Annotated in this window: 47 protein-coding genes and 1 pseudogene (2 of these 48 running past the window's edge); 27 read left to right on the top strand and 21 right to left on the bottom strand. The window is 42.5% G+C overall.

The genetic code is table 11. The annotated features are described in order from the left end of the window. The 3 genes from cysQ to CGC64_RS10390 form a co-directional block, all read right to left on the bottom strand. On the bottom strand, positions 1-597 hold the 5' portion of the coding sequence (cysQ, locus tag CGC64_RS10400) for a 3'(2'),5'-bisphosphate nucleotidase CysQ (RefSeq protein ID WP_005677880.1). The gene continues 228 nt to the left of window position 1, outside the view; the window shows 597 of its 825 coding nt (coding positions 1-597); the start codon lies at positions 595-597; its stop codon lies beyond the left edge, outside the window. A gap of 251 nt (positions 598-848) precedes the next feature. Further along, positions 849-1,343 carry an SPOR domain-containing protein gene (locus CGC64_RS10395; protein ID WP_005680639.1) on the bottom strand — a complete coding sequence of 165 codons (495 nt, stop codon included), beginning with the start codon at positions 1,341-1,343 and terminating at the stop codon, positions 849-851. 115 nt (positions 1,344-1,458) lie between these two features. Continuing rightward, on the bottom strand, positions 1,459-2,232 hold the full coding sequence (locus CGC64_RS10390) for an SDR family oxidoreductase (RefSeq protein ID WP_005677877.1): 774 nt from the start codon (positions 2,230-2,232) through the stop codon (positions 1,459-1,461). Between the two features lie 200 nt (positions 2,233-2,432). Between CGC64_RS10390 and CGC64_RS10385 the strand changes: the two genes are divergently transcribed. The 3 genes from CGC64_RS10385 to CGC64_RS10375 are packed head-to-tail and all read left to right on the top strand — an operon-like array spanning position 2,433 to position 3,298. Next, a complete protein-coding gene (locus CGC64_RS10385) occupies positions 2,433-2,642 on the top strand; it encodes a YtxH domain-containing protein (RefSeq protein ID WP_005677876.1) in 210 nt (69 codons plus the stop codon). Between the two features lie 32 nt (positions 2,643-2,674). Continuing rightward, the gene (locus CGC64_RS10380) at positions 2,675-3,037 is read left to right on the top strand and encodes a phage holin family protein (RefSeq protein WP_005677875.1); all 363 of its coding nucleotides are present in this window, start codon (positions 2,675-2,677) and stop codon (positions 3,035-3,037) included. 3 nt (positions 3,038-3,040) lie between these two features. Then, complete coding sequence (locus CGC64_RS10375; RefSeq protein WP_005677874.1) at positions 3,041-3,298, top strand: hypothetical protein; 258 nt, start codon at positions 3,041-3,043, stop codon at positions 3,296-3,298. Positions 3,299-3,861: 563 nt separating this feature from the next. Here the strand turns inward: CGC64_RS10375 and CGC64_RS10370 are convergent. Further along, positions 3,862-4,833: a type I phosphomannose isomerase catalytic subunit gene (locus tag CGC64_RS10370; protein ID WP_005677873.1), complete on the bottom strand. Its 972-nt coding sequence runs from the start codon at positions 4,831-4,833 to the stop codon at positions 3,862-3,864. A gap of 255 nt (positions 4,834-5,088) precedes the next feature. On the opposite strand from CGC64_RS10370, the gene CGC64_RS10365 reads away from it, so the two are divergent. From CGC64_RS10365 to galK, 3 genes are read left to right on the top strand one after another with little or no spacing between them, the layout of a single operon-like run. Further along, on the top strand, positions 5,089-6,186 hold the full coding sequence (locus tag CGC64_RS10365; RefSeq protein WP_005677872.1) for an aldose epimerase family protein: 1,098 nt from the start codon (positions 5,089-5,091) through the stop codon (positions 6,184-6,186). Between the two features lie 51 nt (positions 6,187-6,237). Next, positions 6,238-7,548 (top strand): sugar MFS transporter, encoded by a 1,311-nt coding sequence (locus CGC64_RS10360; RefSeq protein ID WP_005677870.1) that lies wholly within the window; start codon positions 6,238-6,240, stop codon positions 7,546-7,548. Between the two features lie 45 nt (positions 7,549-7,593). After that, positions 7,594-8,748 carry a galactokinase gene (galK, locus tag CGC64_RS10355; protein ID WP_005677869.1) on the top strand — a complete coding sequence of 385 codons (1,155 nt, stop codon included), beginning with the start codon at positions 7,594-7,596 and terminating at the stop codon, positions 8,746-8,748. Between the two features lie 109 nt (positions 8,749-8,857). On the opposite strand, the gene CGC64_RS10350 is transcribed toward galK, so the two are convergent. After that, complete coding sequence (locus CGC64_RS10350) at positions 8,858-10,840, bottom strand: alpha-L-arabinofuranosidase C-terminal domain-containing protein (RefSeq protein WP_005677868.1); 1,983 nt, start codon at positions 10,838-10,840, stop codon at positions 8,858-8,860. Between the two features lie 289 nt (positions 10,841-11,129). Here CGC64_RS10350 and CGC64_RS10345 point away from each other — a divergent pair, with 289 nt between their 5' ends. The 9 genes and pseudogenes from CGC64_RS10345 to rpiB all read left to right on the top strand — a co-directional run bounded on the left by CGC64_RS10345 (position 11,130) and on the right by rpiB (position 20,520). Beyond that, positions 11,130-11,339, top strand: a complete 210-nt coding sequence (locus CGC64_RS10345; RefSeq protein WP_005677867.1) for a hypothetical protein — start codon at positions 11,130-11,132, stop codon at positions 11,337-11,339. A 25-nt stretch (positions 11,340-11,364) separates the two neighbouring features. Continuing rightward, positions 11,365-13,059 (top strand): sodium:solute symporter, encoded by a 1,695-nt coding sequence (locus tag CGC64_RS10340; RefSeq protein ID WP_032855177.1) that lies wholly within the window; start codon positions 11,365-11,367, stop codon positions 13,057-13,059. A gap of 28 nt (positions 13,060-13,087) precedes the next feature. Beyond that, positions 13,088-13,765 carry an NUDIX hydrolase gene (locus tag CGC64_RS10335; RefSeq protein ID WP_005677865.1) on the top strand — a complete coding sequence of 226 codons (678 nt, stop codon included), beginning with the start codon at positions 13,088-13,090 and terminating at the stop codon, positions 13,763-13,765. A 5-nt stretch (positions 13,766-13,770) separates the two neighbouring features. Next, entirely contained in the window at positions 13,771-14,454 is a 684-nt protein-coding gene (locus CGC64_RS10330; RefSeq protein ID WP_005677864.1) for an L-ribulose-5-phosphate 4-epimerase, read from the top strand. Between the two features lie 36 nt (positions 14,455-14,490). Beyond that, entirely contained in the window at positions 14,491-16,017 is a 1,527-nt protein-coding gene (gene araA, locus CGC64_RS10325; protein ID WP_005677863.1) for an L-arabinose isomerase, read from the top strand. Positions 16,018-16,038: 21 nt separating this feature from the next. Further along, a complete protein-coding gene (locus CGC64_RS10320) occupies positions 16,039-17,637 on the top strand; it encodes a xylulokinase (RefSeq protein ID WP_005677862.1) in 1,599 nt (532 codons plus the stop codon). A gap of 114 nt (positions 17,638-17,751) precedes the next feature. Beyond that, positions 17,752-17,934, top strand: a pseudogene (locus tag CGC64_RS10315) (alpha-L-arabinofuranosidase C-terminal domain-containing protein); the annotation flags it as partial. A 142-nt stretch (positions 17,935-18,076) separates the two neighbouring features. Further along, complete coding sequence (locus CGC64_RS10310) at positions 18,077-20,086, top strand: transketolase family protein (protein WP_005677861.1); 2,010 nt, start codon at positions 18,077-18,079, stop codon at positions 20,084-20,086. Beyond that, positions 20,086-20,520, top strand: coding sequence for a ribose 5-phosphate isomerase B (gene rpiB / locus CGC64_RS10305; protein WP_005677860.1), 435 nt, complete (start codon positions 20,086-20,088; stop codon positions 20,518-20,520). The genes CGC64_RS10310 and rpiB overlap by 1 nt, the downstream gene beginning before the upstream one ends. A gap of 623 nt (positions 20,521-21,143) precedes the next feature. Here rpiB and CGC64_RS10300 read toward each other — a convergent pair. Beyond that, on the bottom strand, positions 21,144-21,623 hold the full coding sequence (locus CGC64_RS10300; protein WP_005677859.1) for a DUF456 domain-containing protein: 480 nt from the start codon (positions 21,621-21,623) through the stop codon (positions 21,144-21,146). Between the two features lie 289 nt (positions 21,624-21,912). Between CGC64_RS10300 and CGC64_RS10295 the strand changes: the two genes are divergently transcribed. The 10 genes from CGC64_RS10295 to CGC64_RS10245 all read left to right on the top strand — a co-directional run bounded on the left by CGC64_RS10295 (position 21,913) and on the right by CGC64_RS10245 (position 30,691). Continuing rightward, on the top strand, positions 21,913-22,194 hold the full coding sequence (locus CGC64_RS10295; RefSeq protein ID WP_005677857.1) for a tetratricopeptide repeat protein: 282 nt from the start codon (positions 21,913-21,915) through the stop codon (positions 22,192-22,194). 53 nt (positions 22,195-22,247) lie between these two features. Then, a complete protein-coding gene (locus CGC64_RS10290) occupies positions 22,248-22,475 on the top strand; it encodes a 4Fe-4S dicluster domain-containing protein (protein ID WP_004297419.1) in 228 nt (75 codons plus the stop codon). Between the two features lie 11 nt (positions 22,476-22,486). Continuing rightward, positions 22,487-23,569 carry a 3-methyl-2-oxobutanoate dehydrogenase subunit VorB gene (locus CGC64_RS10285; protein WP_005677854.1) on the top strand — a complete coding sequence of 361 codons (1,083 nt, stop codon included), beginning with the start codon at positions 22,487-22,489 and terminating at the stop codon, positions 23,567-23,569. A 196-nt stretch (positions 23,570-23,765) separates the two neighbouring features. Further along, positions 23,766-24,530 (top strand): thiamine pyrophosphate-dependent enzyme, encoded by a 765-nt coding sequence (locus CGC64_RS10275; protein ID WP_005677852.1) that lies wholly within the window; start codon positions 23,766-23,768, stop codon positions 24,528-24,530. A gap of 20 nt (positions 24,531-24,550) precedes the next feature. Next, entirely contained in the window at positions 24,551-25,093 is a 543-nt protein-coding gene (locus CGC64_RS10270; protein WP_005677849.1) for a 2-oxoacid:acceptor oxidoreductase family protein, read from the top strand. 121 nt (positions 25,094-25,214) lie between these two features. Then, positions 25,215-27,266 (top strand): putative porin, encoded by a 2,052-nt coding sequence (locus CGC64_RS10265; protein ID WP_005677847.1) that lies wholly within the window; start codon positions 25,215-25,217, stop codon positions 27,264-27,266. Positions 27,267-27,283: 17 nt separating this feature from the next. After that, positions 27,284-28,120, top strand: coding sequence for a transporter substrate-binding domain-containing protein (locus CGC64_RS10260; protein ID WP_005677846.1), 837 nt, complete (start codon positions 27,284-27,286; stop codon positions 28,118-28,120). A gap of 69 nt (positions 28,121-28,189) precedes the next feature. Beyond that, entirely contained in the window at positions 28,190-29,176 is a 987-nt protein-coding gene (locus CGC64_RS10255) for a Gfo/Idh/MocA family protein (RefSeq protein ID WP_005677845.1), read from the top strand. A gap of 194 nt (positions 29,177-29,370) precedes the next feature. Then, positions 29,371-29,841 (top strand): nucleoside deaminase, encoded by a 471-nt coding sequence (locus CGC64_RS10250; RefSeq protein ID WP_005677844.1) that lies wholly within the window; start codon positions 29,371-29,373, stop codon positions 29,839-29,841. A 40-nt stretch (positions 29,842-29,881) separates the two neighbouring features. Then, positions 29,882-30,691: a hypothetical protein gene (locus CGC64_RS10245; RefSeq protein WP_005677843.1), complete on the top strand. Its 810-nt coding sequence runs from the start codon at positions 29,882-29,884 to the stop codon at positions 30,689-30,691. Positions 30,692-30,811: 120 nt separating this feature from the next. Here the strand turns inward: CGC64_RS10245 and CGC64_RS10240 are convergent, their stop codons facing one another. Both CGC64_RS10240 and CGC64_RS10235 read right to left on the bottom strand, forming a co-directional pair. Continuing rightward, positions 30,812-32,461 carry an OmpP1/FadL family transporter gene (locus CGC64_RS10240; RefSeq protein WP_005677842.1) on the bottom strand — a complete coding sequence of 550 codons (1,650 nt, stop codon included), beginning with the start codon at positions 32,459-32,461 and terminating at the stop codon, positions 30,812-30,814. Between the two features lie 34 nt (positions 32,462-32,495). Continuing rightward, entirely contained in the window at positions 32,496-33,800 is a 1,305-nt protein-coding gene (locus CGC64_RS10235; RefSeq protein WP_005677841.1) for a hypothetical protein, read from the bottom strand. Between the two features lie 225 nt (positions 33,801-34,025). Between CGC64_RS10235 and prmA the strand changes: the two genes are divergently transcribed. Further along, on the top strand, positions 34,026-34,874 hold the full coding sequence (prmA, locus tag CGC64_RS10225; RefSeq protein ID WP_005677840.1) for a 50S ribosomal protein L11 methyltransferase: 849 nt from the start codon (positions 34,026-34,028) through the stop codon (positions 34,872-34,874). Positions 34,875-34,978: 104 nt separating this feature from the next. Here prmA and CGC64_RS10220 read toward each other — a convergent pair whose 3' ends face one another. The 10 genes from CGC64_RS10220 to CGC64_RS10175 all read right to left on the bottom strand — a co-directional run bounded on the left by CGC64_RS10220 (position 34,979) and on the right by CGC64_RS10175 (position 49,664). Next, positions 34,979-35,485: a flavodoxin gene (locus tag CGC64_RS10220; protein WP_005677839.1), complete on the bottom strand. Its 507-nt coding sequence runs from the start codon at positions 35,483-35,485 to the stop codon at positions 34,979-34,981. A 12-nt stretch (positions 35,486-35,497) separates the two neighbouring features. Then, a complete protein-coding gene (locus CGC64_RS10215) occupies positions 35,498-37,531 on the bottom strand; it encodes an alpha-ketoacid dehydrogenase subunit alpha/beta (RefSeq protein WP_005677837.1) in 2,034 nt (677 codons plus the stop codon). 38 nt (positions 37,532-37,569) lie between these two features. Continuing rightward, positions 37,570-38,928: a dihydrolipoamide acetyltransferase family protein gene (locus CGC64_RS10210; RefSeq protein WP_005677836.1), complete on the bottom strand. Its 1,359-nt coding sequence runs from the start codon at positions 38,926-38,928 to the stop codon at positions 37,570-37,572. 87 nt (positions 38,929-39,015) lie between these two features. Next, complete coding sequence (locus CGC64_RS10205; RefSeq protein ID WP_005677835.1) at positions 39,016-39,738, bottom strand: lipoate--protein ligase family protein; 723 nt, start codon at positions 39,736-39,738, stop codon at positions 39,016-39,018. Between the two features lie 19 nt (positions 39,739-39,757). After that, entirely contained in the window at positions 39,758-41,101 is a 1,344-nt protein-coding gene (gene lpdA / locus CGC64_RS10200) for a dihydrolipoyl dehydrogenase (protein ID WP_005677834.1), read from the bottom strand. Between the two features lie 77 nt (positions 41,102-41,178). Continuing rightward, entirely contained in the window at positions 41,179-42,072 is an 894-nt protein-coding gene (locus CGC64_RS10195) for a glycoside hydrolase family 25 protein (RefSeq protein ID WP_032855175.1), read from the bottom strand. Positions 42,073-42,181: 109 nt separating this feature from the next. Then, entirely contained in the window at positions 42,182-43,828 is a 1,647-nt protein-coding gene (locus tag CGC64_RS10190; protein WP_005677832.1) for a diphosphate--fructose-6-phosphate 1-phosphotransferase, read from the bottom strand. 119 nt (positions 43,829-43,947) lie between these two features. Further along, complete coding sequence (locus CGC64_RS10185) at positions 43,948-45,321, bottom strand: efflux transporter outer membrane subunit (RefSeq protein WP_005677831.1); 1,374 nt, start codon at positions 45,319-45,321, stop codon at positions 43,948-43,950. Next, the gene (locus CGC64_RS10180; RefSeq protein ID WP_005677830.1) at positions 45,321-48,425 is read right to left on the bottom strand and encodes an efflux RND transporter permease subunit; all 3,105 of its coding nucleotides are present in this window, start codon (positions 48,423-48,425) and stop codon (positions 45,321-45,323) included. Before CGC64_RS10180 ends, CGC64_RS10185 begins: the two co-directional genes overlap by 1 nt. Before the next feature lie 3 nt (positions 48,426-48,428). After that, positions 48,429-49,664 carry an efflux RND transporter periplasmic adaptor subunit gene (locus tag CGC64_RS10175; RefSeq protein WP_005677829.1) on the bottom strand — a complete coding sequence of 412 codons (1,236 nt, stop codon included), beginning with the start codon at positions 49,662-49,664 and terminating at the stop codon, positions 48,429-48,431. A 274-nt stretch (positions 49,665-49,938) separates the two neighbouring features. Between CGC64_RS10175 and CGC64_RS10170 the strand changes: the two genes are divergently transcribed. Next, complete coding sequence (locus tag CGC64_RS10170; RefSeq protein WP_005677827.1) at positions 49,939-52,158, top strand: patatin-like phospholipase family protein; 2,220 nt, start codon at positions 49,939-49,941, stop codon at positions 52,156-52,158. A 29-nt stretch (positions 52,159-52,187) separates the two neighbouring features. Here the strand turns inward: CGC64_RS10170 and CGC64_RS10165 are convergent, their stop codons facing one another. The 3 genes in view from CGC64_RS10165 to CGC64_RS10155 are tightly spaced (at most 14 nt apart) and all read right to left on the bottom strand, a layout consistent with a single transcriptional unit that may run on beyond the window. Beyond that, positions 52,188-52,901: a hypothetical protein gene (locus tag CGC64_RS10165; protein WP_005677825.1), complete on the bottom strand. Its 714-nt coding sequence runs from the start codon at positions 52,899-52,901 to the stop codon at positions 52,188-52,190. Positions 52,902-52,915: 14 nt separating this feature from the next. Next, a complete protein-coding gene (locus CGC64_RS10160; RefSeq protein WP_005680617.1) occupies positions 52,916-57,631 on the bottom strand; it encodes an efflux RND transporter permease subunit in 4,716 nt (1,571 codons plus the stop codon). 2 nt (positions 57,632-57,633) lie between these two features. Then, on the bottom strand, positions 57,634-57,671 hold the 3' end of the coding sequence (locus tag CGC64_RS10155) for an efflux RND transporter permease subunit (RefSeq protein WP_005677823.1). The gene runs 3,073 nt beyond the window's last position; the window shows 38 of its 3,111 coding nt (coding positions 3,074-3,111); the start codon falls outside the window, past its right edge — the gene reads right to left on this strand; it ends in the stop codon at positions 57,634-57,636.

Raw genomic sequence — 57,671 nt, 5'->3', positions numbered from 1 at the left:
TTCGACACTGCCATGTTTCTTCTTCAAGTCAGCGATATATGTTTCCGTTTCAGGTGACAGGTGCGAACGTGAAGCAACAACAATAAAATGATCACGTACATCCTCTAAAGGCATCAGCTCCGACTCTTTTATCATCTGTTGTAATGTCGTCCCTTTCCCTACCGGAGCGACAATACCGGAGCACTTATAGGCTCCTATACCTTCCACAGCAAAGTAAAGCACTCTCTTTACAGGCACATAAATAACGCCTAACACAGGTACTGAATTCTGCACCAGGGCTATATTTACCGTAAATTCTCCATTGTGTTTAATAAATTCCTTTGTTCCATCCAGAGGGTCAACAATCCACAAAGTATCCCATTTGCGGCGAACCTCATAATCCAGATGCTTTCCTTCTTCACTAAGAACAGGAAAAGGAGTATCGTTCAAAATAGCCACAATCGCTTCGTGCGCTTTCCTGTCTGCTATTGTCAGAGGAGAATTATCAGCCTTTCTCTCTATCTCGAAGTCCGATGCCGGATCATCATAAATAGAAAGTATGTTTTCACCGGCTTTCAATGCTGCATCGATAGCAGCCATTACATATTTTTGTTCCATTTAATTCCTTTATTAACACCTCACTAATATCAAGGCTGTAAATCCTCTAAATTAAGAGTTGACAAAAGTAAAAACTTTCTTTGCTATAAAAGTTTCCCCACCTACATTTATAACTTCTTTTAGTAGAATGATAAAAATATCTAAACGAAACATCATTTTCTCTCTCAACAAAAAAGCAGTAACTTCCCAGTTACCGCCTTCTTATTCGGAAAAAACGTTGGTTCTTCCCAATATATATTACCAAAAAGAAATCAATATACACGATACAGCAACCAAGCGCCTTGGAAATCCGAACGATTCGGATACTTAGCCTTGAAAGCATCGCGAGCGTCAGCAGCAGCAGCCTTATCAGCAAATGAGCTAACTATTACACGATACATTGCCTTATCAGCGTTAAATGCGATTGTAGCCTGATAACCTTGTGCATCCAGCCAATCTTTCAATCCTTCGGCATTTGCTTTTACACCAAAGCTACCGGCCACTACACTATAATCTTTCAAACCGTCATTACCGGAAACAACTGTCACCTTTTCCTGACGTACACCCGATGTATCTGCTACTTTAGGTGTTGTCACAGGAGCTGCCACTACCGGAGTCACCTCAACCGGAGCTTCCACTTGCGGTTCTGCCAGTTCTTGCTGTTTTGCTTTCTCGTAAGCCTTCTTATAGGCGCTTTCGCTGGATTTACAAGATGCAAAAGCAAGCACCAAGCACACTCCCATTCCTAATACGACCAATTTTCTCATATTCCTATACTCTGTTTTAATTAATAATTCATGTTCTCGTCTATCAATATTCAGTTTCGGGCAACAAAATAATAGAAATTTTATCATCCGGCAAAGAAATCCGGCGAAAAAACGCTTATTCGGACTTTTTCTTATAAGAAATCGTTCCTGTTGCCTGATTAGTCGGCATTAAAAGCACTTCCGCAATCTGAATATGTTCGGGAGCCGAAGCAGCGAAGTAAACTGTCTCAGCCACATCCTCTCCGGTCAACGGGCGAATTCCTTTGTAGAAATTATCAGCCGCCTGCTTGTCACCCCGGTAACGCACCACCGAGAAGTTGGTTTCCACCATACCCGGTTTGATATTCGTCACTCTCAGCGGAGTATCCACCAGATCAATCCGAAGTCCGTCCGAAAGGGCCTTTACAGCAGCCTTAGTCGCACAGTACACACTTCCCCCGGGGTAAGCCGCATCACCTGCAATAGAACCGATATTGATCACATGCCCCCGCCCGCGCTCTATCATACCGGGAACCACAAGACGCGTCATCGTCAACAATCCCTTTATATTCGTGTCAATCATGATGTCCCACTCGTCCAGACTACCCTCGAACTCTTTATCCACTCCGATCACCAGTCCGGCATTGTTAATCAACAGATCAATCGTTTTCCAGTCCGCCGGCAAGTTTTCCAGTGCAGCCTTCACCTGTTCACGGTCACGTACATCACAAATAAGCGGCCTTGTCACCAGTTTAGGACACTCCATTTCCAACTCATATATCAGCTTCTCCAACTTTGAAGTATCACGGGCATTCAAAATCAAATTCCAACCTTCTTTGGCAAACTTACAGGCACAAGCTTTACCAATTCCGCTAGTTGCACCAGTAATTAAAACAGTTTTTATTTCCATTATGTTTAAATTATAAATACTGAATGACAAAAGTACGCCTTAACTTCCATTGGTTAGTCTCCAAAGTCCGTTAAATAAGATTAAACCATAAAAGAAAAAAAGAAATATAAAACTATGCACTTTTTTTTAGTTTTACTGAACAACCTTAGAAGAAAAATGTTATATTTGTTGTATCATAATCATTTTAAACATTATACATTATGAAAGGATTGAATGTTTTAGCAGCTTTTTTGGGTGGTGCAGCCGTAGGCGCAGCCCTTGGTATTCTATTTGCTCCTGAAAAAGGAGAAGATACCCGTCACAAGATCGCCGAGATTCTTCGTAAAAAAGGGATTAAGCTCAACCGTAGTGAAATGGAAAATCTCGTGGACGAGATTGCAGCCGAAATGAAAGGAGAAATAGCAGAGTAAGTGAGTAACCAAGGATTTAAAACAGAGCGACCATGTTTGCAGACGATAAAAGTATTGAGAATTTTCAGCAGTTATTTTTCGAGTTCAAGAAATATTTAGAACTTCAAAAAGAATACACCAAATTAGAGTTAACGGAAAAACTGACTATCCTGTTTTCAACGTTAATCATGGTATTAGTACTTATCATCTTAGGCATGGTAGCCCTGTTTTACCTGCTTTTTGCTCTGGCTTATGTATTAGAACCATTGGTAGGCGGCCTTATGGCAAGTTTTGCCATTATAGCAGGCATCAACGTTCTGCTCATCGCTCTTGTTATTATTTTCCGCAAGCAACTCATCATATCTCCTATGGTGAACTTCCTTGCCAATTTATTTTTAACTGATTCAAATAAATAAATTATGAGTGCGCAAACACCACAGAAATTCACATTAGAAGAAATATCCCTACGCAAAAAGAAGCTTTTGAATGAGATACATGCCCAGAAAAAAGCAATGACAGCCACAACACGCGAGATATTTGCCCCCATTGCTCCAGCTAACAACAAGGCAGATGCTATCATGCGTTCATTCAATACGGGCATGGCTATATTCGACGGTGTGATGTTGGGGGTCAAAGTTATGAGGAAGGTGCGCACGTATTTCAGGAATTTAAGATAATTCGATCTTCTCATTAAGTAGAAGTATATACTTCAGTAACACATTTCAATGTGAGCGAGTACAGTAAGTATACTTTTTCAGGCCTTCCCCTACACACGCACACATGTTATAGTAATATAGAAAAAACGAATAAAACGGCGGAAACTCATAACAACCGTTGTCTATTACCCTTCAAACAAGTTATTCCGAATTTTTAGCTATTATAGAAAATAGATACTTGACATAAGTATTTTGGAAACTGAACTTTAAGTTACATTATTAGGTTCTTCTTCAAATTTAGTGGTAATTTGAAGAAGAACTCATTATTATATACATGCGTGTGTGTGTATGTGGAAAAGCCTGAAAAGGTGTATTTACTGTATTTATGTCTGCAAAATAAAGCGGCGTTATTTAACTGCTAAAGCACAGCTTTAGAGATTGTAAAGCTATGCTTTAGCAGTCATGAAGCACAGCTTTCTAAAATTCTTCCGAAATATGAGATATTATAAAAAAGGCTTCCAACCCGTGGAAGCCTTATGCTTGTCGAAGTAACAACTTCATCTCAATGAAGCTGAAATATCCTTTTATACGTAAGTCTCCAGCAACTTCACGTTTGCACTTTCAGGAGTAATAGTAATATCCTGAGTGGTAGCGGGGAGCAAAATAGACTCTCCGGCATTTACTGTCAGTTCGTTGCCTTCATTGTCCACCATTTTGCATGAGCCTTCCATGCAAATAAAAATAACGAATGAATCGAGTTCCGAATAGTCACAACTGATTTCTTCGGTCATGTCATACAAAGAAGTGGTGAAATAAGGGCAGGCAACCAACTCTACCGGTTCATCCTTCAACGGTTCGTATTTGGTACGATAATCATCCAATACTTCGTAGTTAATAGCTTCACGGGCCAAATCGGTGTGGAGTTCACGTGTTTTGCCGTTCGCATCTTTACGGTTGAAGTCGTAGATACGGTAAGTGATGTCGGAAGTTTGCTGAATTTCAGCGATGAACGCCCCCGCACCAATGCTGTGTACACGTCCCGCAGGAAGGAAGAAAACATCTCCCGGATGAATCTCGTACTCTTGCAGCACATCGGTAATCGTATTGTTCAATACGCGTTCTTTATATTCTTTCGGAGTAATCTGTTCAGAAAATCCCGAACGCAATTTAGCTCCTTTGTCAGCATCTACCACATACCACATTTCTGTTTTACCCATTGAGTTGTGACGTTTTTTCGCAAGGTCATCGGCCGGGTGTACCTGAATGGACAAATCCTGCTTGGCATCAATAAACTTAATGAGTAATGGAAATTTGTTTCCGAAACGGGCATAATTCGCTTCACCTACCAGTTCCTCGCGATACCTTCTCACCATGTCGGCAAGGGTTAAACCTTTATCCGGGCCATTGGCCACTACGGATTCATTGTCCTCAACGCCGGAAATTTCCCAGCTTTCTCCTACTCCTTTCAAGTCTGAATTCAAATGCTTGAACGGAATAATTTTGTCGCCCCCCCAAAGCGTCTGCTTCAGAATTGGTTCGAATTTTAATGGATACATTTTTGTTTTTCTTGTTATAAACTTAGATTAAATTCGCTCGGATTGCATGAATCCGGGAGCAAACATACAAAAAATAGTTTAGTTTTAAGAAAAGGACGATAAAAATCTTTTTGAAAAAAAACATACCAAAAAGAATAGGAACATTAAAGTAATAACGCTAAACTTTCCTAAAGCACCTGCTATATTTAGTCCGAATAATTTGTGAGTAAGAAAGAATTTGCCTTTATTTGCAGGAAAATTTTAATAATACCAGACATGAATAACACATTCCCAACAGAGGGAAATCTTTCAGGGCTCAGCCGGAAAGATTTTCAAAAGGATATAAATGATAAAAAAACAGATTTATTTATCCTTAAAAACAAAAAGGGAATGGAAGTGGCCGTAACGAATTACGGGTGCGCCATTCTTTCGATTATGGTACCGGACAAAAACGGTAAGTATGCTAATGTGATTCTCGGACACGACAGCATTGACCATGTAATCAACAGCCCGGAACCTTTCCTGAGTACAACTATCGGACGTTATGGCAACCGTATCGCCAAAGGAAAATTCACCTTGTTCGGCGAAGAACATGAACTCACAATCAACAACGGCCCTAACTCCTTGCACGGAGGACCTACCGGTTTCCACGCCCGTGTATGGGACGCTATCCAGATTGATGAAAGCACCGTGCAATTCAATTATGTTTCTGCCGACGGCGAAGAGGGATTCCCCGGTAATCTGGAAGTAGAAATGACCTACCGACTGGAAAATGAAGTGAATGCACTGACTATCGAATACCGCGCCACTACTGACAAAGCAACGGTTGTAAACCTCACTAACCACGGTTTCTTCAACCTCGCCGGCATCTCCAATCCGACTCCTACCGTCAACAACAACATCGTTACTATCAACGCTGATTTCTATACACCTATCGATGAAGTTTCTATCCCAACCGGAGAAATCGCCAAAGTGGAAGGAACTCCTATGGACTTCCGCACTCCGCATACCGTAGGCGAACGTATCGACGATAAATTCCAGCAATTGATATTCGGTGCCGGATACGACCACTGCTACGTATTGAACAAAACAGAAAGCGGTTCGCTCGACCTCGCCGCTACCTGCAAAGATCCTGAAAGCGGCCGTATCATGGAAGTATACACTACCGAAGCAGGCGTGCAACTTTATACAGGCAACTGGCTGAACGGATTCGAAGGCGCACACGGCGCTACATTCCCGGCAAGAAGCGCTATCTGTTTTGAAGCACAATGTTTCCCGGATACTCCGAACAAACCGCATTTCCCGTCGGCTACCCTGCTGCCGGGTGATGAATACCAACAAATCACAGTTTACAAATTTGATGTAGAAGAATAACAACTAAAAAATAACTAACCTAATTTTATAAACTAACATTTTTTTTGAACCATGACACAAGAAAAAAAGAATGGAAAAATCATTGCAATCATTACGATGATTTTCCTTTTCGGTATGATTTCATTTGTTACCAACCTCGCTGCTCCTATGGGTATCGTGTTGAAAAACCAGTTCGACGTATCGAACGCACTAGGTATGCTAGGAAACTTCGGAAACTTCATCGCGTATGCAGTAATGGGTATTCCGAGCGGCATCTTGTTGCAACGCGTTGGATATAAGAAGACTGCACTGATCGCAGTAGCTATCGGTTTTGTAGGCGTAGGTATCCAGTTCTTATCCGGCCATTCAAGCCCGGAAATGGCTTTCGCCGTTTATTTGATCGGTGCATTCGTTGCAGGTTTCTCTATGTGTTTGCTCAACACTGTAGTAAACCCGATGTTGAACAAATTGGGTGGTGAAGGTAACAAAGGTAACCAACTTATCCAGGTGGGTGGCTCTTTCAACTCTGTAATGGCTACCATTACTCCGATGTTCGTTGGTATCCTGATCGCCGGTTCTATCGAAAAAGCTACTATTTCCCAGATTTTCCCTGTAATGTATACAGCAATGGCCGTGTTTGCTTTCGCATTCTTCGTACTTTTATTTGTACGTATTCCGGAACCGAATGCTGCTACCACAACAGAACCGATCAGCACATTGATGAAAGGTGCTTTGAAGTTCCGCCACTTTGTATTAGGTGCTATCGCTATCTTTGTATACGTAGGTATTGAAGTAGGCGTACCGGGTACTCTGAACCTGTTCCTTACCGACCCTGTAGAAAAAGGCGGTGCCGGCATTGCTTCTACTATCTCCGGTTTCGTGGTAGGAACTTATTGGTTCCTGATGTTGGTCGGTCGTCTGGCAGGTGCTTCACTTGGCGCTAAAATCTCCAGTAAAGCGATGCTTACTTTTACATCTGCTCTGGGATTAATTTTAGTATTCCTTGCTATCTTCTCCTCCACAGGAACATTGGTTAACTTGCCCGTACTCCAACAAGGTGAGACAGGCGGTTTGTCATTCGGTTTTGCCGAAGTTCCTATCAACGCAATGTACCTGGTATTAGTCGGTTTCTGTACTTCTATCATGTGGGGTGGTATCTTCAACCTTGCTGTAGAAGGATTGGGTAAATATCTTGCTGCTGCTTCCGGTCTGTTTATGGTACTGGTTTGCGGTGGAGGTATCCTGCCTGTACTTCAGGGCTGGGTAGCTGATGTTGCCGGTTTCATGCCAAGTTACTGGGTAATCATTGCTGCTTTGGCATATTTGCTGTACTACGGTCTGGTAGGTTGCAAAAATGTCAATAAAGATATTCCGGTAGAATAATCTATTACTGAACTCAATTTATTCACCTTATAAAATTAAATTATCATGGATATAGAACACGTAAGAAGTCGCTTCATTAAACATTTCGATGGTACTACAGGATTTATATATGCCTCTCCGGGACGTATTAACCTGATTGGCGAACACACTGACTACAACGGCGGATTCGTATTTCCGGGTGCAGTAGACAAAGGTATGATTGCCGAAATCAAACCGAACGGTACTGATAAAGTAAGAGCTTATTCTATCGACTTGAAAGATTATGTAGAATTCGGTCTGAACGAAGAAGACGCTCCACGCGCAAGCTGGGCAAGATATATCTTCGGTGTATGCCGTGAAATGATTAAACGCGGCGTAGACGTAAAAGGATTCAATACTGCTTTCTCCGGTGATGTGCCTCTGGGTGCAGGTATGTCTTCTTCTGCTGCCTTGGAAAGTACGTATGCTTTTGCATTGAACGAACTGTTCGGTGAAAACAAGATTGATAAGTTCGAACTGGCTAAAGTGGGTCAGGCTACTGAACACAATTACTGTGGTGTGAACTGCGGTATCATGGACCAGTTTGCTTCCGTATTCGGTAAAGCAGGCAGCTTGATCCGTCTGGATTGCCGTTCACTGGAATATCAGTATTTCCCATTCCACCCGGAAGGCTATCGTCTGGTTTTAATGGATTCGGTTGTTAAACACGAACTGGCTTCTTCTGCTTACAACAAACGCCGCCAGAGCTGCGAAGCTGCTGTTGCCGCTATCCAGAAGAAACATCCGCACGTTGAATTCCTGCGCGACTGTACTATGGAAATGTTGGAAGAAGCTAAGGCTGACATCAGCGATGAAGATTATATGCGTGCAGAATACGTAATCGAAGAAATCCAACGCGTACTCGATGTTTGCGATGCTCTGGAGAAAGATGATTACGAAACTGTAGGTCAGAAGATGTACGAAACTCATCACGGCATGAGCAAGCTGTACGAAGTAAGCTGTGAAGAACTCGACTTCCTGAACGACTGCGCTAAAGAATACGGTGTAACCGGTTCACGCGTTATGGGTGGCGGATTCGGCGGTTGTACTATCAACCTTGTTAAAGACGAATTGTATGACAACTTCGTTGAAAAGACAAAAGAAGCATTCAAAGCTAAATTCGGCAGAAGCCCGAAAGTGTATGACGTGGTAATCGGTGACGGTTCACGCAGATTGGAATAAGAAATTATCCAATATAAATAATCAAGAAGGGCGGTTTCCATTACGGAAGCCGCCCTTTCTTTTCAATTAACAATTAAGACTTAAATCTATTATCTAACAAACCTTATCGTCATTTCTTTGTAAATTTATAAACAGCAAAAGTATTCGGTTCCTGCTCGGTTGTAAACACATGACCTTCAACAGACACCGCAGTTTCTTGAGGAGTGATGGCAAAAGGTTGTTCAAGCGTATTATCCTTATCCAAATCAAGTGAACGAAGCTTGATGCAGCGGCCATTCGATAATACGTCTTGTTTCTTCAATCCGGCAAAGTTCAAAGAGATTGACTGGGCAGTATTTGAAGTATTGGCAACCTTTACAATCAGTTCATTCTTGTCCTTATCGTATACGGCACTGGCAAAGAGCCCATTCTGCCCTTCGGCTCCTGTCACACTTTTCTTGTTCATGGTAAGCGGAAGCACATTAGTTCCTTTATTTTGAGCATACAGTTGCTGTACATAATAGCTTACAGTACGCACGGAATTCAGGTTGTCAAACCAGATCATATCCGGGCGCCACTGCCAACCTTCCACATGGGCGAAAAGAGGAGCATAGGTAGCCATATGCACAATATCTGCGTTACGCTCCAATCCGGTCATAAAAGCGGCTTCAAGCAGAGCAGCATTGAAATGATTCCATTTCTTGCCCTTTCCGTGGCAGGCATATTCGCCGGCAAAGACTTTCGGCCCCTTACGGTCGTAATTATCATAACGCGCCCCCTGAGCCAGAAACCAGCTTTCGGGCCGATAAAAATGTTCGTCTACCAAATCGGCTTTCAGACGCTTCATTTCAGGCCATAGGTAATCAAAGTCTTTTCCTTCGGAATTCGGGCCGGAACTTCCTACAATCTTGATTTCCGGATGAACTTTGCGAATAGCTTTGATAAACGGTTCGAGGCGTTCGGGGTACTCTTCTCCCCACTGTTCGTTCCCAATACCGATAAATTCCAGATTGAAAGGCGCCGGATGTCCCATATCGGCACGTACTTTTCCCCAAGTTGTATTTATATCACCATTGGCAAATTCTATAAGGTCGAGCGCATCCTGAATATAACTATCCAAGTCGCAAACAGCGACATGAGCCTTCGGGTCACTATTCTGATATTGACAGGACAATCCGCAATTCAAAATAGGAAGCGGTGCCGCCCCCATTTCCTCGGACAACAGGAAGTATTCATAAAATCCCAATCCGTAGCTTTGGTAATAATCAGGGAAGAAACGGTGGGTAAACGTATATTGCCAGCGATTCTCATTCAAAGGACGATTCTCTACCGGACCTACCGACTTCTTCCAGTCATAACGGGTTGCCAAATCCGTCCCTTCCACAATACAACCGCCGGGGAAACGGAAGACTCCCGGATGAATATCTGCCAACGCTTGGGCCAGATCTTTACGAAGTCCGTTTTCATGCCCTTTCCAGGTATCTACCGGAAAAAGAGAAATGTGTTCCAAATCTACGGTTCCTTTAGAGGTAAGGAAAATGCGGAGCACTGCTTTAGGATTTGTGGCACCGGGTTTCAGAATTATCTGATATTTTTTCCATTCTTTTGAATCAATCGCAAGACTCTGTGTGGCAAAAGCCTGGTGCTCGCCCATTGATTTGGTATCGACCAATTCAATACGTAATGTTGCTTTCGTACCTCCCTGTGGCAATCGTGCCCAGACGGAGAAACGATACTCCTCTCCTTCTTTGACGCCGACACCGAAGAAACCTTCGTTGTCAAGTCCGGTATGTTTATGCCCATGTCCCGGGTCGGAAAGGCGTACATAATGAGGATTGCGTTCAAAAGGGCCGTCATCCTGCAATGTTACTTTTCCATAAGTCTTCCACCCCATTAGGTGTTGGGGGAACTCGAATGAACGGTTCTTGACCAATTCGGCATAAAGTCCGCCGTCAGCAGCATAATTAATATCCTCAAAAAAGAGCCCGTACATGGTAGGTTGGATTTCTGCTCCCAACTTTCGGGTTTGAATCACCATTTCATTGGTTTGCGCATGAAGTGCCATTCCGGCAGACAAGGCTAATACAGCCAAGATTTCTGTGTATCTTCTCATGGTTCTTAATAAAAAAAATTATATCTAGTTATGAATGCAAAGATAATCAGAATCCTAATTCACTCTTTGCCCGATCCCACCATTAACAGGCGTTTATCAGTCAAAAAGGACCAATTTCCATTCATTTGCATGATTTCCTAGCTATGACACGTCATTTATAATACGAATTCATATAAAAAATACCTTTTATGCTGCACAACATACAAGAGTGTATTTGATACACCAAACCAAAGTGTTACTTTTACACCCAAAACAAGATAAGTATCTCATTTACATTAAAAATAAAACCATGAAAAAACATTTCTTACTTGCAGGAATTGCCGTGCTAATGCTAGTTGCACGCAATAACAAGCCGGCTTCCGAGCTGACTTCCCCGGAAAGCGGTATCACAGTAGAAGTATACACCAACGAACCGGGTATTCAGGCCTATACAGACAATTTCCTCCCGGGACAAACTTATAACAGTGAATGTATTTTCAAATTTTCCGTAGAGAAATAATATTAACTTATAAATCAGATTTATTGTGGAAGCATTAGATTGGCTAGTAATCGGAGTCTTTTTTCTGGCTCTTATCGGTATTATAGTTTGGGTAGTCAGACAAAAGCAGAATGACTCTGCAGATTATTTTTTGGGTGGACGCGACGCAACATGGCTCGCGATCGGTGCCTCTATTTTCGCATCAAACATCGGTTCGGAACACTTGATCGGTCTGGCCGGAGCCGGAGCCTCAAGTGGTATGGCTATGGCACACTGGGAAATTCAAGGTTGGATGATTTTGATTCTGGGGTGGGTATTCGTTCCTTTCTACACAAGAAGCATGGTATATACCATGCCGGAATTTCTGGAACGCCGTTACAATCCCCAATCACGTACAATCTTGTCGGTTATCTCTTTGGTTAGTTATGTGTTGACTAAGGTAGCTGTTACGGTATATGCCGGAGGTCTGGTATTCCAACAGGTATTTGGTATCAAAGAATTGTGGGGTATCGACTTTTTCTGGATTGCTGCCATAGGGCTGGTGGTATTGACCGCACTCTATACGATCTTCGGAGGTATGAAATCGGTGCTTTATACTTCCGTTCTTCAAACCCCTATCCTATTGTTGGGTTCATTAATCATACTTGTCCTCGGTTTTAAGGAATTAGGCGGTTGGGACGAAATGATGAGAGTTTGCGGAGCAGTTACCATTAATGATTACGGTGATACAATGACAAACTTGATCCGTAGCAATGATGACGCGAATTTCCCCTGGCTGGGTGCTTTGATCGGTTCTGCCATTATCGGTTTCTGGTACTGGTGCACTGACCAGTTTATCGTACAGCGCGTGCTCTCCGGAAAGAACGAAATGGAAGCCCGCCGTGGTACTATCTTCGGTGCTTACCTGAAACTGTTGCCTGTATTTCTGTTCCTGATTCCGGGTATGATTGCGTTCGCATTACACCAGAAATATATCGGTGCCGGTGGTGAAGGTTTTCTTCCGATGCTCGAAAACGGAACCGCAAATGCCGACGCTGCATTCCCGACATTGGTAGCCAAATTACTTCCTGCCGGTGTAAAAGGTCTGGTGGTATGTGGTATTCTGGCTGCTTTGATGAGTTCTCTGGCTTCTTTGTTCAATTCGTCAGCGATGTTGTTCACTATCGACTTCTACAAACGTTTCAGACCGCAGACTTCGGAAAAGAAACTGGTCGGTATCGGACAGGTTGCTACTGTGGTAATCGTTATCCTGGGTATCCTCTGGATTCCTATCATGCGTAGCGTAGGCGATGTACTTTATACCTACTTGCAAGACGTTCAATCAGTATTGGCTCCGGGCATTGCCGCTGCCTTCTTACTGGGCATCTGCTGGAAACGTACTTCTGCGCAAGGAGGTATGTGGGGATTGATTTCCGGTATGGTGATCGGTCTGACCCGTCTCGGTGCAAAGGTATATTACAGCAATGCAGGTGAAGTGGCAGATTCTACATTCAAATATTTGTTCTATGATATGAACTGGCTGTTCTTCTGCGGTTGGATGTTCCTGTTCTGCATTATCGTTGTGATTGTAGTCAGTCTGGCAACAGAAGCTCCCACTGCCGAAAAGATTCAGGGACTGGTATTCGGTACAGCTACTAAAGAACAAAAGGCTTCCACACGTGCAAGCTGGAATCACTGGGATATTATCCACACGGTGATCATCCTGGCTATCACGGGGGCATTCTACTGGTATTTCTGGTAATTAAATAAAAACTCATATCAACAAAACAATGAATAACTATTATAGCTCAAATCCGACCTTCTACATCGGTATCGACTGCATTATCTTTGGTTTTAGCGAAGGCGAAATAAGCCTGTTACTGCTGAAAAGAAACTTCGAACCGGCAATGGGCGAATGGTCATTAATGGGAGGATTCGTACAAAAAGACGAAAGTGTGGACGACGCAGCCAAACGTGTATTGGCAGAACTTACGGGATTAGAGAATGTATATATGGAACAAGTGGGAACCTTCGGAGCCATTGACCGCGATCCGGGAGAACGGGTTATCTCTGTTGCTTACTATGCATTAATCAACATCAATGAGTATGACCGCAAACTGGTTCAGAAGCACAATGCCTACTGGGTGAACATCAACGAACTTCCGGAATTAATCTTCGACCACCCGCAAATGGTGGAGAAAGCACGGAAACTGATGCAACAGAAAGCATCGGTAGAGCCGATCGGGTTCAATCTGCTACCGAAACTCTTTACGTTATCCCAACTGCAAAGCTTATACGAGGCCATTTACGGCGAAGCAATGGACAAGCGGAATTTCCGCAAACGTGTTGCCGAAATGGATTATATAGAAAAGACTGATAAAATTGACAAACTGGGTTCCAAACGTGGTGCCGCCTTGTATAAGTTTAACAGCAGGGCATATCGCAAAGACCCGAAATTCAAATTATAATCAATATGCTGGAAGAACTAAAAGAAAAAGTATTTCATGCCAATCTTGAGTTGGTAAAGCATGGATTAGTCATCTTCACCTGGGGCAATGTTTCTGCTATCGACCGTGAAACGGGACTGGTAGTAATCAAGCCCAGTGGCGTAAGTTATGATGATATGAAAGCAGAAGATATGGTAGTAGTGGATTTGGAAGGCAAAGTCGTCGAAGGGCGGCTGAAGCCTTCCTCCGATACCCCTACTCACGTAGTACTTTACAAAGCATTCCCGGAAATCGGAGGAGTCGTACACACCCACTCTACTTATGCTACCGCATGGGCACAAGCCGGATGCGACATTCCGAATATCGGAACAACTCATGCCGATTATTTCCACGACGCTATCCCCTGTACGGCCGATATGACGGAAGCAGAAGTAAAAGGGGCCTACGAACTGGAAACCGGAAATGTTATTGTGAAACGTTTTGAAGGATTGAATCCCGTACATACACCGGGAGTACTGGTCAAAAACCACGGTCCTTTCTCCTGGGGAAAAAACGCACAGGATGCAGTACACAACGCGGTAGTTATGGAGCAAGTAGCCAAAATGGCAAGTATCGCTTATACCGTAAATCCGAATTTAACAATGAACCCGCTGCTGATAGAAAAGCATTTCAGCCGCAAGCATGGTCCGAATGCATATTACGGACAATAAACAACTAAAATTATAACTCAAAAATTAAATAGAGATATGAACGCATTTGATCAATATGAAGTATGGTTCGTAACAGGAGCACAGCTTTTGTACGGAGGTGACGCAGTAATCGCAGTAGACGCACATTCTAACGAAATGGTAAATGGATTGAATGAATCCGGTAAACTACCTGTAAAAGTAGTGTATAAAGGAACAGCCAATTCTTCTAAAGAAGTGGAGACTGTTTTCAAAGCAGCCAATAATGATGAAAAATGTATTGGTGTCATCACATGGATGCATACTTTCTCTCCGGCAAAAATGTGGATTCACGGTTTGCAACAGTTGAAGAAACCGTTGATGCACCTGCATACTCAGTTCAATAAGGAGATCCCCTGGGACACAATGGATATGGACTTCATGAACTTGAACCAATCGGCTCACGGTGACCGCGAATTCGGCCATATCTGCACCCGTATGCGTATCCGCCGTAAAGTGGTGGTAGGTTACTGGAAAGACGAAAACACGCTGCACAAGATCGCTGTCTGGATGCGTGTATGTGCAGGCTGGGCAGATTCACAGGATATGCTGATTATCCGTTTCGGCGACCAGATGAATAATGTGGCTGTAACCGACGGAGACAAGGTAGAAGCCGAGCAACGTATGGGTTATCACGTAGACTATTGTCCGGTAAGCGAACTAATGGAATACCACAAAGAAATCAAAGCCGCTGATGTGGATGCATTGGTAGCGACGTATTTCAAGGAATACGATCATGAATCTTCTCTGGAAGACAAATCGACGGAAGCTTATCAGAAAGTATGGAACGCCGCAAAAGCAGAATTAGCTCTCCGCGCTATCCTGAAAGCTAAAGGGGCCAAAGGCTTCACTACCAACTTTGACGACTTGGGCGACCTGGAACATAATGGTTTCGACCAAATCCCGGGACTGGCTTCTCAACGCCTTATGGCAGAAGGTTATGGATTCGGCGCTGAAGGTGACTGGAAATCGGCTGCTCTTTATCGTACCGTATGGGTAATGAATCAGGGACTTCCGAAGGGATGTTCTTTCCTCGAAGACTATACATTGAATTTCGACGGTGCTCAAAGTTCTATCCTGCAATCGCACATGTTGGAAGTTTGTCCGCTCATCGCAGCCAACAGACCGCGTCTGGAAGTACACTTCCTCGGCATAGGTATCCGCAAGAGCCAGACTGCCCGCCTTGTATTCACCTCAAAAGTAGGTACAGGATGTACTGCTACCGTAGTGGATCTGGGCAACCGTTTCCGCCTGATTGTAAACGATGTGGAATGCATCGAACCGAAACCGCTTCCTAAATTACCGGTTGCTTCCGCACTTTGGATTCCGATGCCCGACTTTGAAGTAGGTGCAGGTGCATGGATTCTCGCCGGTGGAACTCACCACTCTTGCTTCTCTTACGACCTGACAGCCGAATATTGGGAAGATTATGCTGAGATCGCAGGGATTGAAATGGTACATATCAACAAAGATACCACAATCAGCTGCTTCAAGAAAGAACTGCGCATGAATGAGGTTTATTATATGTTGAATAAAGCACTTTGCTAAACCTTAAATAGTGATTTCGACATGAAATTAGATGCTAAATCAACAATAGAAACAGGCAAAGCCATTCTGGGTATAGAGCTCGGTTCAACACGAATCAAAGCAGTTCTGATAGACCGGGAAAACAGGCCTATTGCCCAAGGCAGTCACACTTGGGAAAATCAGTTAGTCGACGGGCTTTGGACGTACAGTATTGAATCCATTTGGTCCGGATTGCAAGATTGCTACGCTGACCTTCGTTCGAATGTGAAGAAGTTATATGACGGCATAGAAATCGAGAGTCTGGCGGCTATCGGCGTCAGTGCCATGATGCATGGTTATATGCCATTCAACGAGAAAGAGGAAATTCTCGTGCCTTTCCGTACTTGGAGAAACACCAATACAGGCCGGGCGGCAGCAGAACTATCGGAGCTATTTGTCTATAACATCCCTCTGAGGTGGAGCATTTCCCACTTGTACCAAGCTATCCTGAACAACGAAACGCATGTCAAAGATATCAAATTCCTGACAACCCTTGCAGGTTATGTACATTGGCAAATAACAGGTGAAAAAGTATTGGGCATAGGAGATGCATCGGGAATGCTCCCCATAGACCCGGCTACCAACAACTATTCTACTGAAATGGTGGAGAAGTTCGACAATCTGATTGCTCCTAAAGAATATAACTGGAAACTTGAGAATATTTTGCCCAAAGTACTGTCGGCAGGCGAAAACGCCGGTGTCCTTACACCGGAAGGCAGCAGAAAGCTCGACGTATCCGGTCATTTGAAGGCAGGAATACCGGTCTGTCCGCCGGAAGGAGATGCCGGTACCGGCATGGTTGCAACCAATGCAGTCAAGCAGCGTACCGGAAACGTATCGGCAGGTACTTCCTCATTCTCCATGATTGTATTGGAGAAAGAGTTGTCAAAACCCTACGAAATGATCGACATGGTTACAACTCCTGACGGAAGCCTCGTAGCCATGGTACACTGCAACAACTGTACATCCGACCTCAACGCATGGGTCAACCTGTTCAAAGAATATCAGGAACTCCTGGGTATCCCCGTAAATATGGATGAGATTTACAGCAAGCTCTACAATATTGCCCTCACAGGTGATACTGACTGCGGAGGTCTCCTCTCATACAATTACATTTCAGGAGAACCTGTAACGGGACTTGCCGAGGGAAGACCATTGTTTATACGTTCGGCAAATGATAAGTTCAGCCTGGCAAACTTTATGCGGACTCATTTATATGCCTCGGTCGGAGTTCTCAAGATTGGCAACGATATCCTGTTCAACGATGAAAAAGTCAAAGTAGACAGAATTACAGGACACGGAGGACTATTCAGAACAAAGGGAGTAGGCCAAAGAATACTTGCGGCAGCTATCAACTCACCGATTTCAGTCATGGAAACAGCCGGTGAAGGCGGCGCCTGGGGTATTGCCCTATTGGGTTCTTACCTTGTGAACAATGAAAAGAAACAATCCCTTGCCGATTTTCTGGATGAAAATGTATTTGCCGGCGACGCGGGTATCGAGGTATCACCTACGCCCGAAGATGTAGCCGGCTTTAACGCATACATCGAAAGCTACAAGGCAGGATTGCCTATTGAGGAAGCAGCTGTCAGATTCAAATAAAATTTTCTGCCAAAGTCAAACAAGTTTGCAAAACGCCCGCTAATTGTGCGGGCTGATTTTGCAAGCTTGTCAAATCGATGCTAAAAGCCAGCGGGCGTAAATCACGGTTAATCCGGGAAATATAAAAGCGAAAAAGCAGTCGGCGAAATCCTTACTTCGGCAAATCTGACTGAACACAATTCTTTTGAAAATCCTAATATTGTAAAACCGGCACCCTTCAAAGAGGTAAAAATCAATAAAGGCACAATGAAGGTGAAACTTCCTGCTAAATCTATTGTTACATTAGAGTTACAGTAATTTAAGGGCAAATACTTATTGTACCACAAACAAAAAGACTGTTGAATTGGTAATAAAAAAGATAGCACTTTAGGATTGTTAAATCCACATAAAGAGTTATCTTTGCCAACAATCTGACAGAAATCAATTAATTTTTAATGATATGAACGATAATAAACTTATGAATCGTGCAGCGGATAACATCCGTATTCTCGCTGCTTCAATGGTTGAAAAAGCCAATTCCGGTCATCCGGGTGGTGCCATGGGTGGTGCTGACTTTATAAATGTACTCTTTTCTGAGTTTCTAGTATACGATCCTGAAAATCCCCGCTGGGAAGGACGTGACCGTTTCTTTCTCGATCCGGGTCACATGTCTCCCATGCTCTATTCCACATTGGCATTGACAGGTAAATTCACATTGGATGAATTGAAAGAATTCCGTCAATGGGGAAGCCCTACTCCGGGACATCCTGAAGTAGACATCATGCGCGGTATAGAAAATACTTCCGGTCCGTTGGGGCAGGGACACACCTTCGCAGTAGGTGCCGCTATTGCTGCCAAATTCCTCAAAGCCCGGTTCAACGAGGTGATGAACCAGACAATCTATGCTTACATCTCCGACGGTGGTATCCAGGAAGAAATTTCTCAAGGTGCCGGACGCATTGCCGGTGCACTGGGTCTGGACAATCTGATTATGTTCTATGACTCCAACGACATCCAGCTTTCTACCGAAACGAAAGATGTGACCGTTGAAGACACTGCCATGAAATATGAAGCATGGGGCTGGAACGTACTTAGCATCAACGGTAACGATCCTGACGAAATCCGTGCCGCTATCAAAGAAGCACAGGCTGAAAAAGAACGTCCGACGCTGATTATCGGTAAAACTGTAATGGGTAAAGGTGCACGTAAGGCAGACGGCAGCAGCTACGAAGCCAACTGTGCTACTCACGGTGCTCCGCTCGGTGGCGACGCTTATGTAAATACAATCAAGAACCTGAATGGTGATCCGGCCAACCCGTTCGTCATTTTCCCGGAAGTAGCCGAACTGTATGCCAAACGTGCAGAAGAACTGAAGAAAATCGTAGCAGAAAGATATGCAGTAAAAGCCGAATGGGCAAAAGCAAATCCTGAACTGGCCTGCAAACTGGAAGCTTTCTTCTCCGGAAAAGCTCCGAAAGTAGACTGGTCTGTTATCGAACAAAAAGCAGGTGGCGCAACCCGCGCAGCCTCTGCAACTGTATTGGGAGCACTTGCTACACAAGTAGAAAACATGATTGTAGCTTCTGCCGACCTTTCCAACTCCGACAAGACGGACGGTTTCCTGAAGAAAACACATTCTTTCAAGAAAGGTGATTTCAGTGGGGCATTCTTCCAAGCCGGTGTATCCGAATTGTCAATGGCTTGTATCTGTATCGGTATGTCACTTCATGGGGGTGTTATCGCTGCTTGCGGTACCTTCTTCGTATTCTCCGATTACATGAAACCTGCCGTACGTATGGCTGCCCTGATGGAACAACCGGTGAAATTCATCTGGACACACGATGCATTCCGTGTGGGTGAAGACGGTCCTACTCACGAACCGGTAGAACAGGAAGTACAGATCCGTTTAATGGAAAAACTGAAAAACCATAAGGGACACAATTCTATGTTGGTACTCCGTCCGGCAGATGTAGAAGAAACCACAATCGCATGGAAACTGGCTATGGAAAATATGTCTACTCCGACAGGATTGATTTTCTCTCGTCAGAACATCGCTAATCTTCCGGCTGGAACTGATTACGAACAAGCCACCAAGGGTGCTTATATCGTAGCTGGTTCAGATGAGAACCCGGACGTTATCCTGGTAGCTTCCGGTTCGGAAGTTGCTACACTGGTGGCCGGCACTGAATTACTTCGCAAAGACGGTATAAAGGTACGTATCGTATCTGCTCCTTCCGAAGGGTTGTTCCGTAGCCAGCCTAAAGAATATCAGGAATCAATCCTTCCGTCAGAAGCTAAAATCTTCGGTCTGACTGCCGGTTTGCCTGTCACTCTTCAAGGTCTGGTAGGTTGCCACGGTAAGGTTTGGGGATTGGAATCTTTCGGTTTCTCCGCTCCTTATAAAGTATTGGATGAGAAACTTGGATTTACTGCTGAAAACGTATATAACCAAGTAAAAGCAATGCTCTAATGAAAACAATCGGATTAGCATGCGACCACGCCGGTTTTGAACTGAAAGAATATGTTCGCGGCTGGCTGGAAGCAAAAGGCTGGGCTTACAAAGACTTCGGAACAAACTCTACCGCAAGTGTAGACTATCCGGACTATGCTCATCCGCTGGCCCTTGCAGTAGAATCGGGTGAATGTTATCCCGGTATCGCTATCTGCGGCAGTGGAAACGGAATCAATATGACGCTGAACAAACATCAGGGAGTTCGTGCTGCACTCTGCTGGAATGCAGAAATAGCGCACCTCGCCCGTCAGCACAATGACGCCAATATCCTGGTAATGCCGGGTCGTTTCATCAGTACTGAAGAGGCGGACATGATTCTGACAGAGTTCTTCTCCACACAGTTTGAAGGGGGACGCCACCAGAACCGTATAAATAAGATTCCAATAAAATAAGCCTGAAAAGACTTACAAAATAAGGCAGCTATTATTATTCGGGGGATCACCTCAAATAAAATAGCTGCCTCTATTTTTTTTGAATAATCCAAGCGTATATCCGGGAAATATGTATTCAATATTTACCACTTAAATATCCCCAAAACATTCATTTGTTTTTTCGCTTTCATAATCCATTGAAAATAGTTTATCCTTCATACACAAACTTTTTTTAAGTTTATAATAAAAACATTCATCGTTTATTATAAACGGGTATAGAGTTTATTATAAACTTTCAAAAGGCATTGCAGTAGCTTATATTAGAATTTACACAACAAAAAAGGCTGCAAAACCTGTAATAGATTGCAGCCTTAAGCCTTTGAAGGGATTAGTTATACCCTAAATTCCAGAAGTATCACCTAGGACATCTGTTGTAATATTACACTTTATTATAATTAAATATAGACGCTTATATGGATTACTTCCTTTCATTTTCAAATTTTAATTTATAGTTTTACTGCACGTTACTTCTACAAATATACAACATAAAAATGCGTTTGTCAAGTCCTTTTCATTACTGACTGCATACTTGATGTAGAAAAAGAAACGCTTAGCGTACAAAAACACTGTTTTTTCTATCAGTATCACTTGATAAATCCGAGGATAAACTGATAGCAAAAGTAACCGCAGACAACAAACTTCAACAAAGTGCCCAGTATAAATCCGATTAATGAGCCTACTCCTGATTTGAGTGCTTGCGAGAACTCTTTATTGCCAAGCAATTCACCAATCACTGCTCCCAGAAACGGACCGAGAATAACACCCCAAGGCAAGAAAAGAAGTCCGACAAGGGTCCCGATTATACATCCCCAATTTCCCCATTTACTGCCACCGCTATACTTACTGCCAAGCATCGGAGTAAAGTAGTCCAACACCTGCACCACGGCTACAATCAACAGCCAGATTATCAACTGTGTCGGAGTATAGTGTACCTTATCTGTAAAATGAAGAAATACCAGTCCCAAATATGCTATGGGAGGACCGGGGAGGAACGGAAGCACACAGCCGGCCAACCCGGCTATCATGCAGAGGGCGCTTACTATAATCAGAATAACATCCAGCATAACCTATCTTAGTTTAATATATGCACAAAAATACGGTATCTTTCAATATATACAAGGACATATCAAAACTTTATATCATCCTTACCTCTTCACTTTCTTCCGTACCTTTGTAATCTACTGTGACCTACAACCACCCCAAACGTGAAATACAGGTCAATCAAACCACTTTTAATTATTTATTCATCTAATATGCAATAAACTCAAAACGTTGCAAATTTCCGTCCACGTTTGCCCCATTTACATAAATAAAAACTATCTTTGCGTTTCAGAATCCCGAAAGACGAAAGAAATGGAGCAAATAGACAACCTAAAAGAGCTTATCAATCAAGGGGACGTGGACACAGCGATTGAGCAATTGGACCAGCTTCTCCAAAACACTTCTGTCGAAAAAGAGAAAGATACTCTTTACTATTTACGGGGAAATGCCTACCGGAAAAAAGGAGATTGGAAACAGGCACTGGATAATTACCAGTTTGCCATTGATATCAATCCGGAAGGTCCTGCCGTTCAGGCAAGAAAAATGGTAATAGATATCCTCAACTTCTACCACAAGGATATGTTCAATCAATAAAAGATATGTTTAATCAGTAATCGAACTCAAAGATAACGTAATAAATAAAGATTATGGCAAAAATCAAAGGAGCAATCGTAGTCGACACGGAGCGTTGCAAAGGATGCAACCTGTGCGTAGTGGCGTGTCCGCTCGATGTAATCGCCCTCAACAAAGAGGTCAATATGAAAGGCTATAACTATGCCTGGCAAGTGAAAGAAGATACCTGCAACGGATGTAGCTCGTGTGCAACGGTTTGTCCGGACGGATGTATATCTGTGTATAAAGTAAAAGTAGAATAAAAGAAAAGAATATGGCAGAAGAAGTTGTATTAATGAAAGGAAACGAAGCTATCGCCCATGCAGCTATCCGTTGCGGTGCGGACGGTTACTTCGGTTATCCTATTACTCCCCAATCGGAAGTGTTGGAAACGCTTGCCGAACTGAAACCGTGGGAAACAACCGGCATGGTAGTACTCCAGGCGGAAAGTGAAGTGGCAGCTATCAATATGGTATATGGAGGCGCAGGTAGCGGAAAAATGGTGCTGACGTCTTCTTCAAGTCCCGGTGTAAGTCTGAAACAGGAAGGAATCTCCTACATCGCAGGTGCCGAACTTCCTTGTCTGATTGTCAACGTAATGCGTGGCGGTCCCGGACTGGGTACTATCCAGCCGAGTCAGGCAGATTATTTCCAGACAGTAAAAGGCGGTGGCCACGGTGATTACAAATTGATTGCTCTTGCTCCGGCGTCCGTACAGGAAATGGCGGATTTCGTTGCGTTGGGATTCGAACTGGCATTCAAATACCGTAACCCGGCTATCATCCTCGCCGACGGTGTGATCGGGCAAATGATGGAAAAAGTGGTTCTTCCGGCGCAGAAACCACGCCGTACGGAAGAAGAAGTGATAGCACAATGCCCATGGGCTGCTACCGGAAAAGCTAAAGGCCGTAAGCCGAACATTATCACTTCTCTGGAACTGAAACCGGAGGCTATGGAAATAAACAATCTCCGTTTCCAGGCTAAATACCGTGAAATTGAAAAGAACGAAGTACGCTTCGAAGAAATAAACTGCGAAGATGCAGAATATCTGATTATTGCTTTCGGTTCAATGGCACGTATCGGTCAAAAAGCCATGGAGCTGGCACGCGAAAAAGGTATCAAAGTAGGTATCCTCCGTCCTATCACATTATGGCCGTTCCCGACAAAAGCAATTGCTGCTTACGCTGACAAAGTGAAGGGTATGCTTGTTACAGAACTGAATGCCGGACAAATGATTGAAGATGTCCGCCTGGCTGTGAACGGTAAAGTAAAGGTAGAACATTTCGGACGTCTCGGCGGTATTGTTCCCGACCCGGACGAGATTGTAACTGCTTTGGAAGAAAAAATAATCAAATAACGAAACGATGAATCCTGATAAAATAAGAAACGTACTGAACATCCTTTTTATGATATTGGCTCTTGCGGCTATTATCACCTACTTTGTTGTAGGAAAGGAAGACTTTAAAATGTTTATCTACGTATGCGGCGCGGCAATCTTTGTCAAGCTAATGGAGTTTTTTATACGGTTCACCAACAGATAAGGAGAAGAAGTTATGACTAAAGAAGAAATAATCAAACCCGAGAATCTGGTTTACAAGAAACCGACTCTGATGAACGATAATGCCATGCACTACTGCCCGGGTTGCAGTCACGGCGTGGTACACAAGCTCATAGCCGAAGTGATAGAGGAAATGGGCATGGAAGATAAAACGGTGGGAATCTCTCCGGTAGGATGTGCAGTTTTCGCCTACAATTATCTGGACATTGACTGGCAGGAAGCAGCACACGGACGTGCGCCTGCTGTGGCAACTGCCGTGAAACGCCTATGGCCGGATCGTCTCGTTTTCACATACCAGGGTGACGGTGACTTGGCTTGTATCGGTACAGCCGAAACGATCCACGCATTGAACCGTGGCGAGAATATCACGATTATCTTTATCAACAATGCAATCTACGGTATGACCGGCGGACAAATGGCGCCGACTACACTGGTGGGAATGAAAAGTTCCACTTGTCCTTACGGACGTGACGTCGAGCTCCACGGTTATCCGCTGAAAATCACCGAAATCGCTGCCCAACTGGAAGGAACAGCTTACGTAACCCGCCAGTCCGTACAATCCGTACCGGCGATTCGCAAGGCGAAGAAAGCGATCCGTAAAGCATTCGAGAATTCAATGAGCGGTAAAGGTTCTAACTTAGTGGAAATCGTTTCTACTTGTAGCTCAGGCTGGAAGATGACTCCGGAGAAGGCTAACAAATGGATGGAAGAACATATGTTCCCATTCTATCCGCTAGGTGATTTAAAAGATAAAGAATAACGCTAAAAGTCAACAGAACAATGAAAGAAGAAATAATTATAGCAGGATTCGGTGGACAAGGCGTATTGTCTATGGGTAAGATCCTGGCTTATTCGGGGCTAATGGAAGGCAAAGAAGTAAGCTGGATGCCGGCATACGGTCCCGAACAACGCGGTGGAACAGCCAACGTTACAGTAATTGTAAGCGACGACAAGGTTTCTTCACCCATTTTGAGTAAATATGATACTGCTATCATTCTGAACCAGCCTTCACTCGAAAAGTTTGAAAATAAGGTGAAGCCCGGTGGTATCCTGATTTATGACGGTTACGGAATTATCAACCCTCCTACCCGCAAGGATATCAAGGTATATCGTATCGATGCCATGGACGCAGCCAACGAGATGAATAACGCCAAAGCATTCAACATGATTGTACTTGGCGGTTTATTAAAACTCCGCCCGATTGTGACATTGGAAAATGTAATCAAGGGATTGAAGAAAACTCTTCCGGAACGCCATCACCACTTGATTCCGATGAACGAAGAAGCAATCAAGAAAGGTATGGAATTAATCCGTGAGGTTTAATTAACAGATAATGTGCAATGGATAATTGATAATTATTAGCTACGTATAGTACGTATGCAACATAATTTTCAATTATCCATTATCATTAAATCAATTAAAGTAAGTATCTTTGCCTCCAATTATGAGACGAATCTTACTATTATATATATTACTTTCCGTTGTAGGGCTGACAACTGTCCATGCACAGTTTAATCCCGGTCGTCAACAAATCGACGAAAACGGATATGACCAATACGGTAACCAGGTAGACCCTGCAATGATTCCGGACAGACTGGATAGTGCAAACGTTGAAGTAAAGGGATTACCACCTACCTTATATATGTGGCGGATCAAAAACCAGCTGGGCGACCGGACGATAATCCCTGCCGACACCGCCTATCACCACTTTCAGAACACGAATCTCACGGAAGGAATCACCGGACATTACAATTATCTCGCCAATATGGGGTCGCCCCGTATGTCACGCATCTTCTTTGACCGCCGTTATCCGGAGCCGACCATTTTCATGGAACCTTTTTCCAGTTTCTTTGTCCGTCCCACAGAATTTAATTTTACGAACAGTAACGTTCCCTATACCAATCTGACGTATCATAAAGCCGGTAATAAGGTAAATGGAGAAGAACGTTTCAAATCCTACTTCTCTGTAAACGTAAACAAGAAGTTGGCCTTCGGTTTCAACATTGATTATTTATACGGACGGGGATACTACAACAATCAGAATACTGCATACTTTAACGCTGCAGTTTTCGGCAGCTATATCGGAGACAGATATCAGGTGCAAGGAATATACAGTAACAACTATCTGAAGACTAATGAAAACGGAGGTATCACCGATGACAGATATATCACCGCTCCGGAGGAAATGGCCGAAGGACGAAGGGAATACGAATCAACCAACATTCCTACTGTATTGAGCGAAACAACCAACCGTAATCATGACTTTTATGTATTCCTGACTCAACGTTATAATCTAGGATTCAAACGTGACATTCCGCAGGCGGAAAACGACACGACTCCCGCCAAACAGGAGTTTGTACCGGTGACGAGCTTTATACACACCATTCAGGTAGAACGGGCACGCCATGGCTTCAATTCTTATGACGAAGTAGCGGACGGATATTATCAGAACACATATTTTGATAAGGACAATAAAGCGTTCGTAAGAGACAGTACTACTTATGTAGGAATCAAGAATACAATCGGCATCGCTTTACTGGAAGGTTTCAACAAATATGCAAAAGCCGGATTGACCGCATTCGCTTCTTACAAAATCAGTAAATATACGCTGATGAATAAGGACGGAGGACCATTACCCGACAAATACAATGAAAACGAGATATTCGTCGGAGGAGAGTTATCCAAACGGGAAGGGAATATTCTTCACTATCACGCAATCGGTGAAGTGGGACTTGCAGGAAAAGCAATCGGACAGTTCAATGTAAAAGGAGATATAGACCTGAATTTCCCGTTATGGAAAGATACCGTCAGCCTTATTGCCCGCGGTGAGGTCAGCAACCAGCTTGCACCTTTCTATATGCGTCATTACCATTCCAAACATTTCATGTGGGATAATGATATGGATAAGGAGTTCCGTACACGTATCGAAGGGGAACTAAGTATTGCACGCTGGAAAACCCGGCTAAGAGCGGGAGTAGAAAACATCAAGAACTATACGTATTTCAACCAACAGGCAACGCCCGAACAGAAAAGCGGAAGCCTTCAAGTATTATCGGCAAGCCTCAACCAGGACTTCAAGCTCGGAATCTTCCATTTAGATAATGAAGTAACCTGGCAGAAATCCAGTGACCAGACTGTGCTGCCCTTGCCCGATCTTTCTTTGTATCATAACTTTTATATGCAGTTTAAATTAGCAAAGAAAGTGCTTAGCGTGCAATTAGGTGCCGACGTGCGATATTTCACGAAATACAATGCACCCGCCTATATGCCGGCTATCCAAAATTTCTACCTGCAACCGGAAGAAGGCAAAGTTGAGATAGGCGGTTATCCGATTGTGAATGTCTATGCAAACCTGCATCTGAAACGTACACGTTTCTATGTGATGATGTATCACGTGAACCAAGGAATAAGCAGACCTGATTATTTTCTGTCTCCTCACTATCCTATCAATCCACGCGTCCTGAAATTCGGACTTTCATGGAATTTCTATGATTAACAAAACCTTTATGGCTTATGGAGACACGCCCGAAACTGAGACTATTCAGATATTTAGTGCCTGTTATCATTATATTGGCACTTATTTTCACTTTCCGATATTGCGGAAAACAAGAAAAACCCTTAGGGCATCCGCGTGATTATGCCGCCATTGCCAAAGAAGGAATACTACGTGTAGCTACCGAATACAACTCAATCAGTTTTTATGTGGACGGTGACACTATCTCCGGCTTCCATTATGAACTGATACAGGCCTTTGCCCGTGATAAAAGACTGAAAGCAGAAATCACCCCAGTCATGAGTTTCGAAGAACGGCTGAAAGGACTGAGTGAAGGGCGTTATGATGTTATTGCTTATGGAATATTGGCGACTAGCAAATTAAAAGATTCCCTGCTTCTCACCTCTCCCATTGTCCTCAACAAACAAGTCCTGGTTCAACGCAAAGAGAATGGAGAAAACGATTCACTTTATATCCGTAACCAACTGGATTTAGCCCGGCGGACACTTCATGTCGTAAAAGGTTCGCCTTCTATCTTGCGTATTCAGAACTTAGGAAATGAAATCGGAGACACCATTTACATAAAAGAAATAGAAAAATATGGCCCCGAACAATTGATTTCACTAGTAGCACACGGAGACATTGACTATGCAGTTTGTGACGAAAGCATTGCACGGGCAGTAGCGGATTCCTTGTCGCAGATTGATATCAATACGGCTATCAGCTTTACACAGTTCTACTCATGGGCAGTCAGTAAGCAATCCCCCGTTTTACTCGATAGTTTGAATACGTGGCTGGATAAGTTCCAAAAGAAATCAGAATATCAAAAGATTTATAAAAAATACTATAATCAATAAAGTTGCTCTTGACAAAAAATAGTTTTATCTTTGGGCTTTGTTAAAACAGACACAATAGGTATTACAATTATGAGTGAAAAGATAATTAAATGGGGATTCATCGGTTGCGGCGAAGTCACCAAAACGAAAAGTGGTCCTGCTTTCCAAAAAGTAGAACATTCGGAAGTCGTAGCTGTAATGAGTCGCGACGGTGCAAAGGCAAAAGCCTATGCCAAAGAAAGAGGTATCAAGAAATGGTATGACGACGCACAGGAACTGATAGACGATCCGGAAGTAAATGCTATATATATCGCCACTCCTCCTTCTTCTCATGCTACTTATGCTATTATGGCAATGAAAGCAGGTAAGCCTGCATACATTGAAAAGCCAATGGCACAGACATACGAAGAGTGTACCCGTATCAACCGTATTTCGCAAGAAACAGGCATTCCTTGTTTCGTTGCTTACTACCGACGTTATCTCCCGTACTTCCAAAAAGTAAAAGAGCTTGTAGAAAACGGTTCTATCGGTAACGTTATCAATGTACAGATACGTTTCGCACAGCCACCACGCGACCTGGACTATAACCGTGAAAATCTTCCCTGGCGTGTACAAGCGGACATTGCCGGAGGCGGTTACTTCTACGATCTTGCCCCGCATCAGATAGATTTATTGCAGGATATGTTCGGTTGCATTCTCGAAGCAAATGGTTACAAGAGCAACCGCGGAGGACTTTATCCCGCCGAAGATACCTTAAGTGCCTGTTTCCAGTTCGACAACGGATTGGTAGGTAGCGGTTCCTGGTGTTTCGTAGCGCACGACTCGGCCCGCGAGGATCGTATAGAAATCATCGGAGACAAAGGAATGATTTGTTTTTCTGTCTTCACCTACGAACCTATCGGACTGCATACCGAACGCGGACGCGAAGAAATCTGTATCGGTAACCCGGAACATGTACAACAGCCTCTTATCCAAGCGGTGGTAGACCATCTATTAGGTAAATCCATCTGTTCCTGCGACGGTGAAAGTGCCACACTGACCAACTGGGTTATGGACAAGATTCTCGGAAAGCTTTAAACGGATATTTCCTACCGTTTTATCAGTATTCAAGATCCCGAACTTTATCCGTTCTCTTTCGGCGTCTGCTGGTACTGGTAGAAAATTAAAGGAAATCGTTCCTTGGTATATTGTTAGTTTTTTCTATCTTTGTAGAAAGATGTTATTTCTGAAAAGAAGTAAATAGGATAAAACTAACAATATTTTTTATTGCCATGACTAAAGAAGAACTAATGCGGAAAGCAATAGAGCTTTCAAAAGAAAATGTCGAAAATGGTGGAGGCCCTTTCGGTGCTGTTATCGCCACCAAAGAAGGAGTGATCGTCGCTACCGGTGTAAACCGCGTCACAACGTCTTGTGATCCTACTGCACATGCCGAAGTTAGTGCAATACGTGCCGCAGCCGCCAAACTGGGAACATTTGATCTTAGCGGATATGAGATATACACCTCCTGCGAACCTTGTCCCATGTGCTTGGGTGCTATTTATTGGGCACGACTGGACAAGATGTACTACGGTAACAACAAAACCGACGCCAAAAATATCGGTTTTGACGATTCTTTTATCTACGACGAACTGGAACTGAAACCAGAAGACAGAAAACTTCCCTCCGAAATTTTACTACCCAATGAAGCTATTACCGCCTTTGAGGCTTGGGCAGCCAAAGAGGATAAAATAGAATATTAGATTTCTCTTTTCTATTATTAACTAATTAACAACCCTGCAAATGAAAAGAAAAAACCTTCTAGTTTTTCTAACAGCAGCATGCCTGTTTGGTTGTCAACAACAAGACAACCTGCAAGACCCCAGTAAAGAAGCTATCGACTTCTCTACTTCTATCGACAACCAAAGCATCACTGACTTGCTTACTCGTAACAGTGCCGCTTTATCGCTTCCCGTAAAGAATAGCTTCTCAACTGGAGATGTAATCTCAATGTCAGTTTCCAATCAAGACTATCTTCCGTTTGCCCTAGGCGTAGATAGTCAGACATGGGACGAGATAGACACAGACGTTGAATCTGTTACATTCTATGCTCATTACCCCGAATTGACTGACGAAGCTGCTACTAGAGCATTGGGAAAACGTTACCGCAGTATAAAGGGAGGAAAAGAACATCTATTCGGAATAGCTCAAGCCATTCGCGGAACTAAAAACGTAGCCTTAAAGTTCAAACGAATGACTGTACCCGTCATCTTACTTGACGAGGACGGCAGACCGTATAACGGTAAAGCAAGTATCAAACTTCGTTTGAGAAACAGAGGTATTCAAGATCTTTTTAACGGAAAGGTTGAGTTGGACAAGAGCGCGGAAGCCGAGGATATCAATATCAAAAAGGTATCTGACGGAGAATTAACCAACTTAATTCCACAAGAAACGATCAAAGCTGGAGAAGTAATTGGAGAAGTATCCATAGAGGGAGAAAAACAAGAAATCGTAGCAAATCAGGATGTTGAAGTAAGTGCCGGAAATGCGATTGTCATGAGGTTCGCCCGCAACCGTGTCATCTTTGACGGACACACTCCATTGCGTAGATAACGCAGACAAGTAAAAACGAACATAAATAAAAATCCCTGGAACTGCCGTAGACACTCAGCATTCCTGGGATTTTTCACACACAAAAGTTATTATTGAAATTGAAAACTGTTCTTAATTAGTTTAGAAGCGCATACCTACGGTTAATAGTACTTGACTACGTGTATTAGTTACTTTAGTGGCCGGAGGAGTTACCATAGTCCACTCACCTTGAGTTAACTCAAATTCATTATAAAATGGATAAAAGTTCTCTTTATATGTAGACAACTGATAAGCTAAATCTGCATAAAACATTTTTCCTCTATATCCTATTCCTAATGTATAATTACTCTGTGATCTCTTATTAGAAAAATCAGTATCAGTTATAAGAGAATTGGAAGGAATATATTTCACAGCCTCATCTCTAAATACAGCAGAACTATAATTATATCCTAAACGAAAAGCAAACTCTGGAATTACCTTATACTCAGCTCCAATACGGAATGTATGTTCACCTTTCAAACAGTTCTTTACTTCAGCATTCTCAAATTCCATATCCCCACCGCCATCATTACTTGAATACTTAAATTTCATTGTAGAATAATCTTCATATTCATATTCCGCACCTAATGCTAAAGAAGTTCCGACAGTATATCCTAAACTAACGTTATATTTCCATGGTGTTACCAATCGATAATCCCGCTTCATATCTCCTACATAATCATAGGTATCTACAATTATACGTTTTAATTCATCAGTATTTGCATCTCTATAATCATTGGTTACTATTGCACTCGTAGAATATGTTAACTTATAGAAAGTTGGGGTGTGCACTGCAAAACCTATACGAAATGGAGAATATTCAAATGGACGAAGGATTAATCCCATTTTTACATCAAACCCAGAACCTGAGATATTGTTATAACTTTCAAGAGAATAACCTTCTCCTCTTTTATATGATTCATCATACCCAGAATATTTATCATAATCCACATCATAGGCCCCAATGGTCAATCCTAAATATACACGATCATTTATATTAAAAGATACATTAAAATCATACTGATCAATTCCCCCCTTTTCTCTTGAATTAAAAACAGAAGAAGGCTCTACCGGCAGAAAAGGAACATATAAATCTGGTTCATTATCAATCCGATCTCTTTCTGTCAGACCTCCTTGATACCCCAAAGCCCCAAGCCATCCAGCATCAGGATCTGAGAATATCCTATTTGCATTATCAAAATCCAAGTGCTGCCTAGAATTATCCCAAACATATCGTTCTGCATCAGTTGCCTGTAAAGCCATAGAATTAGTTTGAGAAACATAATATGGAGATCCCGGATTACTAGGATTCTCAACTACTCCCATCATCCCCGACATCGACATATTTTTATAAAAAGATTTAGAACGCTTATAATTAAATCCAAAATTTACATAACGTAATGGAGTCTGATTACCTATTTTAGTAGCAAAAACAACTCCTATATTATCAAACGACCATCTATTCTTATCTATAGTTGATTTTTGACCTTCATATTTACTCTCCATTCCATAAGCTGAATAACTAAATGAAGTCATTACATCATTACTCCGATAGATACCAATACCAGCAGGATTTGTCCCCATTGTAGTTATATCTCCACCTAATGCCCCCATCGCACCACCCATTCCTACAAAACGAGCTGTACCATTCAAATCTTTATCTGCTATTTTGACACCATCATATACAGATTGTGCACTAACGGCTCCTATCACAAAAGATAAAGTATATATTACTGTTATAATCTTCTTCATAATCTAAATTAATCATATTAATACTATCTTCTAATTATCTTCTACTACTCCTACTAGAAGAACCGCCTCCTGAACGGGACGAACTACCGCCACCTGAATAACTACCGCCACTTGAACGAGAACTGCTACTGCTGGCTGGAGAATAACTTCTAGAAGATGAAGAAGAACGGTTACTATTATAGTTACTACGAGTGCTTTCCCTCGAATAAGTACGTGATGGAGAAGCAGAACTACCTCTATTATATGTCGAACTGGATCTTCTTGAAGAAGGAGAATATGTAGATGAACTACGAGCACTACTTCCGCGGGAACTATTATAAGAACTAGCACGAGTAGAGGTGCGAGTACTTGTCCCACTACTACGAGTACTACTTGGACGGGTATATGTACTTCTTCTTGAGGAGGATACATCTGAACGAGTAGATACTCCAGAACGTATGGATTCACTTCTTGAACCAACTACTCGCCCCGTTGAGACACGACCTCCAGAAGGTACGCTAGTAGTCCTACGTACTTGCGAACGACCATAATCTGAACGACGAGAAGTAGAAGAACTATATCTACTAGGAGCATATGAACGGCGACCCGTATAAGTGTTGCGTGCCCAATGGCTTCCACCACCCCAGCCCCAGCTAGGACCGCCGTGCCAATAGTGATGATGTCCCCAATAGCCACCACCATACCAACCACCCCAGTAGCCACCATACCAGCCGCCCCAGGAACCCGGGTAATATCCCCAAGAGTAGTAAGGACGATTCCAGCCCCAGCCATAATTCCAACCCCAACCGTAAGAACCATAACGCCAATCCCACCAAAGCGGGTTACTGAACGTCGGGAACGCATAAGCATACATGCCGTCGGTATATACGTTCCAGTCCCAGGAATTCGGTCCGTAAACTACGTCCCAATATAACGGGCTGCTAATGCTAATAGCAAAACGCGGATTACGGAAACGGATGATACGTTCTGCGTACTCATAATCTTCCTGTGTACCGTCAAATTCGCCGGTCACCCATTCTCCATCCAAATCCGGATTAGATTTTTCTTTTATATATAAGGTATCATTGTCCATTACGAACTCATTATCACGTGCATCGTAACGGCGATTATATTCATCCACATCCCGTGTTTTTCCCTTACGGTCCTGAACAACTACGGTAGTACCCGGTGAAGTATAGATGTTGGTCACCTGTTGTTTCGTTTCCTTCTTAACCGGAGTTTCTTTCTTCTCCTGTTTATCTTTGGAAGGTACGAAGTAAAGGTCGTCATCAACGCTTTGTGCCAGCAAGCCTATCGGTAGGCACAAGGCAAATAGCAAGAAGTAAACAATCTTTTTCATATCATCTCGGTTTATGTAATTACTTAAACTTATTCACATTACAAAGATAAGGAAGAGATTTTTCGTCCGAAGGAGATTTTCCCCAAAGGATAATAGGGAAATCCCTATTTCTAACTATCTTAGTAGAAGATACATTGCACCTTGGCATAAAATTCAAGTAAACTTGATTTTCTATACTTGGTTTGTAGTATCTTTGCATATTATTTACCAGAAAATAAAACAACTATGAAGTATTTTGAGTTCACGTTCCATACAAGTCCTTGTACCGAAACAGTTAATGACGTACTAACTGCAGTGCTAGGCGAAGTGGGATTCGAGAGTTTTGTTGAATGCGAAGGCGGACTGACCGCATATATCCAACAATCGGTATGTGATGAAAACGCTATCAAAACTGTAATCGCCGAATTTCCTCTATCCGATACGGAAATCACCTACACATTTACCGAAGCAGAAGACAAGGACTGGAACGAGGAATGGGAAAAAAATTTCTTCCAACCGATTATTATTGGAGACCGCTGTGTAATCCACAGTACTTTTCACCAGAATGTACCCAAAGCGGAATATGACATCGTCATCAACCCACAAATGGCCTTCGGTACGGGACATCACGAAACGACAAGCCTCATCATCGAAGAATTACTGGACAACGAACTGAAAGATAAATCCTTGCTCGATATGGGTTGTGGGACTTCTATTTTAGCTATCCTGGCACGTATGCGGGGGGCACACCCCTGTACAGCTATCGACATCGATGAATGGTGTGTACGCAATTCTATCGAGAACATTGAACTGAATCATGTAGACGAAATCGACGTTTCACAAGGAGATGCTTCATCACTTACCGGAAAAGGGCCTTTTGACATTATCATCGCCAATATCAACCGGAATATATTATTGAATGACATGAAGCAGTACATTACCTGCATGCATCCAGGTTCAGAGCTTTATATGAGTGGATTCTATGTAGATGATATTGCTGTTATCCGTGAAGAAGCGGAAAAAAACGGACTGGCTTTTGTACATTACAAAGAGAAGAACCGTTGGGCAGAGGTAAAGTTTATTTATCAAGGCTAATCCCCTCCAACTGATTTTTCCTAAAAAAACAATATCCCCATGTCCGGACATCACATATAACAAAATGGGAATGTCGGACATAGGGATGTCACATATAAAGAAATTTATGCGAACTCCTTCTTTACTTGCTCACACCATTCCTTGATTTTCTTCTTTGCCTGTTCAGACTGATTATCCAAATCAATCACCAATCCGCACCACTGATTACCTCGTAAGGCTCTGGAACGTTCGAAAGTATAACCTTCAGAAGAAGTGAAGCCGACTAATGTAGCCCCGTCTCCTTCAAAAACTTCCGCCAACAAGCCAATACCATCGGCAAAGTTTTCAGGATAGCGTATCTGATCTCCGAGACCGAAAATAGCAACCTTTTTTCCTTTCAGTTCCATTGTTCGAAGCTCCGGTAACAGTTCATCCCAATAAGTAGGCAGCTCACCGTCAAACCACGTGGAAGCTCCAACAATAAAACAATCGTAAGCTGCAAAATCATTCTGCCATGCCTGTTCAATCGCTACTACTTCTATCTTATCTTCTCCAAACTCTTTCTGAATCTTCTCCGCTACCCAGCTTGTTCTTTCAGCCTTAGTAGCATAAAATAAACCTATCTTTTTCATAATCTGTACAATTTAATATTCCAACAAATTCTTGGCAGCTTCGTATATCTTAGCCTCATCCGGCAATATTTCTTTTTCCAGAATCGGATTAAAGCCGACAGGAGTAAATGTAGAACCGACACGTTCTACCGGACCGTCCAAATAGCGGAACATCTCCCCTCCAATCATAGCCGCCAGTTCCGCACCGAAACCGGAGAATACTTTATCTTCGTGAACAACCAATGCTTTACTGGTTTTCTTTACTGATTCAAATATCGCTTCTTTATCCAACGGAATCAAAGAACGAATATCAATGACTTCTACTTTCCAGCCACCTTCTTTCTCCAGCCGTTCGGCAGCGTGTAAACAGAAATGGGTAGTGTTGCCATAGGTGATAATACTCAAATCTGTTCCTTCACGACGGATACGTGCCTTTCCGAAAGGAACTTCAAAATCTTCCGGTACAACGGCTGCTGCCTCCACCGAGTTATACAAAGCTTTCGGTTCGAGAAACAATGTAAAGCCCTTGGAACGCATACTGGTCCGCAATAATCCGGCGGCATCATCAGCAAAGGAAGGACAGACAATTCGTGCTCCGGGCAAAGTTGTCAAAGCTCCCTCTATATTTTGGGAATGGTATAATCCCCCACCAATATAACCACCGGAAGCTAGCCGTAAAGTTATGTTCGGAGCAAACTTTCCATTGCTACGCCAATACTCATGTGTACATTCTACATATTGTTCTACGGCAGGCCAGAAATAGTCAGCAAATTCCGCTCCTTCTATCACGACATGGATTTTAGGGTCAAAGCGGCTCATTCCGTTAGCTGTACCCACAATATAATCTTCCGCAATCGGTGCGCTGAATACACGTGCATCACCAAACTCCTGCTGCATACCTTTAGTCACATTAAACACACCGCCTTTTTCCTTGTTTGCTACATCCTGTCCCCAGATAAACGTATCGGGGTTATGACGGAATTCGGCTTTCAACGTTTCGTTAATGGCGTTCACCATAAAAGTTTTCTCTCCTTCTGCCTGATGGATACCTTCTTTATACTTTTGAGGCTGATAAGGTTCGGGTATCACAAAGTCATAGATACTCTTGGGATCAGGATCGGGAGCAGACAAGGCCTTTCGATTAGCGGCTGATAATTCTTTCTTTGCATCAGTCTCTATTTGCAACAATTCTTCTTCCGTCAAACGTTTATAGCGAAGCAACATCCGGCGGAATTTCATCAACGGGTCAGCTTCTTTTACATATTCCAGTTCGTTTTCATCCCTGTACAAGGTATGTTTATCCGAATTAGAGTGGGAACCGATACGGACGCAATTGGCTTGTACAATTACCGGGTTACGAGTGGTTATGGCATATTCCCGAGCTTCGGTCATAGCGTTCATCGAGTCAAATACATCTTTTCCATTACAATAGATAATTTTCAGGTTCTTGAAACCTGAGAAGTTCTCTGCCACTTTCCGATTGGCCGTCTGTTCGGATTTCGGGACGGAGATACCGTAACCATTATCCTGTATTACGAAAATCACAGGAAGACGCTCGAGACTAGCGCCATTGATGGCTTCATATACAAAGCCTTCGGAAGTAGCCGATTCTCCATGAGAAGTTATGGCAACTCCTTTATGACCATAATACACCATAGCTCTGGCTACACCTGCCGCATGGAGGTCATGTGTCCCCGTAGCAGACGAGATATTTTCGATGTGCCATTCCGGTTTTGCGAAGTGATTAGACATGTGCCGCCCGCCACTACCGGGATCAGTCGCTTTCGATATACCATTCAGGATAATTTCTTCTGCAGTCATTCCGGCAGAAAGCACAGTCAGCATATCCCGGTAATAAGGGAACAAAAAGTCTTCGCCGAGAGTAAAAACCTGCCCAATAGCCAGTTGGATTCCGTCATGTCCTGCATAAGGAGCATGGTAAGACCAACCTAACGATTGCAGCAAATAGGAAGGGGCTTTCTCATCCAGAGCACGTCCCAATGTCATCAGATGATACCACTTCTTCAAGGTTTCAATATCTGTATTTTTTATATCATACTTTTTCATAGTTAATGAACTCTTTATTAATGAAACAATCAGTTGAATCAACCTTTCCAGTTCTCCAGATAATCGGCTATGAAATGCAGGAAGTTACCACCCAGCATACCGTCTACCACCCGATGATCGTAAGACAAGGAAAGATACATCTTATGACGAATAGCAATCGTATCACCTTCCGGTGTCTCCACAACAGCAGGTTTCTTTTCAATGTATCCCACTCCCAGAATAGCTACTTGAGGCTGATTTATAATCGGCGTACCGAATAAGCTCTTGAATGTACCGAAATTAGTAATAGTAAATGTTCCGCCATCAATGTCTTCCGGCATCAATTTGTTATCTCTTGCTTTTAATGCCAATGAATCAATGGCGACTGCCAATCCGTTTAGATTCAAATGGTCGGCATCATGCACCACCGGAACAATCAGATTTCCGTCATTCAAGGAAACAGCGATACCGACATTGATGTGTTTCTTGAAAAGAATATTATATCCGTCTACCGATACATTCAGCTGCGGATAAGTTACCAGCGCTTTCGCTACCGCTTCCGTAATCATAGGCATATAGGTCAGCTTCACTCCTTCGTGACGGAAGAAGACATCCTTATTCTTTTCACGCCAACGGACTAGCTTGGTTACATCCACTTCCAGCACATTCGTAACATGTGGAGATACTTTCTTTGACATAACCATGTGGTCGGCAATAATCCGACGGACACGGTCCATTTCTTTCATCTCTACTCCGGACGTATTGATAGGGGCAGATGATTGGGGTGTAGCAGTGGAAGCCACAGATTGTACAGCAGGTACCGGAGATGACTTTGGACTCGCTGAAGCAGCAGGCATAATAGCCGACGGTGCATTTGCAGTCGAAGTTATGCCTATTGTTGCCGGTTTCGGCTCGCTAACAAGCCCTCTCTTTTTCCTGTCAATATAATCTTTTATATCTTTTTTACTCAATCGTCCTTCATAGCCAGTCCCTTGCAGGGTATCCAGTTCTTCCTTCGGAATCTTAGCGTCCCGTGCCAATTGAATCACCACTGGAGAGTACCAACGTTCTTCGACAGCAACACCCGGTTTCGGTACTTCATTATGGGATTTCTCTTTAGTAGTTTCCTGAGAGGAGTTCGATTCATTGGAAGTTTCCTGTTCACTAGCACTGTCACCGTCCAAATTAATAACAGCAACGACAGTGCCCACCGCTACCGTATCTCCCTCTTTACACAAAATCTCCATTACTTTCCCCGCTACCGGAGAAGGTATTTCCGCACTCACTTTGGCAGTGTTTACTTCAAAAAGCACATCGTCTTCCTGAACCGACTCACCTACCTTTACAGACCAAGAAACAATTGTTCCTTCGGTTATACTCTCGCCCAACTTAGGCATTTTTATTTCGAATCTTGACATAGACAGTAAATTTATTATTCAACCTTGACACATTACAACAATACGTTGAAATAGAAAGTTTTAAGTTAAAGTATTTTTAACCGGACATCAACGGTTACATATCCATTCTTCACGAATGTACTTCTCCGAACGAAGCCGGTTGACAGCTTCCTTCTCCTCTACACTGAAAGAACTGACGGATTGCGATTCACTGAAATATTGAAAAGCATTTTCCTTGAAATCATCCACACTCCCCGCCGGCAAATATCTACCGATATTAGTAACCTCACTCCGAATGGAAGGAACGGCATATACGGAAGACAAAGTGCCGTCATGAGCTATCACATCCGGATTCAATACCTTATTTAATATCGTGAGGTCTGTATCATAAAGCAGTGTGCAATGATATAATACTCTGTCTTTATGTACACACTGTGCACTCCCCGATATTTTCAATCCATTCAGATAGATACCCAGCCGTTCATCTCCTTTAGCTTCTATACCGATGAATGACAGAAAGTCTAACGTTCGCTGAAGATAATGAACAAATTCAGGCAAACGCAAAACTGTTTCTATAAAAGTAAAATTGACATTACCCAAATCGTGATATACTGCCCCTCCTCCCGAGAAGCGACGGGCAATAGCTATCCGGTGCTGTTTCGCCCATTCCTTGTCAACTTCCGACCGAAGACGCTGATGTTTCCCTATCACAACAGAAGGAACGCTCTGCCAAAGCATAAAAACATCCTCCGTTCCCTGCTTCAACAAATACTCTTCTGCCGCTAAATGGAAATAAATATCAGTATAAGGACTGTATATACATCGAATCATAGGTCTCGAAGATAAGGGATTAAAACATTACTTCGTGATAAATCTCTCCAACCGTCGGATGCGGAAATACGGTCTTCTGAAATTCTTCCAGCGTATATCCTCTCTGAATAGCAATGCCTGCTATGACAATCAACTCCGACGCCGGATTTCCCAGCATGTGGCAGCCGATGATTTTGCCTTCTTCATCCTGAATCAATTTACAGAGACCGTTTCCTTGCTCATTCTCCGCAACGAATCGTCCGGAATAAGCCATTGGTAGTTTCGTAACACGATAAGGGAGTCCGAGTTTTATCAGTTCTTCCTCAGTCTTACCTACTCCTGCCATTTCGGGATTCGTATAAACAATTCCCGGCACACAGTCGTAGTTCATCCGATCTTCTACTCCCAATATATGATTGATAGCAACTTCTGCTTCACGAATGGCGGTATGTGCTAATAAAGAATATCCTGTAATATCTCCGCAAGCATATACCCTAGGATGAGTAGTCAGTAAATGTTCATCTACTTTCACTCCATTCCGATGTAGCTCTATATTCAATTGTTCTAATCCTACGTTGGATAAATTTGCCTTACGTCCTACACTAAGCAGTATTTTATCCGTTTCAATCGCAGAAGCCTTGCCTCCCTTTTCAATCACGACCCTATCAGGTTTCACTTCCACTACTTTAGTATCCAGATAGAAAGAAACTCCCCGCTTTGTATATTCCGTACGAAGCATACCACTGGTTTCCTTATCCATGACTCCCAATATTTCAGGCATCATTTCCACGATATGTACCTTCACTCCCATACTGTTAAAGAAAGAAGCAAATTCCATTCCAATTACTCCCCCACCGATAATTACTAACGTTTTAGGTAGTTCTTTTATCTCCAATGCCTCTTTGGAGGTCCAGTAATCAACTTCCGCCAATCCCGGTATCGGAGGAATCACTGTATCGGAGCCGGTACATACCAGCAGATACTTTACAAAATACGCCTCTCCGTCACAAACAATGCGAATCAACCCATTTTCTTCCCCTTCTACAAAAGCTTCTTTCTCCACAATCGTAACCCCGTAAGAATTGACAGTCATTTTCACACCACCCGTCAGCATTTTCACCGTTTTATTTTTGCGGCTCATAATTTTAGATAAATCAAAGGAAGGGGATTCGGCAAACACGCCATACTTGGAAGCATTCTTAATGCTATCCAGAATTTTAGCAGAATATAACAGAGTTTTAGTAGGAATACACCCTTCATTCAAGCACACCCCACCTATTGCTTTTTTCTCGAAAAGAACGGCTTTCAGTCCGTTCGCCCCTGCCCGTTCGGCGGCCGTATATCCGGCAGGGCCACCCCCAATAATAGCTATATCAAAATTCATAATCGTATATCTTTTTAATAATAATACGATTATAACAAATGAAAGAAGAAATTAGTTGTTCAGAAAAATAATGCCCGCTATTTAATTGTCAGTTTTTTGAGGTCCTCCAATGTACCGTTAAATACATTCAGGTCTACATCTTCCTTAATGCCGGGTACATTCCCGACATCAGTGTGTTGCCAGAAACTCCATTTACCCTGATATTTCACCGAATCCACATAATAATGTGCAATCCAATAAGGGTAAGCATTGAAAATGGAATCATCCAGATAACGGGTTTTAAATTTATAAGAAGTATAAAGAATGGGCTTCACCCCATAATGTGATTCTACGCGGTCCAACCAGCGCTTCAAACCTTGTTGCAGTTCTTGTTTTTCCTTTCTTCCGGTCACTTCCACATCAAGCACGGGAGGTAAGTCACCGGTATCCAGTTTTACCGTACGAATAAAAAAGTCAGCTTGTTTCAAAGCATCCGTACCAGGGATATAGAAATGATAAGCCCCACGAATAAAGCCATGATTACGAGCATTGGCAAAATTCACCTCAAATGTAGTATCGTTATGGTCCCCCCCTTCTGTCGCTTTCATAAAGACAAAGTGTAAAGGAGTAGCCGCTTGCTGGTTCCGCTGAAGTCTCTCCCAGTCAATTTTTCCTTGATAATGAGATATATCAATACCATGAATATCATATCCGGAAGGAATACAAACTCCATACTCCTTTAAACCGTTACAAGGTTTCCAACGATAGGCATAAGGACGAATGAAAAAATAGTAGAAAACAGCAGAAAAACAACCGACAATCATCACTGTCAGAATATTACGCAACCAGATAGGCATAGCACGTCCGTACTTCTCCTGTACTTTTTTCGAAGCACGGGGAGATTTGGAAGAAGAAACAGTTCTTTTTTTTCTAGTGGTGGAAGCAGCATTCTTCTTTTGAACGGCAGCTATCGGATTATTACGTGACGGCAAGTGTCTTAGTGATTAAAAATTAGTGATTGGTGACAAATGAAAAAAAAGCGGCGAACAGCAACCATACATTCTGCATGGCATTTACTGTTCACCGCTTCATGTTTATCGTTTACTTACCTTGTTCCAGCTGTAAAGTCTTAGTTGCCTGATCGCAAACTTCAGTAGGACCAAAGTACTGGATTGGTCCCGGATATACATAATCCGTTTCGATAGCCCAACGATCACGTTGTGCAGCGAATGCCTTGAAAGGAGCACCATCCAGTTTCACCAATGCTTTCTGAATAACCGGTTTCATTTCACCGTGACGACGTTCCATATTCATCATCATTGTGATAGGTACACCACCAGCAATCCATTCGGCAGCAGGAGCAGTTGTGTTACGTACAGAAGACATATAACCGGTCTTACCGTTAGCAATCAACATAGAAGCTGTGTAACCCAAAGAGTAGCAGTAGTCAGCGTCGAAGTTTGATGGAGCAGCGCAACGGCCTTCGTAACCGAAGAAGTGGTGCTGAGCAGCAAACTTACCAACATACTTACCTTCTTCTTTCCATGCAGCCAATTTAGTAGCTACCATTTCGGACAACAGTTTTTCAGTTTCAATCAATGATACCTGAACGTTTCCGTGCGGGTCACGATCCAAAGTCAACTGACGTGCAACACCTTCCGGCAGACTTGCATAGATAGCAGAGTTTTCCGGAGAAAGTTTACGAATGATATAATCACGTTGGTGAGATTTCTTAATTTGAGCAAACTCTTCTGCGTTAGCAGCCAGGAAGTCGTTCAATTCAGCAATCAGACGTTTCATAGCCGGGATGAATTCGACCAATCCTTCCGGAATCAATACTGTACCGAAATTATGTCCCTGTGCAGCACGATCTGCTACCACTTTAGCGATATAAGTCACTACATCATCCAAAGACATATCTTTTGCTTCTACTTCTTCAGAAACGATACATACGTTAGGTTGTACCTGCAAAGCACATTCCAGCGCGATGTGAGAAGCCGAACGCCCCATCAATTTGATGAAATGCCAATATTTGCGGGCAGAGTTACAGTCACGTTGAATGTTACCGATTACTTCCGCATAAGTCTTACAAGCAGTATCAAAACCGAAAGAAGTTTCAATCATATCGTTCTTCAAGTCTCCATCGATAGTTTTCGGGCAACCAATTACCTGTACACCGTATTTCTTAGCAGCATAGTATTCAGCCAACACACAAGCATTTGTATTAGAATCATCACCACCAATGATAACCAATGCTTTAATGCCCAGTTCTTTGATAATTTCAAATCCTTTTTCAAATTGGCTTTCAGCTTCCAATTTCGTACGACCTGAACCGATGATATCAAAACCACCTGTATTGCGGTATTCATCGATAATGTCAGCAGTCAATTCCATATAGTTGTGGTCTACCAGACCACCAGGACCTAAAATGAAACCATACAATTTATTATCCGGGTTCAATTTCTTGATACCGTCAAATAAACCGGAGATTACATTGTGCCCACCGGGAGCTTGTCCACCAGAAAGGATGACACCCACGTTCATAGCAGGAAGAGTTACAGCTTCACCAGCTTCGAATGTAATCAACGGCATTCCGTACGTGTTAGGGAACAATGCTTTGATAGCTTCCTGATCGGCTACAGACTGAGTAGCAGCACCTGCTACAGCTTTAACGGCTCCTGATGCCAATGCTTTCGGAAGTTTGGGCTGGTAAGCAGCCCTTGCGATTTGCAATGCACTTTTAGTCATTTTCTTTAATTTTTTATTTAAAGGTGTTAGTAAGTTTCTTCTTAAACTTGAAAAGCGTTGCAAATTTCGCATTTTTCCGTGAATTATAAAAGAGGAAGCACAATTTTATTTACGATTCCTTATTGTTTCCAACCTCCACCAAGCGCTTTATAAAGCTGTACGACGGCTATCAACTCATCACGAATAGCATTACTTAAGCCAATTTGTGCATCAAAGTATCCACGTTGGGCATCCAATACGTCCAGATAGTTAATAACCCCATTAATATATTGGAGCTGTGCCAGATCCATATAGCTTTTAGCCGAACGTTCCAAATTAGCACGAAGTTCGTACACCTCTTTTATCTTGTTAAAATTCACAATTGCGTTACGTGTCTCTTTAAAAGCTGTCAGCACGGATTTCTCATAGTTATGCACCTCACCTTCAAAAGCCGCTTTTTTCGCTTTCAATGCCGCACGGTTCTTTCCCCAACCAAAGATAGGAGTCAACAAAGCCCCTTCCATTACTGCATACGGAGATTTCAACAATTCTGACAATGAAGTACTCTCCGTACCAAAACCACCAGTCAGAGCAAGACGCGGAAACATATTCGTATAGGCTACTCCTACTTTCGCATTAGCAGCGATCAATTTCTGTTCTGCCTGACGGATATCAGGACGACGTTCCAACAAAGTGGAAGGCAAGCCAACCGGAAGTGTTTCCGGAAAATTGAATTCCTGAAGCAAACGGGAACGGGCAATACGGTTAGGATATTCACCTGCAAGAAAAGCAATATCGTTTTCCTTAAGAGAAATCTTACGTTCTAAATCCGGAACTAAAGTAGCCGTACGTGCCAACTCCACTTGTGCCTGACGATAGGAAGTTTCGGAAGTCAATCCTCCGGCAAAACGGATACGTGCCAAACGAACACCTTCTTCACGAGCTTTCAATGTTTGCTTAACTATGTCTAACTCTGTATCCAATGCTACCAATTCATAGTAAGCTTGTGCTACTTCGGCAACAATCGTCATCCGGAGTGCACGTTGCGCCTCTATAGATTGCAGATATTCAGCAATACTGGCCGAACGTGCCCAACGCAGATTTCCCCAAAGGTCGAGTTCCCATGAAACAAGAAATTGGGCTTCAAAAGTGTCTGCTTTCTTAAACGCATCCCCTCCATGATTTTCCAATTCACGTTCAGCTGTTACTTTTCCTTTTATATCCGGAAGCAAAGCTGCAGTAGAGATTCGTTTTTGTGCAGCCATTTCCTTCACACGGGCAGCCGCTATCAACATATCCTTATTATGCTCCAAGGCACGGTCAATAAGGCTGCGGAGAGTGGAATCAGCATAAATATCTTTCCAGTCCTGATCTCCGAAACTGACAGAATCCTGATGTTGAGCCAAACTATCAGGTAAATGAAGGTCAGGACGAACGTAGCTTTTCCCTACCTTGCAGGAAGTTAATATTCCTGCAAATAATAAGATAGCCATATATAGTTTCTTTCGTTTCATTATTTCTTATGTTTTAAAATTTTCGACTTTGTTTTATACACCATTACAAAGAAGAAAGGCACGAGAATGATGCCAAATACAATAGCAAATATCATTCCGAAGAATACTCCCGTACCAATCGCCTGGCGGCTTGCCGAACCAGGACCGCTTGCCAATACCATTGGAAGCATACCAAGCACAAATGCAAGCGAAGTCATCAGAATCGGACGAAAACGTAATCTTGCCGCATAAATAGCAGATTGAATCAAATCTTCTCCCTTATCCACCTGCACTTTGGCAAATTCTACAATCAAAATAGCGTTCTTAGCCGCCAATCCCACCAGCATTACTAAGCCTATTTGGAAATAAACATCATTTTCCAATCCACATACCCAGACACCCAAATAGGCACCCAATGCAGCTACCGGCAAAGAAAGCAATACAGCAATAGGTACTGTCCAACTTTCATATTGCGCAGCAAGAAAAAGGAATACAAACAAGAATACCAGTGCCATAACCATACCTGTCTGACCTCCAGCTTGCTTTTCCTGATAAGAAAGTCCGCTCCATTCCAATCCGATATTATCAGGTAGGTGATCGCGGGCAATCTGTTCCATGATCTCCATTGCTTGTCCGGAACTATATCCTGGTGCAGCAGCTCCACGAATCACCGCAGTAGTAAACATATTAAAACGCTTGATACTTCCCGGACCTGTGGTATATGATGCATTGCCTAAAGAAGTCAGCGGTACCATTGCACCATTAGACGCTTTTACAAAGAATAGATTAATATTATCTTTATGTTCACGGTAAGGAGCTTCCGCCTGGATATACACCTTATATATACGGTTGAACATATTAAAGTCATTCACATACACAGAACCCGTATAAGCTTTCATGGTAGAGAACACATCTGCCAAAGGTACACCCAACATTTTCACCTTATCCCGGTCCACATCAAAATAGAGTTGCGGAATTTCTGACTGTAAAGAAGAAGACAATCCTGTCAGTTCTTTATGTTTGGAAGCATAGTACATCAAGGTATCGGTGGCATCTACCAAATTATCAAAAGTCGCTTCTCCACGAGCTTCCAACTGCATCTCAAAACCTCCGGAACTACCCAATCCCGGTATTACCGGTGGAGTAGACAAGTAGACCTTACATTCCGGATATTCTTTGAGATGTTTCTCTACTGTATCCATAATTTTTTCGATGCTGGTATTCTTCCGTTCTTCCCATGGTTTCAGAATCACAGTCAGTTCAGAACGAGCCTGATTACTACCGACACGCGGACTACTACCCGTCACATTCTGAATATATTCTATATAAGGATTCTTTTCCAAATAAGCTATGGCACGTTCCGTCACAATACGGGTACGCTCCAATGTAGCGCCTTCCGGCAACTCAAGTTCAATTTTAAAATATCCCTGATCTTCCACCGGCAAGAAACTGGTCGGAATAATACGGTGAATTAATAGGATAGCGATCAGAACCATTCCAAAAGCACTTAATACCCGACGAGGATGCTTTATTGTACGGGTTACGGCAGCTACATACTTATTACTACCAACACCTAGCCATTCATTGATCTTCCGAAAAATAATATTTTTTTTCTTTCCACTATCCGGCTTCAATATTAACGAACACATCACGGGACTCAGTGTCAAAGCAACCACTGTAGAAATAAGTACGGACACCACGATAGTCACCGTAAACTGACGATACAACTGTCCCGTAATTCCACTCAGGAAACTAACCGGAACGAATACTGCAGCCAACACCAATGAGGTAGCAATCAAAGCGCTGGCAAGTCCGTTCATTGCTTTCTTGGTAGCTTCATAAGGACTTAGATGTTCCGTTTCCATTATATGTTCCACACCTTCCACCACCACAATCGCATCATCCACGACAATACCAATAGCAAGAATCAATCCGAGTAATGTCAATATATTTAACGAGAAACCGAATATTAACATGAATCCGAAAGTACCAATCAACGAGATAGGAACTGCCACAATCGGAATCAACGTTGCACGCCAGCTTTGCAAAGACAGATATACCACCAATACTACCAGCACCAATGCTTCAAACAAAGTCTTATATACTTCGTGAATAGATTCGGAGATATAAGTCGTCATATCAAATGGAATCTCATAACTCAATCCTTCCGGAAAGTTCTCGCTAATTTCATCCATAGCCTCTTTTACTCTCTCGGCCACTTCCATTGCGTTAGCACCCGGTAACATATAGATACCAAGTACAGCAGCATTCTCTCCATTGATCCCACTCTCTGTATTATAAGAAGAAGCTTCCAACGACACGCGTGCCACATCTTTTAATCGGATAATAGAACCGTTAGCATTGGCACGTACTACAATATCCTCGAACTGTCCGACAGTGGAAAGACGTCCCTGAGTAGTGATAGGAATAGTAATATCCAATCCTTCCACCGGTTGCTGTCCTAATACACCTGCCGCAGATTCACGGTTCTGATCTTTCAAAGCATTTTGTAAATCCTGTACGGTCAACCCAAAATTTGCCAACTTATCGGGTTGTGCCCATATCTGCATGGCGTAATAACGGCTACCAATATTAGAAACGCGTCCTACTCCCGGGATACGGCGAATCACATCAAGCACATTGATTGTAGCGAAGTTACTCAAATAGATTTCATCAAACTTCGGATCAGTAGAAGTCAGACAGAGCGTCATTAATTGACTAGGAGCCTGTTTTTCTACTGAAATACCATTTTGAATCACTTCTGCCGGAAGACGGGATTCAGCTAGCTTCACACGATTCTGAATCTCAACTGCCGCCAAATCCGGATCAGCAGATACATCAAAAGTAACCGTTGCCGAGAAACCTCCAGAGTTAGAGCTATTTGATTCCATATAAAGCATTCCCGGTGTACCGTTGATTTCCTGCTCAATCGGAGTAGCTACCGCTTGTGACACGGTAAGTGCGCTGGCACCCGGATATGAGGCACTGATTTTCACTACCGGAGGCGTGATCTGCGGATATTGGTCCACCGGAAGCATTGTCAGACCGATAATTCCGACAATCACTATCACAATAGAAATTACAGCCGAGAAAACCGGCCTATCTATAAAAAAAGTAACTTTCATCTCTTATTCTCCTTTTGTGTTATCCTTCATTTCTATCGAAGTATTTCCAGTTTCAGTTGTAGTGTCTTTTACTTTTGTTTCCGGTGTACTGATTCGTACTTTCATTCCCGGTGTCAATTTATGGAAACCTTCCACTACAACCTTCTCTCCTTCCGCCAAACCTCTTTCCACTACTACATTATTTCCGACTTCCGGTCCTAATTCCACGAAACGTTTTTCTACCGCGTCATCTTTACGCAGAGTATAAATATAAGCTCCGCCCTTTTCGATAGTAACAGCTTTCATTGGAACAACAAGGGCTCCTTCGCGAACATCCAGCAACAGCTTTACTTTCGTAAACTGTCCCGGCAATAATACTTGTTTGGGATTAGGCATTTCCGCACGTACGGAGAAAGTACCCGTCTGAGGATCTACCTGAGGTTCAGCAAAATCAACATAACCTTTATGAGGATAAACGGTATTATCTGCTAAAGTAATCGTAATATTCGGTTGCCAGGAACGGGTCGAGTCTTGCTGGCCTAAATTAATATTTCTTTCTTTACTTTTCAGATAATCAAGTGCTGTCATACTGAAATCGACCAGTACGGTATCACTTTTCACAATAGTAGCGAGTAGAGATTTTCCTCCGGGTCCCACCAAGGTACCCAAATCCACATTTCTTTCACTGATATGACCAGACAATGGCGACCGGACAATGGTATATCCCAGTTCCAATTCAGCCTGCGCCAAGTCCGCCTCACTCATGGCGACCGTAGCTTCGGCACTTTCATAAGCAGCTTCAGCATTGTCCAAGTCCAACTGACTTGCAGCATTTTGTTCAAACAATGGACGTATACGCTTCAAATCTCGTTCAGCCTTCAAAGCCTGTGCTTCGTCTTTTTTCAACTGTGCTCTGGCCTTGTCGGCTTTTGCCCGATATTGATCCTGGTTGATTACAAACAAAACCTGATTCTTATTCACATACGTACCCTCTGCAAAAAGCATATTTTCCAGATAACCTTCCACCCGGGCACGTACTTCGACGAACTGTTGGGCACGAATTCGTCCCACATATTCCCCGTATATCTCTACATCATCTTTTACTACCGGTTCAACAATGACTGTCGGCATTTCCGGCGTAGCCTTCTGAGGTCGGGTCAACATCCAATACACGCCCAACACAACTACCGCACAGATTATAGCAGCAATGGTTCTCTTTCTCCTCAGTTTCAATTCATGTTTCGAAAAGAATAATCTCATATCGAATCTTATTATTTAATTTAACTTATGTTTGTTATATCCACATTTATACAATTTGCATGCCAAAATCACTTTGATCTTTTGTTATCTAATAATCAACCATTTATGTCATTCACATTCTTTCGTGAGAATGGGGAGTTTAGCTGCAAAGTGTAGAATTAATCCACATTTCCGACTTTTGGAACATTTTTTTTAATTCCGATTTCAACAACTAAACAAATTATGCCCTACATTTGTATTTATATATACATCATCAACACTAGACCATGTCCTAATGAAAAAACAAATCTTCTCAACATTAGTTTTATCAATGTGCCTACTATTGCCTTTTTCCTTATATTCTCAGGAGCAACGCAAAAAGGTAGGTGTAGTTTTGAGTGGCGGCGGTGCCAAAGGAATGGCGCATATCAAAGCATTAAAAGTGATCGAAGAAGCGGGTATTCCTATCGATTACATAGCCGGAACTAGTATGGGAGCCATTGTAGGAGGACTCTACGCTATTGGTTATACTCCCGAGCAATTGGACAGTATGGTTCGAAAACAAAACTGGACGTTTCTGTTAAGCGACCGTATCAAACGAAGTGCCATGTCATTGACCGACCGTGAACGGTCGGAAAAGTTCATTGTCTCCATACCTTTCACCAAAAGTCCCAAAGATGCGGCTTCTTCGGGCGGAATTATCAAAGGGCAAAATCTTGCCAATCTATTTTCAGACTTGACTATGGGCTATCATGATTCTATCAACTTTGATAAACTCCCCATCCCTTTCGCTTGTGTAGCAGCAAATGTTGTCAATGGAGAACAAATTATATTCCACAACGGGATCCTGTCAACTGCCATGCGGGCCAGTATGGCTATCCCAGGTGTATTTACACCGGTACGACAAGACAGTATGGTATTGGTGGACGGTGGAATTGTAAATAACTATCCGGCAGATGTTGTAAAAGCTATGGGAGCTGATGTTATCATCGGAGTGGATGTACAAAACGCCTTGAAAAAAGCGGATAAGCTGAACAGTGCTCCTGATATCTTAGGGCAAATCGTAGATATTACCTGCCAATCCAATCATGAAAAGAATGTAGACCTTACCGATACTTACATTCGTGTAAACGTAGACGGTTATTCTTCGGCTAGTTTTACTCCGGCCGCTATTGACACTTTAATGCGAAGAGGAGAAGAAGCAGCTAAAGCACAATGGAATTCCTTACTCGCTTTGAAAAAGAAGATAGGAATATCCGATAATTATGTTCCCAAACGACATGGTCCGTATTCTTCCCTCTCCAATGTACGTACAATTTATGTGACAGACATATCATTCTCCGGTGTAGAAGCTGACGACAAGAAATGGCTAATGAAAAAATGCAACCTGAAAGAAAATAGTAATATTACCACCCAACAGATAGAACAGGCATTATATCAATTAAGAGGAAGCCAATCTTATTCCAGTGCCAGCTATACGTTGACGGACACTCCCGAAGGTTATCACCTCAATTTCCTACTGCAAGCAAAGTATGAAAAAAGAATTAATCTGGGGATCCGTTTCGATTCGGAAGAAATAGCCTCTTTATTAATCAATGGAACGGCAGACCTCAAAACTCATATTCCTTCCCGACTATCTCTTACCGGGCGATTAGGGAAACAGTATGCGGCGCGCATTGACTATACATTAGAGCCTATGCAACAGCGCAACTTCAATTTTTCGTATATGTTTCAGTATAATGACATCAACATATATGAAGAAGGAGAACGCGCCTATAACACTACTTACAAATATCATTTAGCTGAATTTGGCTTCTCGGATGTATGGTATAAGAATTTCCGTTTTGGTCTCGGATTCCGTTTCGAATATTATAAATACAAAGACTTCTTATTTAAGAAGCCGGAATTTATCGGCTTGGATGTAGAATCAGAACACTTCCTTAGCTATTTTGCACAAGTGCACTATAACACATACGATAAAGGATATTTCCCCTCCAAAGGAAGTGATTTCAAAGCCGCCTACTCACTCTATACCGATAATATGGCGCAATACAATGAACAGGCCCCATTTTCCGCACTGAGTGCTTCGTGGGCAAGTGTGATTCCTGCCACCCGCCGTTTTTCTATCATTCCGTCGATCTATGGGCGTGTCCTGATAGGGAAAGGAATTCCTTATCCCCTGAAAAATGCTATCGGTGGTGAAGTATACGGTTTTTATATTCCACAACAGTTGCCTTTTGCCGGCGTAACAAACATGGAATTAATGGAAAATTCTATTATCATTACTTCTCTGAAGTTCAGGCAACGTATGGGAAGTATTCATTACCTCACCCTGACAGGCAACTACGGTTTGACGGACAGTCACTTCTTCGAAATACTGAAAGGCAAACAATTGTTCGGCATCAGCGCAGGTTATGGAATGGATAGCGTTTTCGGTCCTCTGGAAATATCATTGGGATATTCCAATCAGACTGATAAAGGAAGCTGCTTTGTGAATCTGGGATATTATTTCTGATTCCAATCTTTTATAATTTAAACTTTATACTATACAAATTTTTCCCGCTTCTGTAAATTCAGCAGACCGATCATCATCCAGATCAGACTGGAGGAGAAAAGAAATATACGATTTTTGATAAGAATCCCTTCCCATATCATCGGATGAAAATTATCAGGCACACGGAAGGGATTCAGCAAAATATTCCAAAATGAACGTTCTATGCTATTCATATTACTGAAAAACATCAGTACAATGCCAATGATAATCATAAGTACAGCCGTTCCGTTTCCACTCCGGGTAATCGTAGAAAACATAAAAGTCAAATTACCAAAAAAAAGAACCGGAAACATCAACTGCAAAGACATCTCAAAAGGATTGATTGGATACAGCAATAAGATAGCGATGTACGAAAAGACGATTAGAATAGCAAAAATAACCACGTAAATCATGAGTAACCGTACTCCCCATACTTTATACCGATAGTCAGGAATACCAAAAAGTATTTCCAATATCCGGCTGTCTTCGTCATTTTGAATGCCGAAGACAGCCGGGTAGAATATCAGCAATAAACATGGGAACATGAGTATATTATAGATAAGCCCTTCATTAATTTCTGCCCGGTTCCACGCACTCTGAAACATAAAAAAGGCAAAGAATCCAAATGCCGCTAACAGAAACCAAAAGAACTTTCCGGCAAAAATAATCTTCAAATTATATTTTACCACCTTAGGCAGCAGCTTTATTAATTGATTAAATGTCATATCATTCTTTTCTTTTAATTCATATTCTTCAATAGGCAGAGATAAGCATCTTCCAGATTGGCCTCAACTTCTTCGGCTCCTTCGTATGGTTGCTCAACAGAAAGATAACGAACACGGATAGTATCCCCTTGCTGGATATGATGTATGACCAAAGATTTATCCAATGCCTTTTCAAACTCCGTTTTATCTATATTAAACTGCCATACCTTTCCATTAGCCATTTCCACCATGTCCGCCGGATCACCGAAATATTTCAGTTCACCCTTGTTTATTACCACAACCTGATTACAGGAACTGGATATATCTTCAATGATATGAGTAGAAAAAATGACCACACGATCTTTACTCAATTCCACCAACAGATTACGAAAACGGATACGCTCACGAGGGTCGAGTCCTGCTGTCGGCTCATCTACTACCAGAATACGTGGCAAATGGAGCAAAATCAATGCAATGCCGATCCGCTGTTTCATACCTCCCGAGAAAGAACCGATATTTTCATCTTTCCGCTCATACATATGTACCGCATTCAAAACATACTCTAACCGTTCCTTACGCAAATCCTCATCTATTATTCCTTTCAGTATAGCCTGATAATCAAGAAACTCCCAAGATGTCATATTTTCGTAAGTGCCAAATTCCTGCGGAAGGAATCCTATCAAGCTTTGCAATTCTTCCCTATAGATACGGGTATCCATACCATTAATCCAGATACTGCCATAACTCTGCTCGAATATGCCACAAATCACGCGCATCAAAGTTGACTTTCCGGCTCCGTTCGGTCCCAGGAGTCCGAACATACCTGTCTGAATCTCAAACGAAACTCCACGCAATGCTTTAAAAGGTTTACGTTGTTTTCCAATCAAAGGAACACTCTTTACCATACGGAAGTAAGAGCGGCGAAGTCCGGCAAATCGTCCGGTAACACGTTCTATATTTACATTATGTTCATATAGATACTGTGAGGTAACGTAGATAGCAATACCCGCAAACCACAACAGCCCAATCATTACCACCAAACCGTTATTATCCAGTCGCTTGAACAGTTCGAACAAGATAACAGGAGGAAGTCCCCAGAATATCACACGGTTTACTGCCTTTACTCCCTTACTATTTTCGTAACGATAATATAAATAAGAACGTATTTTTCTCCACAAGTACAAAGCCGATGCATAAATAGCAAACGAAAACAGAAATATCCAAAGTCTATTTTGAATAAAAAAATAAGTAAAATAAACACCGAACGCTAACATACCGAATTGCCACAACACATTGACGAAGTCTTTTAGAGAATGATATTCACGACTCATTCCCAGCCTTTTCCGTATTTGCAGACCACTATGCCATTGACGACTGATACGTCCCGGCCAATCATATATCTTAACCAGATTCCGGACAGATATGTGTATTTCTTCATTCGGATCTATGACTTTCGATTTAGCTCTTCTAAGACTAGTCTGTGTAAAATAAGTCAGTCCTGGTATACCCGCAATCAGTGCTACTAAATAGATAGACTGCCAAAGTATTCCTTCAGCATATAGCCAGATACTGACAACGCCAACTACAAAAAGAACAAAATGGAAAATCCACATTTTACGAGACAAAGAACGATACCACCAAAGCACATTTTCCAATCCCATGCAGACAGTAGGAATCAAAATCAACGTCAATAAGGCAGAGAAAAGAAGCCCACCAATCACTGTAATAGCAAAAGGCGCCCCAATGGCTCCGGCATATTCCGTATCTCCCATGGCCAACGGCAACATAGCGGCGATCGTTGTGATAGAAGTTATCAAAATCGGACGGATACGTGACATTCCGGCAGTCATTAATGCCCGATTCCGGCGATATCCTCTTTTACGTAAAATATTAGCATAGTCTATAAGGATAATTCCGTTATTTACGACTACTCCCAGCAGAATCAAGAACCCCGTCAGCGTATTTGCATTCATCAGGCTATTGCTCGAAAGCAATAACGCCAGCAAAGAGCCGATAGCAGCAAGCGGAATAGTAAAAAGTAATACAAAAGGAGTTACTACAGACTCAAAAACAGAAGCAAGTATCATAAAAATCAAAATGAAGGCTGCCAGAATAAGAAATTTGAAATCTCCAAACTGATCCTCCTCATGGAATACTTGCAAGGCAACGCCTGAAGGTAGATTATAACCGGCAATCAATTGGTCTATATCAGAACGATAACTTCCCAATAATTCCTTTGAGGACTGCACATCTCTTGAGAAATTATAATAAACTTCAAGTTGTTTATCCTGATTGACACGTATGATCCGCGAACGTCCGCGACCATAATTAATAGAGGCTATATCTTCCAGATTGTGCATTCCACCCTTTACATTTTCTATCCGAACAGCACGCAAATCATCAACTGTCTTTTCTTTTTGAACCTTCTCCTCCGCTTCTTCTTCCGTCTCTGTACTTTTTTTCAGAATTTCATCGCGAATGATAATGTCATAATTATCTTCTCCCACTTTAAAAGTCACTTCAGAAGAAAACTCGTTATTGAGTGCCGTTAATCCCGAAGTTATATTAGCACGATTGATATCATAAGTAGTCAGCAGAATCGGGTCAAAGTTCAGATTTATCTCTGGCTGACGAGGAGTATACGATACATGAGTATGTTGCACAAATTCCTGTTCATCCAGTAGGTAGCGGATTTCCTCAGCTACCATTTGCATCATTTCGAAATCAGAACCTCTGACAACCACTCGTTCATTATTATCACCAATACCCAGTAAACGCATAAAGCCTCCAAGACTACTCAATACCGAATTTTCCTGTCCGCCTCCCATAGCATCAGAGACATAGACTTCCGCCCCATTAATGTTCGAGACTTTGGATTGCACATCCGATTTGATATCCGTAATTTTCCGTTTACCTATCTTTTGATAATCTTTTTGCAAAACGAGCGTAATAGTTGCTTCTTTCTCCCGGACACGGCAGATCAAATCTTTCTTTTCTGGGAAATCCTTCAGACGTTCTTCCAGCGCTTTGACTATCTTGTCCGTATTCTCAAGGGTACTTCCGGTAGGCATTACAACACTTATATTAAACCGATCCGAATCCACTTCTTTCATCTGCTGCACATTCAAGGTCAGTGATAATATCAGAGTAGCAAAAAGTAAAATCACCGCTCCGAATATAGTGACTCCCGGATTACGCATACACGTCTTCAGTAAAACCAGATACACTTGTATCGGACGTTGAATAATCGACACCTTCTCATAAACGACACTTCTTCCTTTCTTCTTTTTCAGAATAACATAAGTGACCATAGGAATGAAAAGCAAAGCCACAAACAAGGAAATAATCAGCGTAGATATAATAGACACCCCGATATGATGCCCTATCAGTTTAATCAGGAAATTATCTGAAAAGACAAACGGCAGGAAAACAGTGACAGTAGTCAACGTAGCTGCTACAATAGAGCGCCACACCTCTTTAGTGCCCTGAGTAACTGAGCGCTCGGGTGTGTAGCCGCTTCCGGATAAACGATAAATATTCTCCAGCACTACGACACTATTATCCAGTAGCATCCCAATGGCAAGTGCCATTCCCACTAATGTAAGGCTATTGATAGTAATGCCGGAAGCATAGAAGAAATTGAAGGCCGTATAAACTGAGATCGGAATTGAAAGTGCGATAAAGAACACCAGCCGCATATTTTTCAAAAAAAGCCAGAGAATGAAAACAGCCAACAATCCACCGACCAATGCCAGGTTAATGATTTGATTGATGTTATTCTCCATCGTTTCAGCCTTATTCTCCTGAACGACTATTTCCAGATCAAGCGGAACTATTTTTTCATTCAGTTTGTCAATCGCATCAGAAACACGGTGGGAAAGCTCTATAAGATTTGCCTGCGAATCATTTATCAATACCACAGAAACAGCCTCTTTCCCATTTACACGACTATAAGTGGTTTCATCTTTCAGATCAAAGAATACGGTTGCCACATCTTTCAACAAGACAGGTCCGGGAGCCACCACAATATTTTCCAGGTCAGATACTTTCGTATACATCGCATTTACGTGAACAAAAATCTTACTATCCGGCTCATTGGCAAAACCGACAAACGTTTTCTCCTGCGTATTCTGTGAAAGCAGATTACTTATCTTTGACGCCGTAAGGTTCAACGCTTTGCACACCTCCGAATGGAGACGTATCTCAATCGCTTTTTGCCGTCCGCCATATATATTGACAGATGCCACACCATCTATGTTCTCCAAATCGGAAAGAATATTATCCTCCACTAAGTTCCTGACACGGTCTGTCCCTCCCGAACCCCGTACCTGAAGTACCATAAAGTTATTGTTCATCTGTGCAATATCAACTTTCTGTACCTGCACAGTAAAACCACTGGGAAAAGATGCTGCCACTTCATTCACCTTTTCCTGCAACTTAAGAGCAGTCATCTTGAAATTGACATTCTTCTTAAAATCAATTTGTATGTTCGATTGCCTCCTGTCTATATAAGATTGCAGTTTGTCTACTCCTCCTATCGTACTGACAGCTCCTTCAAGCGGAATTATCACTTCCGACTCCACATACGAAGGGTCCATATCCTGCTGCGACGACACTTGGATAAACAATACCGGAAGCTCTGCATTAGGCAGCAACTCTACCGGAAGCTGTTTGTAGGACACATAGCCCAAAAGACTAAGTGCAATAAACAGCATACAGATCGTAATTCTCCTATTTAGTAAAAAGTTCATCTTCAGCTTTTTTTAGTTCGGTGATTTATACGCCTTTTTA

Origin of the sequence: Bacteroides caccae, from assembly GCF_002222615.2 — a bacterium.
GTDB classification, from domain to species: Bacteria; Bacteroidota; Bacteroidia; order Bacteroidales; family Bacteroidaceae; genus Bacteroides; species Bacteroides caccae.
The sequence above is the reverse complement of the archived record's forward strand: the minus strand, read 5'-3'. Positions and strand labels throughout refer to the sequence as shown.

Bases quoted from the DNA above. Each gene is read 5' to 3' on its own strand.
- CGC64_RS10395 (WP_005680639.1), bottom strand. From the start codon at position 1,343: ATGAGAAAATTGGTCGTATTAGGAATGGGAGTGTGCTTGGTGCTTGCT.
- CGC64_RS10390 (WP_005677877.1), bottom strand. From the start codon at position 2,232: ATGGAAATAAAAACTGTTTTAATTACTGGTGCAACTAGCGGAATTGGT.
- CGC64_RS10385 (WP_005677876.1), top strand. From the start codon at position 2,433: ATGAAAGGATTGAATGTTTTAGCAGCTTTTTTGGGTGGTGCAGCCGTA.
- CGC64_RS10380 (WP_005677875.1), top strand. From the start codon at position 2,675: ATGTTTGCAGACGATAAAAGTATTGAGAATTTTCAGCAGTTATTTTTC.
- CGC64_RS10375 (WP_005677874.1), top strand. From the start codon at position 3,041: ATGAGTGCGCAAACACCACAGAAATTCACATTAGAAGAAATATCCCTA.
- CGC64_RS10370 (WP_005677873.1), bottom strand. From the start codon at position 4,833: ATGTATCCATTAAAATTCGAACCAATTCTGAAGCAGACGCTTTGGGGG.
- CGC64_RS10365 (WP_005677872.1), top strand. From the start codon at position 5,089: ATGAATAACACATTCCCAACAGAGGGAAATCTTTCAGGGCTCAGCCGG.
- CGC64_RS10360 (WP_005677870.1), top strand. From the start codon at position 6,238: ATGACACAAGAAAAAAAGAATGGAAAAATCATTGCAATCATTACGATG.
- galK (WP_005677869.1), top strand. From the start codon at position 7,594: ATGGATATAGAACACGTAAGAAGTCGCTTCATTAAACATTTCGATGGT.
- CGC64_RS10350 (WP_005677868.1), bottom strand. From the start codon at position 10,840: ATGAGAAGATACACAGAAATCTTGGCTGTATTAGCCTTGTCTGCCGGA.
- CGC64_RS10345 (WP_005677867.1), top strand. From the start codon at position 11,130: ATGAAAAAACATTTCTTACTTGCAGGAATTGCCGTGCTAATGCTAGTT.
- CGC64_RS10335 (WP_005677865.1), top strand. From the start codon at position 13,088: ATGAATAACTATTATAGCTCAAATCCGACCTTCTACATCGGTATCGAC.
- CGC64_RS10330 (WP_005677864.1), top strand. From the start codon at position 13,771: ATGCTGGAAGAACTAAAAGAAAAAGTATTTCATGCCAATCTTGAGTTG.
- araA (WP_005677863.1), top strand. From the start codon at position 14,491: ATGAACGCATTTGATCAATATGAAGTATGGTTCGTAACAGGAGCACAG.
- CGC64_RS10320 (WP_005677862.1), top strand. From the start codon at position 16,039: ATGAAATTAGATGCTAAATCAACAATAGAAACAGGCAAAGCCATTCTG.
- CGC64_RS10310 (WP_005677861.1), top strand. From the start codon at position 18,077: ATGAACGATAATAAACTTATGAATCGTGCAGCGGATAACATCCGTATT.
- rpiB (WP_005677860.1), top strand. From the start codon at position 20,086: ATGAAAACAATCGGATTAGCATGCGACCACGCCGGTTTTGAACTGAAA.
- CGC64_RS10300 (WP_005677859.1), bottom strand. From the start codon at position 21,623: ATGCTGGATGTTATTCTGATTATAGTAAGCGCCCTCTGCATGATAGCC.
- CGC64_RS10295 (WP_005677857.1), top strand. From the start codon at position 21,913: ATGGAGCAAATAGACAACCTAAAAGAGCTTATCAATCAAGGGGACGTG.
- CGC64_RS10290 (WP_004297419.1), top strand. From the start codon at position 22,248: ATGGCAAAAATCAAAGGAGCAATCGTAGTCGACACGGAGCGTTGCAAA.
- CGC64_RS10285 (WP_005677854.1), top strand. From the start codon at position 22,487: ATGGCAGAAGAAGTTGTATTAATGAAAGGAAACGAAGCTATCGCCCAT.
- CGC64_RS10275 (WP_005677852.1), top strand. From the start codon at position 23,766: ATGACTAAAGAAGAAATAATCAAACCCGAGAATCTGGTTTACAAGAAA.
- CGC64_RS10270 (WP_005677849.1), top strand. From the start codon at position 24,551: ATGAAAGAAGAAATAATTATAGCAGGATTCGGTGGACAAGGCGTATTG.
- CGC64_RS10265 (WP_005677847.1), top strand. From the start codon at position 25,215: ATGAGACGAATCTTACTATTATATATATTACTTTCCGTTGTAGGGCTG.
- CGC64_RS10260 (WP_005677846.1), top strand. From the start codon at position 27,284: ATGGAGACACGCCCGAAACTGAGACTATTCAGATATTTAGTGCCTGTT.
- CGC64_RS10255 (WP_005677845.1), top strand. From the start codon at position 28,190: ATGAGTGAAAAGATAATTAAATGGGGATTCATCGGTTGCGGCGAAGTC.
- CGC64_RS10250 (WP_005677844.1), top strand. From the start codon at position 29,371: ATGACTAAAGAAGAACTAATGCGGAAAGCAATAGAGCTTTCAAAAGAA.
- CGC64_RS10245 (WP_005677843.1), top strand. From the start codon at position 29,882: ATGAAAAGAAAAAACCTTCTAGTTTTTCTAACAGCAGCATGCCTGTTT.
- CGC64_RS10240 (WP_005677842.1), bottom strand. From the start codon at position 32,461: ATGAAGAAGATTATAACAGTAATATATACTTTATCTTTTGTGATAGGA.
- CGC64_RS10235 (WP_005677841.1), bottom strand. From the start codon at position 33,800: ATGAAAAAGATTGTTTACTTCTTGCTATTTGCCTTGTGCCTACCGATA.
- prmA (WP_005677840.1), top strand. From the start codon at position 34,026: ATGAAGTATTTTGAGTTCACGTTCCATACAAGTCCTTGTACCGAAACA.
- CGC64_RS10220 (WP_005677839.1), bottom strand. From the start codon at position 35,485: ATGAAAAAGATAGGTTTATTTTATGCTACTAAGGCTGAAAGAACAAGC.
- CGC64_RS10215 (WP_005677837.1), bottom strand. From the start codon at position 37,531: ATGAAAAAGTATGATATAAAAAATACAGATATTGAAACCTTGAAGAAG.
- CGC64_RS10210 (WP_005677836.1), bottom strand. From the start codon at position 38,928: ATGTCAAGATTCGAAATAAAAATGCCTAAGTTGGGCGAGAGTATAACC.
- CGC64_RS10205 (WP_005677835.1), bottom strand. From the start codon at position 39,738: ATGATTCGATGTATATACAGTCCTTATACTGATATTTATTTCCATTTA.
- lpdA (WP_005677834.1), bottom strand. From the start codon at position 41,101: ATGAATTTTGATATAGCTATTATTGGGGGTGGCCCTGCCGGATATACG.
- CGC64_RS10190 (WP_005677832.1), bottom strand. From the start codon at position 43,828: ATGACTAAAAGTGCATTGCAAATCGCAAGGGCTGCTTACCAGCCCAAA.
- CGC64_RS10185 (WP_005677831.1), bottom strand. From the start codon at position 45,321: ATGAAACGAAAGAAACTATATATGGCTATCTTATTATTTGCAGGAATA.
- CGC64_RS10180 (WP_005677830.1), bottom strand. From the start codon at position 48,425: ATGAAAGTTACTTTTTTTATAGATAGGCCGGTTTTCTCGGCTGTAATT.
- CGC64_RS10175 (WP_005677829.1), bottom strand. From the start codon at position 49,664: ATGAGATTATTCTTTTCGAAACATGAATTGAAACTGAGGAGAAAGAGA.
- CGC64_RS10170 (WP_005677827.1), top strand. From the start codon at position 49,939: ATGAAAAAACAAATCTTCTCAACATTAGTTTTATCAATGTGCCTACTA.
- CGC64_RS10165 (WP_005677825.1), bottom strand. From the start codon at position 52,901: ATGACATTTAATCAATTAATAAAGCTGCTGCCTAAGGTGGTAAAATAT.
- CGC64_RS10160 (WP_005680617.1), bottom strand. From the start codon at position 57,631: ATGAACTTTTTACTAAATAGGAGAATTACGATCTGTATGCTGTTTATT.